Below are 43,851 nucleotides of genomic sequence, written 5' to 3'. Positions count from 1 at the left end.
TCGGATCCGTATCTGAGGAAAATATTCGCCGTTATATTGAACATCAGAGCAAGTCGTATTAATTCAATGTGAATTGTAAATATTCATATGCATGGCTGTCTGAAGGGGGAGGAGAATGCTGTTGTCGCACAGAACATCGGTCAATATCCGGCCGGAATATTCTAATATTATAGGGCATATGTGTTACGCTGCTTCCAAGCTCTGGAATGTCTGCAACTATGAACGCCGTCGATATAAAGAATTGGGGCTGGAGAAGTATCCTGACTGGTATTATCAGAAGAAAGCGCATAAAGGAGATCTGTGGTATAGACAGCTTCCGTCCCAGACAGCGCAGGAGACCTGCAAGCAGCTGGATAAAGCCTGGAAATCATTTTATGCCCTTAAAAAGACCGGCGGGATCAAAGTGCCAAATCCTCCGCGATTTAAACAGGACAATATACCGATCACTTACATGCAGATGGGAATCCGGCACGAGAAGGGTTCCGGCCAATTACGGCTGTCTCTGTCAAAGGATCTGAAAAGCTACATGGAAGAAACTTACGGGATTCATGAAAAATTTCTATATCTTGAAAATAAGATTTTCAGGAACATGGATCACATAAAGCAACTGCGGATCTATCCACCGGAAGATGGAAAATGTGACCTTATCGTTATCTATGAGGTCAAAGAACCAGAACTGGAAAGCGATACCAGCCAGTGCAGCCCGTTTTCACCAGAAATATCAAAAAGATATGCAGAAGCATCAAACAGAAAAGAGCGGGGCATGTATATAACGGATGGAGTAAGATATAATGCGGATGCAGTAGGAGCATTTAATATCCTGCGTAAACATCTTTCCGTATCCGGAAAACAGAAAGAACTGTCCGTAACCGGACTAAAGAATCCAGAAATAATAAAAGTAGCTGTATAGCCGAAAGGTAAGCGGTAGTGGTGTCATGGACGCACCCTGAAAAAAGGCGGTATCCCACCAGATTTCAGATGCTTTGGTAACTTAGTTACCGAGTAGTTCACTGTTATTCGAATTGATTGTGATTATTATACTGCAAAGCACAGGCCGCTGTCAGTGAATCCAATCGTGTAAAATGAATGTTTCAGTACATATAATAGGAAACGTCACATGAAATATGATAAGATAGTGAAAGCAATTTTCATAGAACGTCCCAATCGTTTTATTGCGCGGGTAAAGATTGATGGCTCGGAAGAGGTAGAATCGGTTCATGTAAAGAATACGGGACGTTGTCGTGAATTACTGCTGCGGGGGGCGGAAGTGATTTTGGAAGATTGCATAGAAAAGAATCCAAATCGAAAGACTCGCTATGATTTGATTGCAGTTAAGAAGAATATGATATGGGTTAACATTGATTCTCAGGCACCGAATAAAGTGGTAAAAGAATGGCTGATGACACAGGGGTATGATTGTATTAAACCAGAGTATACCTTTGGAAATAGCCGGATGGATTTCTATATGGAAAAAGGAAAGCAAAAATATCTAATGGAAGTCAAAGGCTGCACCCTTGAGATAGACGGAGTTGGATATTTTCCAGATGCCCCGACGGAAAGAGGAGTTAAGCATTTAAGGGAACTTGCAGCTGCGTGCGGACAAGGATATAAATGTTTGATAGCATTTGTGATTCAAATGGAAGGCATCAGTGAAGTCAGGCCGAATACGGAAACGCATCCCGAATTTGGCGCTGCACTTCACGAGGCAAAGGCAGCAGGTGTTGAGGTGCTTTTCCTGAAATGTCATGTTGGGATGGATAGGTTGGAAATCATAGGAGAAGATGAGTCTTGAGGGCAAGGTTCTAAAGGAGAGAGAAATCTATGATACGTGAAATTGAGAATAGAAGAAGTATAAGAAAATATAAGCCAGATGAGATCGAAAGGAAGTTAATTGACGAGATCATATACAGTGCTTCCCTTGCACCATCTGCTAAAAACAGGCAGCCTTGGAAATTTATTGTATATCAGGGGAAAGAAAAAGATAAACTGGTTGATGTCATGCGTCATGGTATAAATTCAGAAAAAATGACCCATGAACTTATGCCGGAATGGGCATTTGCCATACCGGATGCTGAGAATACCGTTAGAATCATGCAGGAGGCCCCATGCCTTATAGCAGTGCTTAATACCAACCAGCATACTCCATTTGCAAGCATTGAAAATGAAAAGCGAATTGTTGAAATATGTGATTCACTGTCCATAGGTGCGGCGATTGAAAATATGATTCTGACAGCAACGGGATATGGATTGGGCACCTTATGGATTGCCAATACTTGTTTTGCCTATAATGAGCTGATGGATTTTATCGGAACAGACAGCCAATTGACAGGAATTGTTGCGATTGGATTTGCCAATGAAGCTCCGGCTAAAAGACCAAGGAAACCTTTCGAAGAAATTGTTGAGTACAGATAGGTAAATCGTAATGAGTTAATCGTGTTATAATCAGGTTGGATGGAGAATAATCGTTATGATTAGAAAGTTGCAGAAGGTAGATATAAATAGAGTCGCTGATATATGGTTGAAAACTAATCTGAAAGCACATTTTTTTTATTCCTGAACAATACTGGATAAGTAATTATGAATTCGTGAAGGAAATGCTGCCACAGGCGGAAGTTTATGTGTATGAAGATGATAAAATGATTCAAGGCTTTATAGGAATAAATGATGAATACATAGAAGGTATTTTTGTTTCTGACGAAATGCAGTCACGTGGCATCGGTAAAATGTTGTTGGATTACATCAAGGATAAAAAAGACAGATTACAGTTAAAGGTATATCAGAAGAATGTCAGGGCAATGTCTTTTTATCAACGAGAAGGATTTACTATTCAGAGTGAAGAGATGGACGAATTCACAGGAGAAAAAGAATATGTGATGAATTGGGAATCGTCTGGAATTTGAATACCCATGGCAGGAGGGGATGAACCGCCTGTTTGTTTACAAGATGGAAGATGATTCCCATCGGATGTAGTATTTTGCAGCAAGAATGCCGATGAGATTCTTTACCAGAATAAAAATATCTGAAGGGAGGCTTTTGGTATGAAAAATAGAAAATACAGTCCTGTTTTTATGATGTTTCTATGCATGATAATGGTAGTTTTATTGTTTCCGATGACAGTCAATGCCGATATGGGACCAAAGGCCTCTGTTCGGATTCAGTTTGAGCATATGGGGGATGAGCTCTGTTATGGAACTTTGCTGTCGAAGGAGAAATCTACTGGTCCGGCAAGTGCCTGGGATGGAAGAACGGAGAGTGCCCAGAAAGAGTACATGGATCCTGGTATCTGGAAGATCTTTGTGAATTACAAGGATCCGGATGGATACTATTTTCTGCAGCGGAGCTGGAAGGTAAGTGAAAGCAAAGAGCTTGCATGGACCTATTATCCGCCGGGTGATTTTAAGATTCTTCTGTATTATCCGGAAACGGAAACCTTTGTATCCAGTGGAATTTATGCTCGTTATGCATTTGATACGTATTATACAGTGGATATGGATGGTGTGGATATCGGTTCGGTGGAATACAATGATGATTTGAGTACCAATGAGCGGATTGAGGCCTACCGTTCGTATAATTACCGGCAGGAGATGCTGGCTCTTGGGGCAAGGATCGTCCTTACTATTTTAATCGAAATGCTGGTGGCGCTGCTGTTTGGTTTCAGACAGAAAAAACAGCTGTTGATTCTGGCTGTTGTCAACATTATTACGCAAATTATCTTAAATGTGCTGCTCAATGTGATTAATTATAATTCCGGCCCTCTTGCATTTACATTTTTCTATGTACTTTTTGAGCTGATTGTATTTGCTCTGGAGGCAGTGTTGTATTGCACAATTCTTAAGAGGCTATCAGAAAAGAAAAAGGAGGATGCATATTATATCCTGTATTCCTTTGTGGCCAATCTGATCTCATTTGGTGCTGGATTATTCCTGGCGGCGAAACTGCCGGGCATGTTTTGATATAGAGATAAGTTAAGGTAACTTCTCAACGTGTTCAAATAGAAATGGCTCAGAAGAAAGTTCATCCAAAGTGATAACATCTTTTTGAGCATAGAGGAATGGATATATATGAAAAAACTTCTAACTTTTATGATTGTGTGGACTTGTTTGCTTACCCTGGCTGGCTGTGGCAAGAAGGACATGGATTATACGATGCAAAATGAGTCAAGTGTTGCAGAAAGTGTCCGGGAGACCGGTGAGGAGTCCGTATTGATTCAAAATGAGGATGCAGGGGAAGGGGAAAATGCGGCTCCTGAAACTAAGTATATCACCATTGACTTATCCGGAGTTGGGGAGATTCATCCGAAGGGAGATGCAGTTTCACCGTTAACGTTAAAAATTGTGTCGGAAGAGGAAAATGGAATCGATTTTGCGAACGAATGGTATGAAAGCAAACAGTTATCCCTTCCTATGGTCGGAAAGGAATGGAATAATTTCTATGATGACGAATATCAGTATATCTGGTCCGGGGATGCGCTGTATATTTATGAAAATATTTCCGGAAATTGTCTGTATGTGCTGGAGTATCCAACGGATAAATGGTATATCAACGGCAATAATGCCTGCCTCCTGGATGATATCTTTTATGGCATCAGTGTGACAAATGGTTACGCACAGCCGGATAGCTGCTTTATGTTTGCCTATGATCTGGAAAATAACAAGCTTCTTTGGCGAAGTGGGGATCAGACCTGTAACACCATGAATTTTATTGTAAAAAAGGACGTTATTATCTGCGGGTATGGTTTTACCTCGGAAAAGGATTATCTTTATCAGCTCAACCTTCACACCGGCGAGGTTATTGCAAGCCTGGAGCTGAAAAAACAGCCGGATCTTCTGGTGCCTCAGGACAATATGCTTTATGTTCACACATACAGCTATAATTATACGATAGAAATGCAATAGGAAAGGAACAAGAACTGAATGGATTCATCTGCTTCAAAAAACTTTGAACTTACTGCAGCTGTCCTGCACATTATCGCCATGACGCTTATGCTGATGGATCACCTTTGGGCGACGCTTCTTCCTGCTAGGGAGTGGCTTACCTGTGCCGGAAGAGTGGCATTTCCTATCTTCGCTTTTATGGCGGTGGAGGGGTACTTCCACACCAGAAGCTTTAAAAAGTACATCCTTCGGATGCTGCTGTTTGCAGTGCTTTCAGAAATTCCCTTTGATTTGATGTACGGCGGTACCTGGTTTTATCCAGTTCACCAGAATGTCCTCTGGACATTCCTGTTGGGTCTTTTAGGTGTCTGGCTTATGGAACAGGTACGGAAAAAAGGAAAAACCTGGATGTATCTGCTGGTGTGCGTTTTGGTTGTGCTGGCAGGTCTGGTACTGGGAACTCTTTGCATGGTGGATTACTACGGGGTCGGTGTTCTGACGGTATTTGTGTTCTATTTCCTCCATGGGCGGAAATGGTGGTGCTTCTTGGGACAGCTGGCTGCCCTATACTGGCTGAATGTGGAACTGCTGGGCGGTCTGATGTATCCGGTTCAGCTCTTTGGCATGGAATTTGAACTGTGCCAGCAGGGGCTTGCGCTTCTGGCATTGATCCCCATCTGGCTGTACCGCGGCAGACAGGGCTACCACAGTAAACCATTCCAGTATCTCTGTTATGCATTTTATCCAGTTCATATGCTGCTGCTTGTGGTGGTACTGAATTTCATCAACCGATGATAAAATTTTACAATTCCCACCATTCATGGTATCATAACAGGTAGTAAAATTGCCTGTGAATACCTTGAATGGCGGTGATTTCCGTCAGTCGGTTTACCGGGCTATCCGTCATGGCCTGATGCAGGCACATTCGATGCTTTTGGAGCCATTTTATGCATTTCATCTGACGATACCGGACAAGATGGTAGGACGTGCAATGACGGATCTGGAACGCCGGTTTGCGGTTTTTGAAGGACCGATTCTGGAGGATGGACAGGCGATACTTACCGACCGTGCACCGGTTTCATCCCTGGATGGATATGGACCCTGCCATAATGAGGAAGAGGTCATCGAAGCAGCCGGTTATGATCTGGATGCGGATTTGGCAAACCCAAGCGGCTCGGTCTTCTGTTCCCACGGAGCCGGTGTCTACGGTGAGACTGCCGCACGCCGGAAGGAGTCAGCTGCCGGTGCCGCACAAAAAGGCGGAAGCAGCCGGGGAGAAGCGGCAAAAGGAACGGGGGAAAGCAGTCCGGCGGACAGACAGAGTACTTTCTGGTAGATGGATACAATATCATATTTGCCTGGGATGAATTAAAAGAATTGTCGGAGGTAAATATCGACAGTGCCAGAGATAAGCTTTTGGATATTCTCTGTGATTATCAGGGAAGCCGTGGAATCGAAGTGATTGCAGTATTTGATGCATACCGGGTACAGGGACACTGGACAGAGGCCATTGATTACCACAATATTCATGTGGTATTTACAAAGGAAGCAGAGACGGCGGATCAGTATATCGAGAAGTTTGCCCATGAAAATGGAAGAAAATATAAGGTCATGGTGGCAACCTCTGACCGTCTGGAGCAGATTATCATCCGGGGTCAGGGATGCGGACTCTATTCGGCCAGAGATCTGCAGGAGGAAGTAAAGCGTGTTAAGAATCAGATCCGGGAACGCACAGACAGACCAGGAAGCGGACATAAGAATTATCTGCTGGATGGAGTATCGGAAGAACTGCTGAAGCAGGTAAAAAAAGAAGAATAGAGACATGCATGTGTGAATTATGCGGTAACAGAGTCCAAACTTAAGATTGAAAAGGAGCGTTCAGTTATTGCCCTGAATCTTCAGGTAGATGAAAAGATATGTTCCATGTATGATTATTTTGAGTTTTTCCTGGGAAGAATGATGCTTTGCCGGAAGTCGGCGGAGATACTGGGAACGACCTTTAAGTTGACTGTAAATGGACGGAAGGTGCTGTAAAAAGTACCTCCCGTCCTTCTTTTCTGTTATCTTACTGATACGTCTCCGTCTTAATAAAGGAATCCATATATTTGATATACTCCTCTTTGGTAAAGATGGGCTGATAATTCGCTACAATCTCTTTTGCTTTCACAGCCCCGTCCCGAAGCAGGCGGTAAGCGGAGAGGGCGAAGATTTTTGCAGTGACCACATAGGCAAGCTCATCGTCTACGATATCGAAATCAACGGAGTGGAGACCGCTTACCTTACCGCCGGTGTTGAAGGTAAGGACCGGCTGCAGATGCTGTACATCCCCCACATCGGTGGAGCCGCCGCTGTAGGCGTGGGTATCTTCCTGGACGATCTGGTAATCTTTTTCACTGGTTTGTGCGGCAATCTCAGCGGCTGCCAGGACTGATTCATCGGCTTTTTCACTCAGAGCCGGAAGGTATCCGGGCATAGTGGTGATTTCGCAGGAAGCACCGACGGCGATGGCACCTGCCTTGAAGGCACGGTCTGTTTTGGCAGCAGCATCGGCGATGGCATCCTTGTTGGCGGCACGTACCAGAGTTTCGATTACCACCTCATCCGGTACTACATTGACGAGATTTCCGCCTTTTGTGATAATGGGATGGATTCGGACATGGTCATCATCCCGGAAGGTTTCGCGCTGGTAAGCCAGGGCAGAAAGTCCGAGGGAAGCTGCATTTAATGCATTGACTCCCAGATGCGGGGTACCGGCTGCGTGGGCAGCCAGTCCTTTATAACGAATGACCTTGGAGACGAAACCATTGTTGGAGTGGGAACCCACACTGATATCCTTGTCACCGGTGTGGTGGACGATATCCAGGTCGATATCATCAAAAGCACCGATGCGGATGAGTTCACATTTTCCGCCGCCATATTTGATTTTTCCCTGGGCGGTCAGGGAGTTCTTGAATTCAATCTCACCATATTCCTCTGCCGGTACGGCGAAGAATACAACCTGTCCGTCCAGCTCTTTTTTAACATCTTCATTGGTCAGAGCCAGGGCTGCACCGATGACACCGGCCAGCTGGGCATGATGTCCGCAGCAGTGAGCTCCCTGAGTCTCCGGATTGGCATATTTATGTTCCGGGATGCGGAGCGCATCCAGTTCCCCGATGAGGGCCAGACTTACATTCTTTTTCTCTTCTTCATTTAAGTAGGCTTTGACACCGGTGACAGCCAATCCTTCCGTTGTCTCAAGCCCCAGATTTTTCATGAAAGAAGCAAATTTTTCTGCAGTTCTGTATTCTTTATAACCCAGCTCTGCATGGGTGTAGATATCTTTGGCGAATGCAATGATCTCGTTGCGGTGTGCGTCGATGATATCGACAATTTTCTGTTCGGTTTTATCTAAAATGAGAGCCATGTGAAATCCTCCTGTTTCCTGCTGGTGCCTTCCGATGCTGTTTCCTATTAGTTAAACAGTTCCTCCGGAACAAACCATAAACCATTGTTATTCTTGTCTAAATATTCTTTGAATTCATCGGAGTGGTAAGCAGCAACGATATCTTTTGCCCACTGAGCATCTTTATTTTCCTCTTTTACAACGACCTGCAGAATCAGATGCGGCAGAATGTCTTCCTGAAGAAGGGCAGTGGATGGATCGATTCCTGCATTGTATACAATACTTCCGGTGATAACCGCATAATCAAAGTCATCTAAAACAGCTGGAATATTAGTGGAGTTCATTTCGGTAAATTCGATGTTGTACGGGTTTTCCGTGATATCTGCCTGGGTGACAGTGGAGAGATCTACATCCGGGTTTAAAGTGATCCATCCGGCTTTCTGTAAGAGTACATAAGCGCGGGCTGTGTTGGCGGCATCGTCCGGAACGGCTACTTTGGCACCGTCTTGAATGGCGTCCAGAGAGGTTTCGGTGGCAGAAAAGATGGCAGCCGGAACGGTCGGAATCGGGGAAATCGGGACCAGGTTACCCTTCTGGGCTTCGTTGAAATTTTCGGCATAAGCGGTATGCTGCTCTACATTGAAATCGATCTCGCCGTCATTTAAAGCAAGGTCATTCTGGAGAAGGTCAGAGAAATCAACCTCGGTGAGTGTATAGCCCTCTTTTTCCAGAATTGGTTTGATGGCATCCTCAAATAAGACAGTGTACGGACCGGCAGCTTTTCCGTATTTGAGCTCCTTCTTATTAGAATTGGAAGCATCGGCGGAAGCAGCAGATTCGGTGCCGGAAGAAGCAGCGGCAGTATCAGCAGCGAGCTCCAGCATCACTCTTTGAGCAGCCTCCCAGAACAGCAGCTGCGAGGATCAGACCGGCGGTCAGGGTGGTTCTTACATAGGCTTTTACGTTTTTCATAATGGGGTTCTCCTTTTTTCGTTTTGTTATTTTGGATATAAAATAATTTAATAGCTTTTATGATATGATTTGGTTTACTGATGTGTCCGTCTCTTCTGTGACAGCCGGTTTCCCAGACTCTGGATGATCCAGACAAATGCAATCAGGATGAAAACGGTCGCAAACATCAGCGGGAAGTTAAAGGTCTGATAGCCGTAGGTCAGGGCGATGTTTCCGATGCCGCCGCCTCCGATGTAGCCGGCCATCGCAGTTGCTCCGATGAGGGCGATGGTGCCGGTTGTCAGAGCCAGGATAACCGAAGCAAATGCTTCTGGAAGCACAAAATGAACGATAATCTGGAACGTGGTCGCTCCCATCGACTGGGCTGCCTCGATGATGCCGCCGCCGACTTCCAGAAGCGATGTCTCAAGAAGTCTTGCTAAAAATGGGGCGGTATAGATAACTAATGGCACGATAGCCGCCCTGGTACCGATCCGGGTGCCGACGATGATTTTCGTAAAGGGCATTACACATACCAGAAGGATGATAAACGGTGTGCTTCGGATGATGTTGATGAAACCGTTTAAAATCGTGTAAAGCAATGGATTTTCCTTGAGCCCGCCTTTGCGGGTCAGCCATAAGACAATGGCGATGAAAAATCCGACGATGGAACCGATAATCAGGGAAAAACCGACCATATACAGGGTTTCCCAACCGGCCTTGATGAGTTTGTCCGGCGAAATGCCTAAATACTGCTGAATCATGGTAATACAACCTCCTTATATTCTTCGTTTGATTCGAGAATGTAGCGCTCGGCTTTTTTGATTTCCTCGTCGCTTCCGATGAAGAGAACGAGCATGATGCCGACAACTATGCCCTGAATAACGTTGATGGTGGAGTAGAGAATGTTGGTTTCCACCTCAAACCGCCGGTTGATATCCCAGAGAAGCGGCTCGGTGCTGTCTGTATTTTCCAGCTTGATGCGGAGCAGGCGGCTGTTCCGCGTTTCTCGGCGGATGCTCTCGACGAGCGGTTCCGGAATAACGTCGTGGATGAGATTGCCGACAAACCGTTTGGCGATATCGGACTGCGGGTCTGAGAAAACCTGAATGACAGAGCCCGTTTCTACGACTTTACCGAAATCCATGACGGCGACTTTATTACAGATTTTCTGGATGACATTCATCTCATGTGTGATAATCACAATTGTAATATGAAGAGTTTCATTAATCTTCTTTAGCAAATCGAGAATGGAATCGGTCGTTTTCGGGTCGAGGGCGCTGGTCGCCTCATCGCAGAGAAGAATCGACGGATTATTTGCAAGTGCCCTTGCGATACCGACGCGCTGTTTCTGTCCGCCGGAGAGCTGTCCCGGATAGTAGGACTTCTTATCGGAAAGTTCGACGAACTCCAGCAGCTCATTCACACGCGCTTCGATGTCTTTTTTGGGGGTGCCGTTTAGTTTCAGGGCAATCGCGACGTTGTCGTAAATTGTCTTGGATTCCAGGAGGTTGAACTGCTGGAAAATCATTCCGATTCCCTTTCGGAGGCTGCGAAGCTCTTTTGCACTCAGGCTTCCAATGTCCTTATCTTCGACGAAAATCTTTCCGGAAGTCGGTCTTTCCAGGGCGTTTACCATTCGGATCAGGGTGGATTTTCCGGCACCGCTATAACCGATGACGCCGTAGATATCGCCCTTTTCGATTTCGAAGGACACATCCTTCAGTGCTTCAAATGCACCGTCTTTCGTCTGGAATGTTTTACTTAAATGTTCAAATCGAATCATTTCTGGTCTCCTTTAACTTTGTTTATCTGGGGAAGCACATTTTTAAGGGATAATTCCTGAAAAATGACTTCTGTATGTGTCGCGTTTTTTATACGAATGATATATCTAAATGCAATATAAATATTTAATTTTGCATACTGAAATATAAATGGGTACAAAAAAGGAGGTCTGGTTGTCCAGACCTCCTAAATTGGATTGTATCTATCACTTTCCAGTGAAAGCAAGATGAGAAAAACCTCATGAAGATATCATCCAGTTATCTGTCTGCACAACAAAAGTAAGAGTGTCACAGCAACAGCAGCACATACACTCCATACAACAACACATAGCAGACATAACTGAATAAGATGTTCTCATGATGGTTTCCTCCTTTCCTTAAAATTCATAAACGATTATAAAAATATATTTCCTACTTGTTTTGTGGGTTTTAAATGATAGTTCTTATTATAGCGCGGAAATGAGATTTGTCAATCATTTTTTTATTTCATAGGAAATTGCGTCCTAAGAAATAAAAAACGCTCCGCGAGAATGTGCCAAGGCACATTCTTTTTCATATCATCCAATACCGCCCAATGCGATGCCTAATATTAATACCAGCACACATACCGGAATATAAATATAGCGGCACACCGGTACAAACCATTTTGAAAATTTCTTTTCGCGACCTTTGTTGACCTGCGTTTCTGCATAGTCTTTTCCGAATACCCAGAAGAACATGATTCCGGCGAGTCCGGCACCGAGAGGGCAGATGTAGATGGAGAGAACGTCCATCCAGTCGGAGACGATGCCCTGGATTAACAGGGAGACGGCAGCTCCGATGATACCGATAACTGCGCAGGCAGGGACGCGGCGAGGTGGAGTTTTTCCTGGACGGTGGCGATCGGTGCTTCGTAGAGATTGAGCAGGGAGGTCATCCCGGCGAAGAGAACGGCTACGAAGAAAATAATCGCGATCAACGTACCGCCCGGCATTGAGCGGATGAGGTTCGGGAGGTAGATGAAGAGAAGTCCCGGACCACCCTGATCAAGTTTTGCGCCGGTGGTTGCCATTGCCGGGATGATGACGAGGGCGGCGAGAATCGCGGCGATCGTATCAAACAGGGCAACCCGCGCGGCGGATGCCGGGATGTTTTCCTCATCGGAGAGGTAGGAACCGTAGATTAAGGTTCCATTTCCGGCGACGGACAGGGAGAAAAATGCCTGCCCCAGTGCGAAAATCCATGTTTTTGGGTCTGCGAGGATCTCAGGATCGATGCGGAAAATGTAGCGGTAACCCTGCATCGCACCCGGCTGGAATGCTACGTAGATGCCTAAAAAGACAAACAGGATGAAGAATACCGGCATCATCAGCTTGTTGGCGTTCTCGATTCCGCTTCCGACGCCGAACATCAGAATCAGAATGCAGAAGAAGAGGGCGGCAAGCTGCCAGCCATTGTTTCCAAATGCGGACGCCATCGAGCCGAAAGCAGAGGCAAAACCGTCTGTGTCGGCCGGGGCAAGCGTGGCACCGGTAAAGGCTTCGATGGCATATTTTAGGATCCAGCCCATGACGACGGTATAGCCGATCGCCATCGCGAGGGAACCGGCTGCCGGGATGAAACCGAGCGCGTCACCCAGTTTGCGCCTGCCGCGTGTCTCGCAGGCAGCGCCGAACGCGTCGATTGGACCGGAGCGGGTGCCGCGTCCCAGGCACATTTCCCCGATGACACCCGTGGAGCCGATCAGGGCGACGAAGATAAAGTACGGGATCAGGAACGAGCCACCGCCGTACAGGGAGACGCGGGTGGGAAACATCCAGAGATTTCCCATACCGACCGCCGAGCCGATACAGGCGAGGATGAAGCCCCACTTACTGTTGAAAGATTCTCTTTTTTCCATGAAATTGTAACTCCTCAAACATTATATAAGATTTGCCGCAAATATCTAGAAGTCCGCCGATTGGAAGCGGTCAGGCAGATGTTTGCATAAGTCCATCTATTATACCAGAAGAGAGGCATTGCTTTCAAGTGGCAGAGCGCGCGAATCGTATGTTTTAGGGGAAAAGGCGATCTAAAGTAACTGCCGGTGAACCGTTACAGGGAAATACCTTGATTTATAGGGTGGAAAGATGGTATTCTATAGAGGACGGCAGCGGCGGGCTTTGGGAGGGTGGCGCCGCGGCAGAGCAGATTCGAAAAGGAGAAGGTAGCACAATGAAAAACGCAAACAGGATTCCGGAGACGTTTCAGACGGATGCGGAATACAGACAGTGGATGGAGCGCTGGCAGCAGGAGGCGCGGGAGGCGACGATCGAGGGATTTAAGCAGAATCGTAAGTTAAACGGCATGACACAGACGGAGCTTGGCAGAAAGGCGGGGATTTCCCAGCCGAATATCACCCGCTTCGAGAGCGGCAGCTACAATCCGTCGCTGGATTTTATGGTAAAGATCGCAGCGGCGATGGGGAAACGGGTACAGATTACATTGGTAGATGAATAAGAGGCGTGCGCCGAGGCGCACAGGGACCATTTGGGGAATAAACAGGGGAGACAGCGGTGTGTGTGAGGCTGTCTCCCCTGTTTTTAATGAGTGCATTTCAGCGACGATTCAATAAACCGTGAAATCATATTCCACTCATAGCTCTGTTCCAGCCACGCAAATTTGATCGGGTACCGCGCTTCTTCCCCGAGCGTAAAGACATGGAGTGTATCCAGCTGTTCCTTGCTGAGAATAGAAAATGCGAGGTTTTTTGGGCTGATGCAGGCACCTTTTCCCATCGCGCAGAGGGCAAGCAGGGTAGCGATGTTGTCAGAGCAGGCATGAACCGAGGGGACGAAGTTGTCTGTCGCGAGGATATTCCGCCCGATGCGTCCGACTAGATCATGTTCACGGTTTAGGAGAAACGGACATGGAGCCAGAAGGGAGTAGCGGTGATGGCGGCTGACTTCCTGGATAATGGCTTCGGTCTGTTTGCCGTAAATGTTCTGCAGCAGGGCAGTGGAGACGATGAGAACCATCTCTTCCTCATAGAAATCCCGCAGAATGATGCCGGGAATGCGAACTGAAAAATTGGCGATCGCCAGATCAATTGTGCCGTCCAGCAGGTATTTTTGCAGCACATCGTTGGAAGATTCGACGAGTTCCACATCCACGCCGGGATATTCCTTTTGAAAGGCGGCGATCAGCTCCGGCATGATGGCGTGTCCGCGCGTGAATGCGATGCCGATCCGCAGTTTTCCTGTCTGGTTATTTAAAATATCGCCAAATTCGTGAAGCATACAGTCATATTTTGTATTAAATTCCGTTGCATAGCGCAGAAATACCTCCCCCGCATAGGTAAGCTCCAGCGGGATGTGACGGATTAGGAGCGGACATCCAAGCTCCCGCTCGATTCCGGCGATATGGGCGCTTAATGTCTGCTGGGTAATATGCAGCGCATCGGCGGCCCTAGTGAAGCTGCGGTTTTTCGCAACCGCGGCAAAATATTCCATTGATTGAAAATTCATATTCGAATGACTCCTCTTTTCCCAAAACTTTCATCTTAAGTTTCTAAAAAGCATCTGACTATAAAAGTGGCCCTTCTAACTCAAACACTGTCCGCTGCAGCTGCGCGATCAGTAGGCTGGCAGCTGGGGACGCTTTTTTGGCTGACGGAATCCGGACACCGAGCACGCGCTCCATCGGCGGATTGAGCGGCAGCCGGACAACATTTTTAGAAATATCACGGACGACCAGCTCCGGCAGGATGCAGACGCCCAGGTTGTGGCTGACCATCGCGAGCATGGAGTAGGTGTTCTGCGAGGTAAACGACGGCTTTGGCGGTGTGATGCCGAGCTGCTGGAACTGGCGCAGCAGGTCATTTTCACCTTTTTCTTCTATATAAGAAACCTTGGGGAGATCCTTTAAGTCAAAGCGCTCATATTCAGCATAAGGGGAATCGTTCGCGCAGACAGCCAGGTAGGGTTCTTTTTTCAGGGGAAGCCAGTCCATCTTTCCGTCCGGGTGGGGGCCGACGATGCCGAAATCGATGGAGCTATTTTCCAGCCATCCTTCAATCTCCTGTGAACACCCCTCCAGCACTTCAACGGTCATATCCGGGTAATCGGTAAGAAACTTTTTGAGGGCGGGCGGCAGCCATTGGACGGAAGCGCTTAAGTAAGCGCCGATCCGGATGTGCCCGGTCTGGACACCCCGGATGGAGGCAGCTGTCTGATCAAAATATTCCGCCGCCGCCAGCGTCCGCCGGATCGGGGAAAGCAGTGCCTCGCCGTTCCGCGTCAGGGCAAGTCCTCTCTGGGAACGCGAAAACAGGGAAAACCCGAGTTCTGTTTCAATATTTCGCAGCATATGGCTTGCCGCCGACTGCGTGTAACCGTTTTTCTGGGCGGCACGCGTCAGGTTATTTTCTTCTGCAATGGCTAAAAAAAGCCGCATATCTTTGAGATCCAAAAAATACTCCCTCCATTTTCGTAATAAGCGTTCGGTCTGATTCATAAAATGTACAGAGCTGACAGATACCAAAGGAGGATGAGAAGATTTGTAAGAATTATGTAGAATACGAATCTGATTCATACGGAATATCCGGGCGGATTACATGGGTGCGTGTGCGGCGGACATTCATTCCGATGGCTCTGCCAAGTGTCCCTAGTATATCATATTCGTGAAAGAATGGGAGAAAAAGATAGAAATATGCCTACGATCTCAAATACAACATAAAAAATTCATCTAAATGAAACACACAAAAAGTTAAAAAATAAACAAATGGTAAACAAAATTCATGAAACTCCGAAAGAAAATGGACAAAATTCTGAACGGGAGTCTAACGGAAAATGGCGCAGTTGTAGACAAAATATCATGATATCTTGTGCATTTATACTAATTGACGCTCGAAAAAGTGCAATTTATTTCATGAAAAAAACAGAGGGATTCATGATTCTATGCTATATCATGAAAACTCTGCATAATAAATTCAAATAATTTTGTTGAACAAATTTCACTTTAGTGATATAATTTTTTCAAAAGCAAGAAGTTTTTTGAGCGAATTGAAAAACTTGCTTAGCCAGCGCGCGGCACTACATCAAATAAAGGGGGAACTTTATATGGAAGCAATTAACAACATCGTCAGTATGTTGAACGGACCCATTTGGGGCGTTGGAATGTTAGTTCTGATTGTTGGTAGTGGTTTATACTTTACAATCCGTCTCGGCTTTTTCCAGTTTGTTCATTTTAAAGATATGTGGAGCCGAATCATTGACAAGTCGGAGTCTGAATCCGGTATTTCTTCATTCGCATCCTTCTGTACAACCATGGCGATGCGTGTTGGTACCGGTAACGTAGCCGGTGTAGCCGTAGCTCTTTACATGGGCGGACCTGGCGCACTCTTCTGGATGATCATCGCTGGTATGACAAACTCTGCTGTTTGCTTTACTGAGTGTACATTATCCGTACTTTATAAGAACCGTATCGATGGTCAGTATCGAAGCGGCGGCGCTTACTGTGCTGAGAGAGGTCTTGGCTGGAAAGCTTATGGTACCTTCTATGCAGCATTCTTCGGACTGGGCGTTGTATTATTCATGCCGGCAGCAGCTACCTTTACAATCTGCGATGGATTTAAGAACGCTTTAGGTATTCCGATGTGGATTTCGGCTCTGGTTATCGCACTGGCTATGGCAGTTGTAGTTATGGGTGGTGTTAAACGAATCAGTTCTGTAGCATCTATGCTGGTTCCGCCGATGGTAGGCATTTACCTGATTGCAACCGTTGTTATCTTAATCGCAAACGCAGGTCAGATTCCGAGCGTTATCGCTCAGGTTGTATCCTGTGCATTTGGTTCCAAAGAAGCTCTTCTGGGCGGCGGCGTTGGTATCGCTATCCAGCAGGGTGTTAAACGAGGCACATTCTCATCTGCATCTGGTATGGGTGAGTCCATGCCGACCGCCGCAGCAGCAGAGACCAGCCACCCGATTAAACAGGGTATGGCAAACGCAGCTGGTGTTTGGCTGGATACCGTTATCGTATGTACCGCTTCTGGTCTGATGATGCTCTTAAGCGGATGCTACAATACACAGTTTGGTTACATCGGTGGTACCGGTGCAATGCACGATCAGATGGCTCAGTTAGCAGCAGATGGAACATATGGCGTTATTTTCGTTCAGAATGCCTGCAGCACCGTTATGGGAAGTATTGCTCCTCTGTTCATTGCTATCATGCTGGCTTTGTTCTCCTTTACCTGCTTAATCAGCTACTATTACGAGGGCGAGACTTCGGTTCTTTACCTGTTCCAGGGCGATGATAAAGCAGCTACCCGTAAAGTGGTTATCAGAATTATGCAGATTGTTATGCCTATCCTTATCTTCATCTGGGGCAATATCGATTCCGGTCTGGCTTGGAACCTTTCCGACCTGGCACTGGGTGGATCTACATGGATCAATATGTTAGTTGTACTGCTTCTGTCTCCGAAGGTATTTGCACTGTACAAAGACTACGAAGAGCAGATGAAAGCAAAGAAAGACCCGTACTACAACCCGGATAAGCTTTGCTGGAAGGGCGTAGACGTTGAGATGTGGAAAGACATCAACAAAAAACGTATCGCAGAAGATAAATAATCGAATGTGAATCGTTACATATTATTAGATATAGAGCTTAACTCCTAGAGTCTAATATAAAAGGCAGTCCCTGTCGTGTGGCAGGGGCTGTTTTTTTGCTATTATATAGATAATGTCTATGATAGAAATGGTAATTTTTTGTAAATTGTCATTGACGATCCAGCCGCCGCGCGATACAATCAACCGCGAAAGGCGGTAATGGTATGGTACAGAAAGTGATTCGGGATCGCCTGGATGCGATCCTTCATTGGAATATATCCCTGGTCGGGGGATTTCTCGGAGCCTATGCGATTTTGCTTCATGCCGGAAACTTTGGCTCTGCTCAGACAGGCAACCTGATGGAGATGGGAGCGGAACTGGTGTCGATGGAGTGGTTTAACGTCCTTCTGCGTCTGGCTGCGCTGGTGCTGTTTGGACTGGGCGTGGCATCCGCATATCTGCTCACGAACTTTACGAAGATAAACATGCGGAAACTTGCCCTTTGGGTGGATGCGGCTGCGCTGGCACTGGCGTCGATGCTGCCGCTTGAACCGGCGCTGGTCGGAATTTATCCGATTTTCTTTGCATCTGCATTTCAGTGGGGCGTCTATTCCGGTGCCGACGGATTTAACAGCGCGACGATCTTTATGACGAACAACTTCAAACAGTCGGTGCTTGGCTGGCTGCAGTACGGTCTGACAAAGGATAAGGAATTTAAGAGAAAAGCAATTCTTTATACCTATACGGTCATCAGCTTTTTCCTGGGCGTGGTACTCGGAGCGTGGGCGGTCGGTCAGTTCGGCATCTACAGCGCCTATGTAGCTTTCTGCCATTGGCGGTTGCGAGAACCTTTATCGCGGTCGGTACGGCTCCGCTTGAAAGCGAGACTCCGGAGGAGACGGCAGTCGAGGCGGCAGAGGAGATGGAAGAAGCAGAGAAGCTGGAGAAGGAGCAGAAGCTGTAAAGTCTGTTTCCTGCAAGTTTTCTACAAGATGCAGGAAAGAAAAGCGGCAGGAAACAGGCTTTGGCGGGAACAGGATGCGGAAAAATGCAGGCGCTAAGAACAGCAAACGTGAAGCAGTGGACAGATTGCTTTAATGCTGGTGATATTGCTGCTGTAGAAATTTTCCCAGTATTCCTACTCCTTGATATAGCGCCGCAGACATAATACATAAAAGAATAATACTCATCACAACCATATCCATCTGGAATACCTGTGAGCCGTAGATGATCAGATATCCGAGTCCCTGTTTGGCAGCGAGAAATTCACCGATGATGACGCCAACTAGGCAGAGACCGATGTTGACCTTCATGTTGGCGAGAATCAGCGGGATTGAGCCTGGCAGCAGGACTTTGGTTAAAATATGAATCCGGTTTCCTCCGAGGGACCGGATTAATTTGATCTGGTCGGGATCCATCGAGGAAAATCCGTTGTGGAGTGTCAGGATCGAGCCGAAGACAGCGACCGAGATGGAGGCAACGATGATCGTGCGGATGTTGCTCCCAAGCCAGACGATGAGAATCGGGGCGAGGGCGGATTTCGGCAGACTGTTGAGCATGACGAGATACGGCTCCAGAATCTCTGAAAGATTCCGGCTCGACCAGAGGAGAACCGCGCCGATCAGCCCGCAGAGGATGACCAGTGTAAAGCTGATCAGCGTTTCATAGAGCGTCACGCCGGTGTGGATGAGGATGCTTTTGTCCTGCATCATCCGCAGGAAACAGCGCACGGTGCGTGACGGGGAACTAAAAATAAACGCGTCGATGAGCCCCAGTCGGGCGCTCATTTCCCAGCAGATTAAAAAGAAAACGAATAAGAAAATCCGGCAGAAGAGAACCAGACGGCGCCGATGGAGCTGGCGGCGGAGGTAGGCTTTCTGGGCGGTGGATTCTTTCTTACATTTCATACTTTTTGCCCTCCCCTTGCAGTGTCTTCCATAGTTCATTGAAATAAAGAGAAAAAGCCGAATCATTCCGGCGTTCCAGCGGTCGGTTAGCGGACAGCGGGAAGGTAACCGGCAGGATGCGGCAGATGGTTCCGGGGCGTTTAGTCAGAACCAGGATGCGGTCGGCGGCACTCACGGCTTCGGAGAGGTCGTGGGTGATCAGAATCGCTGTTTTGCGGCTCTCCCGGATGATGGTGCTGATATCGTCGCAGACGGTTAAGCGTGTCTGATAATCGAGCGCCGAAAATGGTTCGTCGAGAAGCAGAAGCTCCGGTTCCAGCGCCAGTGTCCGGATCAGGGCGGCGCGCTGGCGCATTCCACCGGATAGTTCGGAGGGGCGGGAATGCTCAAATTGTTCCAGTCCGTAGAGTTTTAAGAGCCGGTGGAGGCGGTCTTCCGCGGCATGATCCATTTTTTTCTGGATTTCCAGCCCGAGGGCAGCATTCTGGATGATCGTCCTCCACTCGAAAAGCTGGTCGCTTTGCAGCATATAACCGATGCGGCACTGGCTTTTCGAGAGCGGAACCCCATTTATAAGAATGGAACCCTCTTCCGGCGGCAGGAGCCCGCTGATTAAGGAGAGCAGCGTGGATTTTCCACAGCCGGACGGTCCGACAATGGCGATAAATTCGCCGGTTTCTACCTGAAATGATATATCAGAAAGGGCTTTCGTCTCCCCGGATATCGTGTGGTAGGAGTAGGAAAGCCCGGAAACTTCCAGAATGGGCGGCATAAGCAAATACCTGGGTAACTGTGTATCAGTGGGACAGTTACGCTCCTTGAAACATTCTTACTTTAATAATATGCGGAAGTGAAAAGCCGGGTTACTGTATACGGGTAGGCACTTTTGGAACCGAAAGTGCCGTAAGAAAACGTGGTGGCAGCAGGAATTTGCCGTATTGAAATGCGAAGCCACGGCAAATTCCGTTACTGGACACGTATGCGTGTACAGTAACAAAGCCGGGTTACTGGTTCAGGCATACGTGCCCAGTAACAGCCGGGTTACAGGTTGTGTGAGAAGCGCCTTGCATTGGTTGACCCGTGTGGAAAAGAGATGCTATAATAAAATATAGGTAATTGTGGAGAGAAAAGCGCTTATAGACAGGATACAGGGGGTATTTATGATACGCAGATATACAGTGGCATTGATGCAGATGGATACACAGAATGATAAAGGAAAGAATCTGGAGACGGCATGCGCCTGGATTGACGAGGCGGCGGCAAAAGGGGCGAAGCTTATTTGTTTCCCGGAGGTGATGAATCTGATCGGCAAAAATATCGGTGAAGGCGGCGGACGCGAGGAAATTCCGGGGTACACGACCGAGCGCCTCTGCGCGAAAGCGAAGGAACACGGCGTCTATATTCACGGGGGCAGTATCACGCAGGCACTTCCGGGGGAAAAACGATCGGCAAATACGAGTGTGCTGATTTCGCCGGAGGGGAAGATTCTGGCGACATACAGCAAACTGCATATGTTTGACATCACGCTGGCGGACGGCACGCCGTACCGGGAGTCGGACCGGGTCAAACCGGGCGATTCGATTGTGACGGTGGAGACGGAGCTGGGCATTTTTGGAATGTCGATCTGCTATGATGTGCGTTTTCCGGAGATTTACCGGCTCATGGCGCTTCGTGGGGCGCAGGTTATCTTTGTTCCAGCGAGCTTTACGATGCCGACGGGAAAGGATCACTGGGAGGTTCTTCTGCGGGCGCGGGCGATCGAGAACGGCTGTTACATCGTGGCACCGGGACAGATTGGACAGAAACCGGCATATGCGGCATACGGCAACAGCCTGGTGGCAGATCCGTGGGGAACGGTGATTGCACGGTCAAAGGATGCACCGGGGATCACCTATGCGGAGATTGATTTAGATTATCTGGAGAAGATACGGAAGCAGATTCCGTCGCTGGAAAACCGGCGGAGTGATTTGTATGAAGTGAGTGAGAAGAAGTAAGGCGTGAATATTTTCAGCCGGCAAAATGGCGTGTGGACGGAAATGAAAAACGGGTGTATTCGGGCAAATGGATAAAAAGGACAGAGAAAAATGGAGTCCAGGGGGGAAAACCATGGTAAAGGTGTTTCTGGTAGAGGATGAGGCAATCATCCGGCACGGTATACGGGATAATATTGACTGGGCGAGCCACGGATTTGAATTTGCGGGGGAGGCGGGCGACGGCGAGTACGCGTATCCGCTGATATTGAAGGCACAGCCGGATATTCTGGTAACGGATATCAAGATGCCGTTTATGGACGGGCTGGAGCTGAGCCGTCTGGTGAAAAAGACGCTTCCGCGCACGCGGATCATCGTGCTCAGCGGCTACAATGAATTTGAATATGCAAAAGAGGCGATCAAGATAGGAATCAGCGATTATCTGCTGAAACCGGTATCCTCGGCGGGACTCATCGATGCGTTGAAAAAGGCGGCGGACGAGATCCGGGAAGAGCGGGAAAAATCAAAGCTTCTGGAGAGGTATTTTGTCAGCTACGAAAAATATACAGAATTTCTGGACAAAACGGATTACAGCGGCGTTGACCGGAAGCTTATCAACGATTTTTTAAAGCTCGGCTCAGTCGAAGAGTGCAGTCCGTTTGTCGAGGAGTATTTTGCAGCGATCGGTGAACATAATTACAAATCGCTCTTGCTGCGTCAGTATATGACGATGGATATTTTTTACTGTGTGCAGGAGTTTTTGAAGAAATTGAAAGCGGATCCGCCGGAGGTTCCGGAAAGTGTGGTTGACATAAAACGGGTTCCGAAGGTGATCGAGAGCGTGGAGATGACGAAAGCCTATCTGGTCGATGAGTTTACGGTTGCCCTGCAGGCGCGTGACCGGGCATCGAACGACCGTTATGGCAGCGTGATTCGGGATGCAAAGGAATATATCCGGGCAAATTTCAGCCAGAGCGACCTGTCGCTGAACCGGATTGCTGCGCACATTGGCGTCAGTCCGAGCTATTTCAGTTCGATTTTCAAGCAGGAGACGGGGCAGTCCTTTGTGGAGTATCTGACGCAGGTGCGGATGGAACGGGCATGTGAACTTTTGAAATGCACCTCCTACCGGACGTTCGAGATCGGGGAGCAGGTGGGATACAACGATTCACACTATTTCAGCGCGGCGTTCAAAAAAGCGATGGGGCAGTCGCCAAAAGAGTATAAGGCGAGCCAGACGCGGCAGGAGTAAGGAAGGTATGTACTCTCGGAGTCTTTCTGCACTTGCTTTTGTGGCTGATTTTCCGCCAGCTGCACCCGAATTTCATCAACGTACGTACCGCGTACGCCTCAGAAATTTGGGCACAACTGACAAAAAATCATCTCACAAAATCAAGCACAGAAAGATTCCGAAAGTACATAGGTGTTCAAAAAGGGAGGAAAGATATGGGAGTGGAGCAGGGGCAGATTGGAAAAACAGAAGAGATGGCAGAGTTGAATAAAAATCAGGATCCGGGCGTTGATTCGTTATCCGCTGCCCGTCCATATCGCCCTCTTTCTCTCCGCGCCCGTCTGATCCTTCTCCTCTTCGTGATTGCCATTCCATTAACAGGCATGGCGCTCGGGTTCCAGAAGATGATCGCCTCCTATTCTGCTTCCTATGACGCGATTCTGGCGAATCTAAAGACGGCGAATGAGTACAACATAAAGTTCAAATCGGATATGGAGTATTCGATGTACCGTGTTATGATCGGGCTGATTGACGCGGAACAGTTCGAAAATGGAGATATTGTCGAGGGCGAGACGAAGTATGCGACGGTGGTCAAGAATCCCCACAGCCTGATTGCGTCGGCGAGACAGGCGTTCGGAACGACGATCGAGCGGGAACCGGGGTCGGACTGTGATATCAAGATAAGAGGTATCCTCTCCTGTCTGGATTCCCTGGAGCGGGCAGTGGATAAAATGATTGGAAATGCCGCCGCCGGTGGATATTACGATGAAAATGTCAATATCTGGGAGAATGACATCCAGGGTCTGTGCTCGATGATTCAGGATTACATCACGCAGTATACCTATTATGAGATGATCAACATGGAGCAGCTTCAGAAAGAGCTGAAGGTGCAGATGGCGGATCAGATGCAGAGCTATCTGGCACTTCTTCTGGTGGTGCTGGTGGTCGGTATGTTTCTGGCAGTTACGATCACGAAATCCATCACGGAACCGCTGCAGCAGTTACAGAGGACGGCAGAACAGCTCGGCCGCGGGAACCTGAATGCGAGGGCGAGAACGGGCGGATTGGAAGAGATCAACGTGCTGGCACGGGCGTTTAACCAGATGAGCGACCGCATCCGGCGGCTGCTTGATAAGACGAGGCAGGAGCAGAAGAACCTGCGGGAGCTGGAGTTGCGCCTCCACCAGGAGCAGATCAGTCCCCATTTCCTCTATAATACACTTGATTCGATCGTATGGATGGCAGAGGGCGGCAACAACCGCCAGGTCGTGGAGATGACGACGGATTTAAGCGACTTTTTTCGCACGGTTTTATCGGGCGGGCGCGATTTTATCACGATCGAGGAGGAAGAATCACACATCCGGAGCTATTTAAAGATTCAGAAGATCCGGTACGAGGACATTCTCGACTATTCGATCGAGATCGAGCCGTCCATCCGGCACCGGATTGTGCTGAAAATGCTGCTGCAGCCGCTGGTGGAAAATGCCCTCTACCACGGCATCAAAAATAAGCGCGGCGGCGGATGCATTGTGCTCCGCGGCTATGAGGATCGGAATGGGCTTGTCTTTGAGGTGGAGGACGATGGGATTGGCATGGATGAGGCGGAGCTTGCCGCCGTGCGCGCCAAGCTGACACTGGAGCCGGAAGAGGAACTTGCCCCGATCGGCAGCGGCGGATTTGGGTTACATAATGTGGTGCAGCGGATTCAGATGTATTATGGCGATCAGGCTGAGATCCTGGTTGAATCTGAAAAGAATATCGGCACCTGCTTTAAGGTTTATTTGGGAAATCAAAAAAAATCATAACTTTTTCGAAAAAAATTGTAATTTTTTAAAGACATACCCGGAAAAACACAGAAAACGACAAACATCGCAAAAAAATAATATACCTTTTTCCAAAGATGCCCCGTATCCATGATGCGGGGTACTTTGTTATAATAAATACGCAAAAACAAATATATTGGGTCTTATAAGGAGGAAACAGTATGAGAAAAAGATTAGTGTCCGCAGCTTTAGCAGCAGCAATGGCGTTATCCATGACCGCTTGTACAAGCAATCCGGCTGAGAAAGAGACGGAGGCAGCAGCTCCGGCTGATACAGAGGCAGCAGAAGAGGGTGAAGAGAAAGAAGCGGCAGCAGACGGCGATCTGATTACCGTAGGTTATGCACAGGTTGGTGCTGAGTCTGACTGGAGAACAGCCAACACCGAATCTTTCAAATCTACATTTACTGAGGAAAATGGTTACAAACTGATTTTCGACGATGCACAGCAGAAACAGGAAAATCAGATTAAGGCAATCCGTTCTTTCATCCAGCAGGGTGTTGACTACATTGTAGTTGCTCCGGTTGTTGAGACTGGATGGGAGACCGTTCTGGAAGAAGCAAAAGAGGCTGGTATCCCGGTTATCCTTTCTGACCGTCAGATGCAGCTTTCTGATGACAGCCTGTATGAGGCATGGGTAGGCGGAAACTTCGTAAAAGAAGGCGAGACCTGCGGCGACTGGCTGGCTAAATACTTAGAGGATCAGGGACGCGGCGACGAAGAGATCAACATGGTTACCATTCAGGGTACCATCGGTGCATCCGCACAGGTTGGTCGTACGGAAGGTATGGATAACAAGCTGAAAGAGCACTCCAACTGGAAGATGCTTGACAGACAGTCTGGTGAGTTCACCCAGGCAAAAGGACAGGAAGTTATGGAGTCCTTCTTAAAGAGCTATGACGACATCGACGTTGTTATTTGTGAGAATGATAACGAGGCATTTGGTGCCATCGATGCTATCAAGGCAGCTGGCAAGACCTGTGGTCCGGAGGGCGACATCATCGTTGTAAGTTTTGACTCTGTAAAGGCAGCTTTCGAGTCCATGATCGCTGGTGACTTAAACGCAACCTTCGAGTGCAACCCGCTTCATGGTCCGCGTGTAGCTGAAATCATCCAGAAGCTGGAAAAAGGCGAAGAGGTTGAGAAGATTCAGTACGTAGACGAAGCATACTTCGATACAAGCATGGATCTGGAAGAAATCTTAAAGACAAGAGCTTACTAATTCGATTTTGAATGGTATTTTTAAATGTAAATAATCGGACAGGCAATCGCTTTTGACCGTAAGTGAATGAGTGTCAGACCGGAGGTTTCGGCGGACGGCAGGCACTTGGCAATCAGGAGGCGCGGGGCTGGAGGCTTAGGTTTCCGTCCCTGCGCTTTCTTTTTCAAAAAATAAGGAGGCAAAGCTTTTATGGAAAAGGATTCCGTTCTTGAGATGAGGCATATTTATAAGACATTCCCGGGTGTAAAAGCTCTGCAGAATGTGGATTTTACCTTAAAAAAAGGCGAAATTCATGCCCTGATGGGGGAAAATGGCGCAGGAAAATCCACGCTGATCAAAGTCCTGACGGGTGTAGAGGAGTTTGAAACAGGGGAAATCATGATAGACGGCTGCGATCATGCGATCATCAACCGCAGCCCTCAGGAAGCACAGAACCGGGGCATCAGCACCGTGTATCAGGAAGTCAATCTCTGTCCGAACCTGACGGTTGCAGAGAATCTGTTTATCGGACGCGAACCGCGAAAAGGCGGATTGATTGACTGGAAAACAATGAATAAAAAGGCCAGCAAACTGCTGCAGGACCTTGACATACATGCAGATGTAACACAGACGATCGACAATTATTCGATTGCAATTCAGCAGATGGTAGCGATCGCCCGTGCAGTCGATATGTCGGCAAAGGTATTGATTCTTGATGAGCCGACCTCCTCCCTCGATGATGGGGAGGTAGAAAAGCTCTTTAATCTGATGCGCCGCTTGAAATCCGAGGCGTCGGCATCATATTCGTTACCCATTTCCTGGAGCAGGTGTATGCAGTCTGCGATAAGATCACCGTTCTTCGGAATGGGCAGCTGGTAGGACAATTTACGACGGCGGAGCTTCCGAGAGTCCAGCTGGTTGCCAAGATGATGGGAAAGGATTTCGATGATCTGGCAGCGATCAAGAATTCCAAGAGTGAGGAGAAACACGGCGAAGAGGACATCGTCATTAAGGCGGTGGGACTCGGAAAGAAAGGATACATAAAGCCGTTTGATCTGGTGATTCACAAGGGTGAAGTCGTCGGATTTACCGGGCTTCTGGGTTCGGGACGTTCTGAGACGGTCCGTGTCCTCTATGGAGCGGAAAAACCGGATGAGGGCGAGCTGAGCGTCAAGGGCAGACCGATCGCGGCGCGCCACCCGCTGACTTCGATGAATGCCGGCATGGCATATCTGCCGGAGGATCGGAAAAACGAGGGTATCATCGCGGATCTGTCCGTGCGTGAGAACTTGATCATGGCACTTCAGGCAAAACGCGGTATGTTCCACCTGCTCAGCCGCAAGCAGCAGGAAGAATTTACCGATAAGTACATTGATATGCTTCAGATTAAGACCGCCAGCCGTGAGACACCAATCAAATCACTCTCCGGCGGCAACCAGCAGAAGGTAATCATCGGACGCTGGCTTCTGACAAACCCGGATTTCCTGATTCTGGACGAGCCGACCCGTGGTATCGACGTCGGAACCAAGACAGAGATTCAGAAACTGGTCGTAAAACTGGCAGAACAGGGCATGGCAGTCGTGTTCATTTCTTCCGAGATCGAGGAGATGCTCCGTACCTGCGACCGCATGGTCGTTATGCGCGATGGTGCAAAGGTAGGAGAACTTTCCGAGGATGAGATGAACCAGTCCAACATCATGTCAACCATTGCAGGAGGACAGTAGCTATGAAAAATATGACGTTCAAAAAAATTACCTCGCAGAGGCTGTTTCTCCCGATTTTCTGCCTTGCGCTGGTATTGCTGGTAAATATCGTCACGACGCCGAACTTCTTCGCGATCGAGGTGCGGAACGGCGTTCTCTACGGATACTTAATCGATATCATCAACCGTGCGTCAGAGCTGGTGATTCTGGCAGTCGGCATGACGCTTGTCGTATCGTCCTCCGCTGGAACAGATATTTCCGTCGGCGCGATCATGGCGGTCAGTGCGGCAGTCTGCTGCAACCTCTTAACCGGCGGCGAGCGCGCAGCAACTGCATATGCCAATCCGCTGATTCTTGGCTTCCTGGCAGCGCTCATCGTCGGCGCGGCGATCGGCTGCTTCAATGGTTTTCTGGTTGCAAAGTTAAACATCCAGCCGATGGTAGCGACTCTTATCATGTTTACCGCCGGGCGCGGTATCGCACAGCTGATCACGGATGGACAGATTACTTACGTGCGCGTGGACAGCTACCGCACCTTGGGCGCTTCCCTTCCGGGATTCCCGGTTCCGACCCCGTTTATCGTGGCGGTTGTCGTTGTGGCACTGACTTCGTTACTTTTGAAGAAAACGGCACTGGGCATGTATATCCAGTCGGTCGGAATCAATAAACGGGCGTCTCAGCTTGTCGGCATCAAGTCGGTCATGATTATTTTCCTCACCTACGCGTACTGTGGACTCTGTTCCGGTCTTTCCGGTCTGATTGCTTCCAGCCGTATCTACTCGGCGGATGCGAATAACATCGGTCTTAATATGGAACTGGATGCGATCCTGGCAGTTGCCATCGGCGGAAACTCCCTTGGCGGCGGTAAATTCTCGCTGGCAGGTTCCATCATCGGCGCGTATACGATTCAGGCGCTGACGACCACTCTGTATGCGATGCACGTATCCTCGGATCAGGTTCCGGTTTACAAGGCGATCGTGGTTGTCATCATCGTAGCACTCCAGTCACCGGGATTCGCTAGATGGAGAAAATCTCTGGCACAGAAAAAAGAACTGGGCGCGGCAGGAAAGGAGGCGGCATAAATCATGAAAGAAAAGAAGAGATTAAATCAGAACACGTTCCTGCTTCTTGTCACGATCCTACTGTTCTTTGTGATGTACGCGATCGGCTGCGTGCTCTTTAATGCACAGGGCTTTGCCAAGACACAGAACTTCTTAAACCTCTTTATTTCCAATGCGGGTCTGATTGTCATCGGTATCGGCATGACGATCGTCATGATCACCGGCGGTATCGATATCAGCGTCGGTTCTTTCGTGGCGATGGGCTGTATGATGTTGGCATGGATGATGGAAAAAGGCGGTATCGGTGCGGTTCCGGCGGTTCTCATCGTGCTGGTGACCGGGATTGTCTTTGGTCTGGTACAGGGATTCCTGGTTGCCTACATGGATATCCAGCCATTCATTGTTACCCTGGCGGGTATGTTCTTTGCCCGCGGCATGACTGCGATCATTTCCAAGGACATGATCAGTATTACGAATGAAACTTTCATGGCATGGGCGAAGATGAAACTTTATATTCCGTTCGGCGGCTATCTCAACAAAAAAGGCATGATGATTTATCCATATATCTATCCGACGGTTGTGATTGCGCTGGTTCTTCTGGTTCTGGCATTTATCATGCTGAAATATACGAAATTTGGACGCAGCATTTATGCGATCGGCGGCAACGAGCAGTCAGCGCTGATGATGGGCTTGAATGTGCGCCGGGTAAAACTGAAAGCCTATATCCTGGACGGTTTCCTTTGCGGCGTCGGCAGTGTCCTGTTCTGTCTGAATACGCTGGGCGGCTTCGTTGAGCAGGCAAAGGGCTTCGAGATGGATGCGATAGCTTCCTCTGTTATCGGCGGCACGCTCTTGACCGGCGGCGTCGGTAATGTATTCGGAACCCTGTTTGGCGTCCTTATCAAGGCGACGATCGAGGCATTTATCACTTTCCAGGGAACACTTTCTTCCTGGTGGACCCGTATCACGATCGCGGCGCTTTTATGCTTCTTCATTGTGCTTCAGTCGATCCTTGCGATGGTAAAGAAGAAAAAGTAGAAATTCTCTTCCGGAGACAGACAAACCGGCATGAATGTCTGGTATGACAGCATCAAGATAGAACAGTCAAAATGACGGGAAATATCCATGCAAAGAGAGAGAAGACATCTGAAAAAAGTACAGTACATATTAGAAACAATATAAAGCTGTATTCTCTTGATTCGACATAATTCGAGAGGAAATCAGCAAACCTATACATGATGCATAAATATTTAGCGAAAACAGCCGCTTTAATTTATGCATCATTTGTATTCCTGCTAAAATGATGTCAAAATCAGGCGTTAAATTTATAACAATATACAAAATAAAATACAACTTTATGAAAAAATGCTCTTGTATTTACTTGCACAATTTGTCCTGGATTGCTATAATAAAATTACTAAAAGTTGTGAAAAGCAACAAAGCAGTGCGGCTGGGGTGCCGCTTGCAAAGAAAATTTTATGGGAGGTAGTTAGAATGAAAAAAATGTTCAAACGTGCCGCTGCATCCATGACAGCAGCAGCGATGGCAGTGAGCATGACCGCATGCGGCGGCTCTGGAGCAGCAAATGCGACACAGGCAGCAGATGCTTCTGCAGCAGAAGGAAGCGAGACAGCAGCTTCGACGATCGACAACAAAGACATTAAGATCGGTGTTTCCATCTGGTCCTCCACCGATGTACTTGGTTCCCAGTGTAAGCTGATCATCGACGAGGCAGCAAAGGCTCTGGCGTTCAGGTTCAGTATGTTGACCAGGGTCATGTGTCGGAGAAGGTTACCGCATCCGTAGAGCAGTTAGCAGCAGCAGGATGCCAGGGTATCATCATCTGCAACTCTTCTGATACAGAGATGACATCCGCTATTAAGACATGTAATGACAATAAAGTATATCTGGCACAGTTCTTCCGTGTTATCAGCCAGGAGAACAGCAAGGATATCTATGATTTAGCAACCGCATCACCGTACTACATCGGCGCTGTTCATGAGAACGAGCCGGAGAACGGTGAAAAATTAGTTCAGATTCTTCTGGACAAGGGCGACAGAAACATCGGTCTGATCGGCTGGGAGCAGGGCGACGCTACCTGGCTTGGCAGATGGGAAGGCTACAAAGCTGGCGTTGAGAAATGGAACGCAGAGCATCCGGATGATCAGGCAAAACTGTCTGAGCCGCAGTACGCAGGTACTTCTTCTGAGGGTGGTTCCAAGGCAGCAGAGGCTCTGATGTCCGCAGATCCGACTCTGGATGCACTGATTCCGGCAGGCGGCGGCGGTGACCCGCTTCAGGGCGCTATCGCAGCAGTTGAGCGTGCAGGCAAGACTCAGGATATCGACATCGTTTCCACAGACTTCCTTCCGGATCTGGGCGAGAGACTTGAAAATGGTTCTATGGCCGGTGAGTCCGGTGGACATTACTGCGATCCGCTTATCGCTTTCATGATGGTTTACAACGCAATCAAGGGCAACTACACAGGTATCGAGGGCAACTTCGAGGATGTTCCGTTCCCGTATCTGTATGTATCTTCTCCGGACGACTACAAAGCATATGAGCAGTACTTCGTAGATCAGCTTCCATACACCGATGAGGAACTGGTAGCTATGTCCGAGCTTAGCCTGGATGACCTGAAAGCAACTGCAGCTGGTATCTCCATCGAGGATGCTGCACAGAGAGCAGGCAACTAATTAGTTCAGAAACTGATTCAAATTATAGAATTTTAAGAGGCTGAATGTAATAGAAAAGGCCGGTATCGCACGGCGCGATGCCGGTCTTTTCTTTAAAGAAAAAAGAAACTGAGCAGTTATGAATGAGGTATAAAATATGGGTTCTTCTGTTGTTGAAACAACCGGAAAGAAAAAACTTTCGGGAACTGCCAAGGGTTATATCATCCTGGTGGGTTTGGTAGTGCTTTCCTGGGCGATTTTTAAAGCTTTGACGCCGGGCAATTTTGGTTCTCCGGCCAATATGCTGAGTTATTTTCAGGCCAGCCTGATCGCGACGGTTGGCGCTGTTGGTTTTTACTTTGTTATGGTTATGGGTATGTTCGATTTCTCCATCGGCGCGAACATCATGCTTTCAGCGATTGTAGGCTGTGTATTTGCCTCTCGTTTCGGCATGGGATATGCCGGTCTTATCATCGGCAGCGTGCTGACTGGTACGATTGTCGGACTTTTAAACGGTGTTTTTTATGTAAAACTCCGTATCCCGTCCATGATTGTAACGACGGGTCTGGCTCTTATCTATGAGTCGGTTGCCAACTACATCGCAGGCGGCGTGGAGCAGACGCTTCCGTCCAACCTCCGTGCATTCGGACAGATGCCGTGGAACATTATTCTGGCACTTCTGGCATGTGTGGCAGCTTACATTTTCTTAAATTATACAAAGATTGGTACGTATACATATGCGATCGGCAGCAACGAGTTCGTAGCGAAAAACATGGGTATCAATGTTAATAAGTACAAAGTACTTGCATTTATCTTAAGCGGCGCATTTTTAGGCGTTATGGCGATTTTAACGATCAGCTACGGTTCCTCCATGGTAGCGGTAACCGGTATGGCGTCGATGAGCCGTAACTTCGTTCCGACGATGGGATGCTTCTTCGGTCTGGCGTTTAAGAAATATGGCATGCCGCTGCAGGCGATCGTCATCGGCGAGTTTGTTATCAACATTATTTTCTTTGGTTTCATCGCGATGGGCGCACCGACAGCGATCCAGGACGTTATCACGGGTCTGGCACTGTTAATTATCATCACGCTGACCACAAAAGCGGAAAAAGGCGAGATTGTCAAGTAAATCGAGGGAGGAAATGCAATGAGCGAGGTAAGATTACAGGTAAAAAATCTTTGCAAGTCCTTCGGTATCACGAAGGCAGTTCAGAATGTGTCTTTTAATGTCAATAAAGGCGAGGTTCACGCGCTGATCGGAGAGAATGGTTCCGGTAAATCGACGCTGACCAACATGCTGACCGGCATCTACAGTATCGGAAGCGGTACCTTCATTCTGGATGGGAAAGAGATTCATCCGAAGAATCAGGTAGAAGCCAACAACGAGGGTGTTTCTATCATCGTACAGGAGTTAGGAACCTTGTCAGGACTTACAGTAGCGGAAAATATATTCCTGGGACACGAAGATCAGTTCGTACATATGGGAATTAAAAATACAAATGCCATGAATAAAAAGGCGACGGAGCTTCTGAAACAGTACGGCTTCGAGCGTATCAAGGCGGCAGACATTATCGACAACTACAATTTCGAGGACCGGAAACTGGTCGAGATCGTAAAGGCGACCTACTTCAATCCGAAGATTGTTGTCATTGATGAGACGACCACGGCACTTTCCCAGGAAGGTCGTGAAGAACTTTACAAACACATGAACCGCATCCGTGAGAGCGGCAACACAGTCATCTTTATCTCCCATGACCTTCCGGAGATTCTGGATAAATCCGATACCATCACAATCCTGCGGGATGGTGTTTATATCGACACTGTAAAGAGCAAGGATGTGACCGAGGACGATCTGAAACGTCTGATGGTAGGTCGTGAGGTAACCGGTGATTATTACCGTGCAGACTACGGCGAGAAGGTATCGGATGAAGTGGTTCTTTCAGTGAAAAATGTGACGGTTCCGGGACTGATTGAGGATGTGTCTTTTGACCTTCACAAGGGCGAGATTCTGGGCTTCGGCGGTCTGTCTGAGTCCGGTATGCATGAGATCGGCAAAGCAATCTTCGGCGCATCCTATGACAGAACCGGTACGGTAGAGCTGGCAGACGGAACGCAGATTAACGATATCCCGAGCGCGATCAAGCACAGCATCGCGTATACATCGAAGGATCGTGATAATGAGTCGGTCGTTTTAAACCAGAGCATTGGCGACAACATCTGCCTGCCGTCCCTGGATTCGCTGGCAAACAAGATTCACCTGTTGAGCGATAAGAAATTAAGAGAATTTTCCAACCAGTTTGCAAAACAGATGTCCGTCAAGATGGTAAACGTAAACCAGTTTGTTTCGGAGCTTTCTGGTGGTAATAAGCAGAAGGTCGTTCTGGCAAGATGGATTGGAAAAGATTCCGATATTGTCGTTCTCGACAGTCCGACCCGTGGTATTGATATTAAGGTTAAACAGGACATTTACCAGTTAATGAACCAGATGAGAAAGAATGGAAAATCGATTATCATGATTTCCGAGGAGCTGATGGAGCTGATTGGTATGTGCGACCGCATCATTATCATGAAGGACGGCAAGATCAGCGGTGAGCTGGAACGTGATGAGGCGATGGATGAGAACAGCCTGATCACGATGATGGTATAAGGAGGATGCAATGGAGAATCAAGTTAAGACAAGTACGGAAAATAAAGAGCAGCAGCTCAAAAAGTTATCAAAAATGACGATGATCCGTTCGCTTCTGCCGATTGCGGGACTGATTATTATCTTTCTTATGTTCAATGCCCTGACGAATTTCCGGATGATGAATAACCTTCCTCTGGTACTTTCCCAGGTGTATGTCACTATGATTTCGGCAACCGGCGTATTCTTTATCATGACGATGGGCGGTCTGGATTTCTCCCAGGGTTCCATCCTTGGTATTGCATCGATTGTTGTCTGCATGGTTTCCAAGACCAGCATTCCACTGGCGATTGTGGCAGGTATCGCGGTTGGTGCAGCGATCGGTGCCATCAACGGTTACTTCTATGTATACCGCAAGATTAAATCCTTCATCGTTACGATTTGTACGATGTTCTTATTCCGTGGATTTATCAAATATCTGACGACCAACGCGCCGGTAGCCGGCTCTGCGATGTTAATCAACTTCGACAGCACTGAATTAAAGCTGGCTTGTACGTTGGTGGTCCTGATTATCGGATTTATTTTATTCCGCTTTACCAAGTTTGGTACTTATTTAAAGGCGATCGGAGCAGGTGAGAAAGCAGCGATGTTCTCCGGCATCCGTACCGACCGCATGAAGTTCCTTATCTACACACTGGCAGGTGCGATCACAGGATTTGCCGCATTTATCAATGTTATCAAGGTTGGTTCGGTTACTTCTTCCGGTGGTAACCAGCTTGAGACCCAGATCCTGATTGCACTGGTACTGGGCGGTATGCCGATTTCCGGTGGTGCGAAGGTACGTTTTGAGAATATCATCGTTGGTTCTCTTCTGTACATCGTCCTGAACAGTGGTCTGACGATGATGGGCTTTACCACACAGATGATGCAGCTCATCCAGGGTGTTGTATTCCTGATATTCGTAGCTGTATTCGCAGACCGTCAGTCTCTGCAGGTTATCAAATAGGACAGACAAAAGCGACATCTGGAGGTTACAGTATGAGGGAGAACAGCAGCCGGAATCAGGGTGGACTTAAATATCAGAAGCTCTACAACTGGGGTCGGACGCTGATTATGAGCGGGGTGCTCCGGAATATGGACAAGTTTCCATCCGAGCATATGCTCCAGAATAAATTTGGATACTCCCGCCAGACGGTCCGCAACGCGCTCGACCGCCTGGAGCAGGACGGGCTGATTGCCCGGGTCAAGGGAAGCGGCACATACGTTTCCTATGCGCCGGAGAAGGATAAGGAAGAACGTCCCCGCATCGGACTGATTCTCAGTTATTTTTCAGATTACCTGTTTCCGCAGGTGTACGAGGGAATCGAGTCCGTCCTGCGGGAGGAAGGTTATGAGATCAGCGTTTCGGTCACGCGTAACCGCTTAAATGATGAGGCCCTGTATCTCAAGGGGATGCTGGGGCGCAATGTGTCCGGACTCATCATCGAGGGGACGCGTTCCAGTTTCCCGAATCCGAATCTGCGGCTTTACAAGGAGATACGGCGGAGAAATATTCCGACGCTGTTTATTCACAATCATTACCAGAATGAGACGTTTGACAGCGTGGAGATGTCGGATGCGCGCGCGGGCTATGAGTTGACGCGGATTTTGATACAGAACGGACATACCCGGATCGGCGGTATTTTCAAATACGATGACTGGCAGGGGATCGAGCGTTACCGCGGCTTTATCGAGTGCCTGTCGGATTTCGGGATCGATTTCCAGGAGGACTGGATCCGCTGGTATTCGACCCGGGATATGGAAGAGAAATTAAGCAAAAAAGGACTCCAGCGGATGTACCGCCGGACGAAGGACTGTACCGCGATGATCCTCTACAACGACGAGGTAGCGGGCAGCTATATGGATTTTTTAAAGGACCGCGGACTGCGCGTGCCGGAAGATATTTCCCTGGTATCGTTTGATGATGCCGGACCGGTGCAGGAGGGGGATCTCACGATCTTGTCCGTGATTCATCCCAAGTACAATCTTGGGCGGCTGACAGCGCGCAATCTTCTGCGGATGATAGAGGATTCGGACTGGCAGGAAAAGAAGTATTCGTACCGGTTTCCGGTGATGTTTAACAACGGAAATTCGGTTCGGGATATACATTGAAAATGACAAGGAGGCAGATTAAAATGAAAAAGTTATACTTTATTGTGGGTTCCCAAGACTTATACGGAGAGGAATGCCTGAAACAGGTTGCAGAAGACAGCCGTCAGATGGTTGCATTCTTAAACGAAAAAGTGGGCGATCTGGCAGAGATCGAACTTCTTCCAACCGTAGAGACTTCTGAAATCTGTATTCAGGATATGCGGAAAGCTTCCAATGATGATGACTGTGTCGGCGTTATCACATGGATGCACACCTTCTCCCCTGCAAAAATGTGGATCAAGGGTCTGCAGGAATTAAGAAAACCGCTGCTTCATTTACATACACAGGCAAATGAAAAGCTTCCGTATGATGAGATTGACATGGATTTCATGAACCTGAATCAGTCCGCACATGGCGACCGTGAGTACGGCTTCATCGTTGCCAGAATGGGTATTCCGCATGAGGTTGTAGCTGGATATTACAAACATGATGATGTGGTAGCAAAGATCCGCCAGTTTGCATCCGTTGCAAAGGCTATCTCCTACTCCAAGTCCTTAAAGGTGGCTTCCTTCGGCAACAATATGCGCGAGGTGGCGGTTACCGACGGCGACCGCGTAGAGAGCCAGATCAAATACGGCTGGGAGTGCAACTATTACGCACTGGGCGATCTGGTTGGCATCATCAACCAGGTAACCGAGGAAGAGATCGACGCGAAGATGAAAGAGTATACCGATAAGTATACAATGAAGACCGACCGAATTGATTCTGTCCGCGAGCAGGCTAAATATGAAGTAGGTCTGGAAAAATTTCTCTCCGCGAACGGAATCGGCGCATTCGCTGATACATTCCAGGATCTGCACGGCTTAAAGCAGCTTCCGGGTATCGCAGCACAGAACCTGATGGGCAAAGGCATCGGCTTTGGTCCGGAGGGCGATTACAAGATTTCCGCTCTGTCTGCAGTCCTGATGAAGATGTCCGAGGGCAAAGAGGGAGCAACCGGCTTTATCGAGGATTATACCTACGATCTGACTCCGGGACAGGAGTTAGAGTTAGCTTCCCATATGCTGGAGGTTCCGCCGGCATTTGCAGCAACCAAACCGGAGATTGATGTAATTCCGCTGGGTATCGGCGGCAAGGAGGATCCGGCAAGACTGATCTTCGACGGCGTGACCGGCGATGGTATCCAGGTAACGATGGTAGATATGGGCGATCATTTCCGCATCATCTGTGCAGATATCGAGCTTGTAAAACAGCCGAAACCGATGCCAAAACTTCCGGTAGCGAGAATTATGTACCGTCATAAACCGAACTTCCAGATCGGTACGGCTGCATGGTGCTACGCAGGCGGCGCTCATCACTCCGTTGTATCTACCGCTCTGACGAGAGATGACATCGCTATGTTCGCGCGTCTGACCGGTACCGAGTTAATTACAATCGGCGAAGATACGACAGAGGCTGATTTACAGAAATTCTTTATGAAATAATAGGGCGTTTGAAAGATAAAAATTTTTGAAAAAGACGTAACTGCATAAGTTTTTGCCACAACTGTGAAAATAGAATAGTTATGAATGACGGGGCGTGCCGCAGCCAAGGGGATGAAAATTCCGGCGGCGGTGCGCTTTTTGCTACAATGAGGAGGATGGATATGGGCCGCAGTGCGGAAGAGATCAAGAAAGACATAGAGAGCGGAAATACAGCGCTCGGAATTGAATTTGGTTCGACCCGAATCAAGGCAGTCTTGACGGACGGCACGACCGCGCCGATCGCGCAGGGGAGCTATGAGTGGGAAAACCGTCTGGAAAATGGTATCTGGACCTATTCCCTGGAAGATATCTGGAAAGGCTTAAAGGACTGCTATGCGGATCTGGCTGCCGATGTGAAGAACCAATACGGTTTAACGCTTAAAAGGGTTGGTGCGATGGGCGTCAGCGCCATGATGCACGGCTATATGGCATTTGATGCGGACGGAAAACTGCTCGTTCCGTTCCGTACCTGGAGAAATACGATGACCGCCGAGGCAGCAAGACGCCTGACGGACCTGTTTAACTACAATATCCCGCAGAGATGGAGTATTGCACACCTGTATCAGGCGGTGATCAACGGCGAGGAGCATGTATCCCGCGTGCATTTTCTGACCACCTTAGCCGGATATGTACATTGGAAACTGACCGGTAAGCAGGTACTTGGCGTCGGCGATGCTTCGGGTATGTTCCCGATCGACCCGGCAACCGGACAGTATGATGCTGAAATGCTGGATAAATTCGAAGAAATGATGGTTCCGAAGGGATATCCGTGGAAGCTGCGCGACCTTCTGCCGGAGGTTCTGAGCGCTGGCGATGAGGCGGGAAGCTGACTGAGGAAGGCGCGAAGCTGCTGGATGAGAGCGGCAATCTGGAAGCTGGCATTCCGCTGTGCCCGCCGGAGGGCGATGCAGGAACCGGTATGACTGCAACCAATAGTGTGGCAGTCCGCACCGGTAACGTATCTGCCGGAACTTCCGTATTTGCAATGGTTGTTCTGGAAAAGACTCTGGAGACGGTTCACCAGGAGATTGACATGGTAACTACGCCGGACGGTCATCTGGTCGGCATGGTCCACTGCAACAACTGTACCTCCGATCTGAATGCCTGGGTAGGTCTGTTTGAAGAGTTCTATGAGCTGATGGGTCAGAAAACAGACCGCAACACCCTGTTTGGAACCCTGTACCGCAAGGCGCTTGAGGGCGATGAAGATTGCGGAGGACTGATGTCCTACTGCTACCTCTCCGGCGAGCCGATCACCGACTTCGAGGAGGGACGCCCGCTGTTTATGCGCCATCCCGACAGCAAGCTGGGACTGGCAAACTTCATGCGTACCCACTTATACAGTTCCCTGGCAACCCTGAAATATGGTCTGGACATTCTGTTCAAGGAAGAGCACGTGACACTGGATAAACTGATGGGTCATGGCGGATTCTTCAAGACCAAGGGTGTTGGACAGCGTATCATGGCGGCAGCGGCTGACGTGCCGGTATCCGTTATGGAGACAGCCGGTGAGGGCGGTGCCTGGGGTATCGCGGTTCTGGCGGCGTACCGCAAGGATAAGAAGCCGGGACAGAGCTTGTCCGATTACTTAAATGAGCAGGTATTTGCAGATGCAAAGGCGGAGACGATGGAGCCGGATGCAAAGGATGTCGAGGGCTTCAATGCGTTTATGACAAGCTATATCAATGGTCTGGCTGCCGAGAGAGGCGCCGTAGAAGGAAGGTTTTAATCGATGCTGGAAGAATTAAAAAAAGAAGTATACGAAGCCAATATGCTGCTTCCGAAATACGGTCTGGTTACTTTTACCTGGGGCAATGTTTCCGGGATTGACCGTGAGAAGGGGCTGTTTGTCATCAAACCGTCTGGCGTGGACTATGACAAACTGACGCCAGATGATATGGTTGTCATGGATCTGGAAGGAAACCGCGTTGAGGGAACGCTGAATCCGTCCTCTGATACAAAAACCCACCTGATTCTTTATAACCGTTTTCCGAAGATCGGCGGCGTGGTTCACACGCACAGCCCGTGGGCGACTTCCTGGGCGCAGGCGGGACGCGACATTCCGTGCTACGGAACGACCCATGCAGATTATATCTACGGTTCCGTTCCATGCGCGAGAAACTTAAATGAGGAAGAATTAAAGAATTATGAGTGGAACACAGGCGTGCTGATCGCAGATTTGTTTGAGGAGAGGAAGCTCGACCCGATGGCGGTGCCATGTGTGCTCTGCAAGAACCATGGACCGTTTACCTGGGGCAAGGATGCCCATGAGGCGGTTCACAACGCGGTTGTACTCGAGGAGGTTGCCAAGATGGCGGCGCGCTGCGAGATGATCAATCCGGATGTGAAGGAAGCGCCGCAGTGCCTGCAGGATAAACATTATCTGCGCAAGCATGGCCCGGGGGCGTATTACGGACAGGGGAATTTGTAGTTACTGTTCCCGGGTAGGCACTTTTGAAACCGAAAGTGCCGTAAGAAAACGTGGTGGCAGCAGAAATTTGCCGTATTTAAATACGAAGCCACGGCAAATTCCGTTACTGGGCACATATGCGTGAACAGTAACAATTTGTAAAATATAGATACAAGTATGGAAATAGATGGGACAAGTATGGTATACTTATGCATAGTAGATATAGGAGATACTGGCTATCTATTAAAAATTAGGAGGATATGGGAAATGAAATTTTTTATTGATACCGCGAATGTTGATGAGATCCGTGAAGCGAATGATATGGGTATTATCTGTGGCGTTACCACAAACCCGTCTCTGATTGCAAAAGAAGGTCGTGATTTTAATGAGGTTATCAAAGAGATCACCAGCATTGTAGACGGACCGATTTCCGGTGAGGTTAAGGCTACGACTGTGAAGGCAGAGGATATGATCGCCGAGGGTCGTGAGATCGCTAAGATTCATCCGAACATGGTTGTTAAAATCCCGATGACTACCGAGGGCTTAAAGGCTGTGAAAGCTCTGTCCGCTGAGGGCATCAAGACCAATGTAACCCTGATCTTTACTGCCAACCAGGCACTTCTGGCTGCAAGAGCAGGCGCTACATACGTTTCTCCGTTCTTAGGCCGTCTGGATGACATCTCCACCAACGGTACAGACCTGATTTACGATATCGTAGAGATCTTTGACAATTATCCGGAGATTTCCACCGAGATTATCTGTGCTTCCACCAGACATCCGATGCACATCATCGAGTGCGCGAAGGCTGGTGCTGACATCGCAACTGTTCCGTTCAAGGTTCTGATGCAGATGGTAAAACACCCGCTGACCGATGCTGGTATCGAGAAATTCAAAGCAGATTATGAGGCTGTATTCGGTAAATAAAGAGAAACAATAGGAAATACCTCTTGAACTTCCGAAAAAAGCATGTTATACTAGGTACGATAACATAATAGACTGACTGGAAAGAGTGGACAAAAAAGTCCACTCTTTCTAATTTCATAGAAAGGTGGTGGGGGTGTGGCAAAGGGAGAGCAGTACGAAGCACGGGTAGAGGCGTGGATCACGCCGGTTCTGGAGCAGCATCAGTTTGAGCTGGTTGATGTGGAGTATGTCCGCGAGGTCGGCGTCTGGTATCTGCGGTGCTACATTGACAAAGAGGGCGGTATTACCGTTGATGACTGCGAGGTAATCAGCCGTCTGCTTGGTGAATGGCTGGATAAGGAAGATTTCATCGAGGACAGCTACATACTGGAGGTGAGTTCTCCGGGACTGGGACGTCCTCTGAAGAAAGAGAAAGATTTTGCAAGAAGCATCGGCAAAGATGTGGAGATCCGCCTGTATAAAGCGATCGACAAACAGAAGGAATTTACAGGAACGCTTACGTCCTATGACGCAGATTCTGTGACAATCACGATGGAGGACGGCAGCGAGCGTACATTTGAAAAATCAGAGATTGCTTTGATTCGTTTAGCCTTTGATTTTTAGACGGTAGGAGGAGATAAAATAAAATGAATAAAGAGTTGATTGAGGCAATAAATCTGCTGGAAAAAGAAAACAATATCAGCAAAGATGTTCTTTTAGAAGCAATTGAAAATTCTCTGCTGACAGCATACAAAAACAATTATGGCCGGGCAGATAATGTCAAGGTAAACATCAACCGTGAAACAGGAGATTTTTCCATCGTGGCAGAGCGTGAGGTTGTGGAGACCGTAGAGGATCCGATGACCCAGGTAAGCCTGGCAGAGGCAAAGCTCTTAAACAGCAAGTATGAGCTGGGCGACATCGTTCAGTTCTCTGTCAATTCCAAGGAGTTTGGACGTATCGCCGTTCAGAACGCGAAGAATGTTATCTTACAGAAGCTTCGTGAGGCAGAGCGCAACGCCCTGTATGAGGAGTGGCACTGCAGAGAGAAAGATATCGTAACGGGTATCGTACAACGCTATGTAGGACGCAACATCAGCATCAACTTAGGCAAGATCGACACGATCTTGAACGAGAGTGAGCAGGTAAAGGGCGAGGTATTCAAACCGACCGAGCGTATCAAACTGTATGTCATCGAAGTAAAAGAGACACAGCGCGACCCGCGTATCACCGTATCCAGAAGCCATCCAGATCTGGTAAAACGCCTTTTTGAGTCTGAGGTTGCCGAGGTCCGAGACGGTACCGTAGAGATCAAGGCGATCGCACGTGAGGCAGGTTCCCGTACGAAGATGGCAGTCAGCTCCAACGACCCGAACGTCGATCCGGTCGGTGCATGTGTCGGCTTAAACGGCGCGCGTGTCAGCGCGGTTGTCAATGAGCTGCGCGGTGAGAAGATCGATATCATCAACTGGGATGACAACCCTGCATTCCTGATTGAGAACGCGTTAAGCCCGGCAAAGGTTATCCTGGTTGCAGCAGATGAGGAAGCACGCGAGGCACAGGTGATCGTTCCGGATTACCAGCTTTCTCTGGCAATCGGTAAAGAGGGGCAGAATGCACGCCTGGCAGCCCGCCTGACCGGCTTCAAGATTGATATCAAGAGCGAGACACAGGCAAGAGAGTCCGGTCTTTTAGATGAGCTTGAGAGCGGTTATGAGGAAGGCTTCGAGGGCTACACCGATGACCCGCTGATCAGCGTGGCAGAGGAAGACGCAGCCGAGGCAGCAGAAAATGAGACGGCTGAGGCACAGAAGAGCCGGCAGCGGAGCAGGAATAATCCTGACAGATAATGTGCGGGGATGCTGATTTCGGGCGGAACGAGCAGATTTGGCAGAAAGAAAGCAGCAGAACCGGGATTTGACAGAAATGGAAGTGATAGACAGTGGGAGCAAAGAAAGTGCCGCTCAGACAGTGCATCGGATGCGGAGAAATGAAGAGCAAAAAAGAAATGATCCGCGTTTTAAAGACAGCCGACGATACGATCGAGATTGACGCGACAGGCCGTAGGAATGGACGCGGCGCCTACCTCTGTCCTCGATGGACTGCTGGAAAAAGGCGGTAAAGAGCAAAGGACTGGAGCGGTCGCTCAAGATGGCGATTCCGAAGGAAGTCTATGAGGCGCTGGAAAAGGAGATGGAGCAGTTTGGAGAATCGTAAAAAGGTGCTGAATCTTCTGGGACTGGCGACGCGCGCCGGTAAGACGGCAAGCGGCGAGTTCATGACCGAGAAAGCGATCAAGAGTGGAAAAGCGTATCTGGTGATCGTTTCAGAAGAAGCGTCAGATAATACAAAAAAGATGTTTGAAAATTCATGTGCATACTACAAGGTTCCCGTGTACCAGTTCGGCATGAAAGAAGAGCTGGGACACGCGATGGGAAAAGAGATGAGAGCGTCTCTGGCCGTTTTGGATTCCGGTTTTGCAAAGGCGTTAAGAGAGAAGTTAGATGATTAACGCTTTTCTGGGCGGGCTCTTTTAGGAGCTTATGCAGAACGGGAAGGCAGTGCCGGAACGGAGGTAGCAAAACATGAGAGTTAATGAGTTGTCAAAACAGATTGGCAAATCAAATAAAGAAGTTTTAGAGATACTGCAGAAAAATCATTTTGACGTAAAAAGCCATTCTTCCAAGGTGACGGAGGAACAGGCAGAAGCAGTCAGATGTTTCCTTGCAGGAGCAAAGAGACAGACGACAGCGTCAAAGACAGATACAGGAAAGGCGGAAACAAATCGAGTGGAAGATATAAAGAAAGAGCCGTTAGAGGCAGAGAAGAAAGAGGCGGAGAAGACAACTGAGCCGCCGAAAAAGCGGATTGCAGCGGTTTATCGTCCGCAGAACAGCGTACAGAGAGGAAGCCGTCCGGCAGGCAAGGCCAATACAGGAAACGCAGCCAAGACCGGCGCACCGGCAAGCCGTCCGGCAGCAGCAAGTGCAGAGCAGACCGCAGAGCCGGCTAAGAGCGCAGCTCCAGCGGAGAACCGTGATGGACAGAGAAGCGGCTATCAGGGAAACCGCGACGGCCAGAGAAGCGGCGGCTATCAGGGAAACCGCGACGGCCAGAGAAGCGGCGGCTATCAGGG

At 48.5% G+C, this 43,851-nt stretch carries 39 protein-coding genes and 5 pseudogenes; 34 read left to right on the top strand and 10 right to left on the bottom strand.

Annotated features, from left to right (window positions below):
* Positions 1 to 115: 115 nt before the first annotated feature.
* The 9 genes and pseudogenes from DWZ16_RS12790 to DWZ16_RS12740 all read left to right on the top strand — a co-directional run bounded on the left by DWZ16_RS12790 (position 116) and on the right by DWZ16_RS12740 (position 6,908).
* Positions 116 to 910: a hypothetical protein gene (locus tag DWZ16_RS12790; protein WP_243022027.1), complete on the top strand. Its 795-nt coding sequence runs from the start codon at positions 116 to 118 to the stop codon at positions 908 to 910.
* A gap of 207 nt (positions 911 to 1,117) precedes the next feature.
* The gene (gene sfsA, locus DWZ16_RS12780; protein WP_107000624.1) at positions 1,118 to 1,792 is read left to right on the top strand and encodes a DNA/RNA nuclease SfsA; all 675 of its coding nucleotides are present in this window, start codon (positions 1,118 to 1,120) and stop codon (positions 1,790 to 1,792) included.
* 29 nt (positions 1,793 to 1,821) lie between these two features.
* Positions 1,822 to 2,412 carry a nitroreductase family protein gene (locus DWZ16_RS12775; RefSeq protein WP_107000623.1) on the top strand — a complete coding sequence of 197 codons (591 nt, stop codon included), beginning with the start codon at positions 1,822 to 1,824 and terminating at the stop codon, positions 2,410 to 2,412.
* Positions 2,413 to 2,467: 55 nt separating this feature from the next.
* Positions 2,468 to 2,900, top strand: a pseudogene (locus tag DWZ16_RS12770) (N-acetyltransferase).
* Between the two features lie 138 nt (positions 2,901 to 3,038).
* Positions 3,039 to 3,953, top strand: coding sequence for a hypothetical protein (locus tag DWZ16_RS12765; RefSeq protein ID WP_233430206.1), 915 nt, complete (start codon positions 3,039 to 3,041; stop codon positions 3,951 to 3,953).
* A gap of 108 nt (positions 3,954 to 4,061) precedes the next feature.
* Entirely contained in the window at positions 4,062 to 4,895 is an 834-nt protein-coding gene (locus DWZ16_RS12760; RefSeq protein ID WP_022359996.1) for a hypothetical protein, read from the top strand.
* 18 nt (positions 4,896 to 4,913) lie between these two features.
* A complete protein-coding gene (locus DWZ16_RS12755) occupies positions 4,914 to 5,669 on the top strand; it encodes a TraX family protein (RefSeq protein WP_022359997.1) in 756 nt (251 codons plus the stop codon).
* A 70-nt stretch (positions 5,670 to 5,739) separates the two neighbouring features.
* Positions 5,740 to 6,692: pseudogene (locus DWZ16_RS15580) on the top strand (NYN domain-containing protein); the annotation flags it as partial.
* 12 nt (positions 6,693 to 6,704) lie between these two features.
* Complete coding sequence (locus DWZ16_RS12740; protein WP_182427368.1) at positions 6,705 to 6,908, top strand: hypothetical protein; 204 nt, start codon at positions 6,705 to 6,707, stop codon at positions 6,906 to 6,908.
* Between the two features lie 31 nt (positions 6,909 to 6,939).
* Here DWZ16_RS12740 and DWZ16_RS12735 read toward each other — a convergent pair whose 3' ends face one another.
* The 6 genes from DWZ16_RS12735 to DWZ16_RS12715 all read right to left on the bottom strand — a co-directional run bounded on the left by DWZ16_RS12735 (position 6,940) and on the right by DWZ16_RS12715 (position 12,873).
* Positions 6,940 to 8,280 carry an amidohydrolase gene (locus DWZ16_RS12735; protein WP_118522981.1) on the bottom strand — a complete coding sequence of 447 codons (1,341 nt, stop codon included), beginning with the start codon at positions 8,278 to 8,280 and terminating at the stop codon, positions 6,940 to 6,942.
* Positions 8,281 to 8,327: 47 nt separating this feature from the next.
* Positions 8,328 to 9,143 carry a MetQ/NlpA family ABC transporter substrate-binding protein gene (locus tag DWZ16_RS12730; RefSeq protein ID WP_118522980.1) on the bottom strand — a complete coding sequence of 272 codons (816 nt, stop codon included), beginning with the start codon at positions 9,141 to 9,143 and terminating at the stop codon, positions 8,328 to 8,330.
* Positions 9,144 to 9,305: 162 nt separating this feature from the next.
* Entirely contained in the window at positions 9,306 to 9,974 is a 669-nt protein-coding gene (locus DWZ16_RS12725) for a methionine ABC transporter permease (RefSeq protein WP_022360002.1), read from the bottom strand.
* Positions 9,971 to 10,996 carry a methionine ABC transporter ATP-binding protein gene (locus DWZ16_RS12720; RefSeq protein ID WP_107000613.1) on the bottom strand — a complete coding sequence of 342 codons (1,026 nt, stop codon included), beginning with the start codon at positions 10,994 to 10,996 and terminating at the stop codon, positions 9,971 to 9,973. Before DWZ16_RS12720 ends, DWZ16_RS12725 begins: the two co-directional genes overlap by 4 nt.
* Before the next feature lie 555 nt (positions 10,997 to 11,551).
* Complete coding sequence (locus DWZ16_RS17000; RefSeq protein ID WP_412694350.1) at positions 11,552 to 11,767, bottom strand: hypothetical protein; 216 nt, start codon at positions 11,765 to 11,767, stop codon at positions 11,552 to 11,554.
* 23 nt (positions 11,768 to 11,790) lie between these two features.
* Positions 11,791 to 12,873, bottom strand: coding sequence for a sodium-dependent transporter (locus DWZ16_RS12715; RefSeq protein ID WP_412694349.1), 1,083 nt, complete (start codon positions 12,871 to 12,873; stop codon positions 11,791 to 11,793).
* A gap of 314 nt (positions 12,874 to 13,187) precedes the next feature.
* On the opposite strand from DWZ16_RS12715, the gene DWZ16_RS12710 reads away from it, so the two are divergent.
* The gene (locus DWZ16_RS12710) at positions 13,188 to 13,472 is read left to right on the top strand and encodes a helix-turn-helix domain-containing protein (RefSeq protein WP_022360005.1); all 285 of its coding nucleotides are present in this window, start codon (positions 13,188 to 13,190) and stop codon (positions 13,470 to 13,472) included.
* Between the two features lie 83 nt (positions 13,473 to 13,555).
* On the opposite strand, the gene DWZ16_RS12705 is transcribed toward DWZ16_RS12710, so the two are convergent.
* Positions 13,556 to 14,479: a LysR family transcriptional regulator gene (locus tag DWZ16_RS12705; protein ID WP_118468310.1), complete on the bottom strand. Its 924-nt coding sequence runs from the start codon at positions 14,477 to 14,479 to the stop codon at positions 13,556 to 13,558.
* Between the two features lie 58 nt (positions 14,480 to 14,537).
* On the bottom strand, positions 14,538 to 15,422 hold the full coding sequence (locus DWZ16_RS12700; protein ID WP_181357188.1) for a LysR family transcriptional regulator: 885 nt from the start codon (positions 15,420 to 15,422) through the stop codon (positions 14,538 to 14,540).
* Positions 15,423 to 16,072: 650 nt separating this feature from the next.
* Here DWZ16_RS12700 and DWZ16_RS12695 point away from each other — a divergent pair.
* Complete coding sequence (locus DWZ16_RS12695; protein WP_107000609.1) at positions 16,073 to 17,578, top strand: alanine/glycine:cation symporter family protein; 1,506 nt, start codon at positions 16,073 to 16,075, stop codon at positions 17,576 to 17,578.
* 203 nt (positions 17,579 to 17,781) lie between these two features.
* On the top strand, positions 17,782 to 18,618 hold the full coding sequence (locus DWZ16_RS12690; protein WP_243022026.1) for a YoaK family protein: 837 nt from the start codon (positions 17,782 to 17,784) through the stop codon (positions 18,616 to 18,618).
* Positions 18,619 to 18,651: 33 nt separating this feature from the next.
* Here DWZ16_RS12690 and DWZ16_RS12685 read toward each other — a convergent pair whose 3' ends face one another.
* Positions 18,652 to 19,464, bottom strand: a complete 813-nt coding sequence (locus DWZ16_RS12685; RefSeq protein WP_107000597.1) for an ABC transporter permease — start codon at positions 19,462 to 19,464, stop codon at positions 18,652 to 18,654.
* Entirely contained in the window at positions 19,454 to 20,236 is a 783-nt protein-coding gene (locus DWZ16_RS12680) for an ABC transporter ATP-binding protein (protein WP_118522979.1), read from the bottom strand. Before DWZ16_RS12680 ends, DWZ16_RS12685 begins: the two co-directional genes overlap by 11 nt.
* A gap of 388 nt (positions 20,237 to 20,624) precedes the next feature.
* Here DWZ16_RS12680 and DWZ16_RS12675 point away from each other — a divergent pair, with 388 nt between their 5' ends.
* The 22 genes and pseudogenes from DWZ16_RS12675 to DWZ16_RS12575 form a co-directional block, all read left to right on the top strand.
* Positions 20,625 to 21,458 carry a carbon-nitrogen hydrolase family protein gene (locus DWZ16_RS12675; RefSeq protein ID WP_118522978.1) on the top strand — a complete coding sequence of 278 codons (834 nt, stop codon included), beginning with the start codon at positions 20,625 to 20,627 and terminating at the stop codon, positions 21,456 to 21,458.
* A gap of 112 nt (positions 21,459 to 21,570) precedes the next feature.
* Positions 21,571 to 22,686: a response regulator transcription factor gene (locus DWZ16_RS12670; protein ID WP_118522977.1), complete on the top strand. Its 1,116-nt coding sequence runs from the start codon at positions 21,571 to 21,573 to the stop codon at positions 22,684 to 22,686.
* Between the two features lie 194 nt (positions 22,687 to 22,880).
* Entirely contained in the window at positions 22,881 to 24,470 is a 1,590-nt protein-coding gene (locus DWZ16_RS12665; RefSeq protein ID WP_118522976.1) for a sensor histidine kinase, read from the top strand.
* Positions 24,471 to 24,649: 179 nt separating this feature from the next.
* Positions 24,650 to 25,708 carry an ABC transporter substrate-binding protein gene (locus tag DWZ16_RS12660; protein WP_107000593.1) on the top strand — a complete coding sequence of 353 codons (1,059 nt, stop codon included), beginning with the start codon at positions 24,650 to 24,652 and terminating at the stop codon, positions 25,706 to 25,708.
* Between the two features lie 189 nt (positions 25,709 to 25,897).
* A pseudogene (locus tag DWZ16_RS12655) lies at positions 25,898 to 27,411 on the top strand (sugar ABC transporter ATP-binding protein).
* A 2-nt stretch (positions 27,412 to 27,413) separates the two neighbouring features.
* The gene (locus DWZ16_RS12650) at positions 27,414 to 28,472 is read left to right on the top strand and encodes an ABC transporter permease (protein WP_118522975.1); all 1,059 of its coding nucleotides are present in this window, start codon (positions 27,414 to 27,416) and stop codon (positions 28,470 to 28,472) included.
* A gap of 3 nt (positions 28,473 to 28,475) precedes the next feature.
* The gene (locus DWZ16_RS12645) at positions 28,476 to 29,489 is read left to right on the top strand and encodes an ABC transporter permease subunit (protein ID WP_107000590.1); all 1,014 of its coding nucleotides are present in this window, start codon (positions 28,476 to 28,478) and stop codon (positions 29,487 to 29,489) included.
* 456 nt (positions 29,490 to 29,945) lie between these two features.
* Positions 29,946 to 30,257 carry a hypothetical protein gene (locus tag DWZ16_RS16995; protein WP_412694348.1) on the top strand — a complete coding sequence of 104 codons (312 nt, stop codon included), beginning with the start codon at positions 29,946 to 29,948 and terminating at the stop codon, positions 30,255 to 30,257.
* Entirely contained in the window at positions 30,230 to 31,147 is a 918-nt protein-coding gene (locus DWZ16_RS12640) for a substrate-binding domain-containing protein (protein WP_243022553.1), read from the top strand. Before DWZ16_RS16995 ends, DWZ16_RS12640 begins: the two co-directional genes overlap by 28 nt.
* A 136-nt stretch (positions 31,148 to 31,283) precedes the next feature.
* Positions 31,284 to 32,255 (top strand): ABC transporter permease, encoded by a 972-nt coding sequence (locus DWZ16_RS12635; protein WP_107000588.1) that lies wholly within the window; start codon positions 31,284 to 31,286, stop codon positions 32,253 to 32,255.
* Positions 32,256 to 32,273: 18 nt separating this feature from the next.
* Entirely contained in the window at positions 32,274 to 33,773 is a 1,500-nt protein-coding gene (locus DWZ16_RS12630; RefSeq protein ID WP_117796233.1) for a sugar ABC transporter ATP-binding protein, read from the top strand.
* A gap of 10 nt (positions 33,774 to 33,783) precedes the next feature.
* Entirely contained in the window at positions 33,784 to 34,755 is a 972-nt protein-coding gene (locus DWZ16_RS12625) for an ABC transporter permease (protein WP_107000586.1), read from the top strand.
* Positions 34,756 to 34,787: 32 nt separating this feature from the next.
* Positions 34,788 to 35,900 carry a GntR family transcriptional regulator gene (locus DWZ16_RS12620; protein ID WP_107000585.1) on the top strand — a complete coding sequence of 371 codons (1,113 nt, stop codon included), beginning with the start codon at positions 34,788 to 34,790 and terminating at the stop codon, positions 35,898 to 35,900.
* Positions 35,901 to 35,923: 23 nt separating this feature from the next.
* Complete coding sequence (araA, locus tag DWZ16_RS12615; protein WP_118522974.1) at positions 35,924 to 37,363, top strand: L-arabinose isomerase; 1,440 nt, start codon at positions 35,924 to 35,926, stop codon at positions 37,361 to 37,363.
* A 161-nt stretch (positions 37,364 to 37,524) separates the two neighbouring features.
* Positions 37,525 to 39,131 (top strand): annotated as a pseudogene (locus tag DWZ16_RS12610) (FGGY-family carbohydrate kinase).
* A gap of 3 nt (positions 39,132 to 39,134) precedes the next feature.
* Complete coding sequence (locus tag DWZ16_RS12605; protein ID WP_107000582.1) at positions 39,135 to 39,833, top strand: L-ribulose-5-phosphate 4-epimerase; 699 nt, start codon at positions 39,135 to 39,137, stop codon at positions 39,831 to 39,833.
* A gap of 246 nt (positions 39,834 to 40,079) precedes the next feature.
* The gene (gene fsa, locus DWZ16_RS12600) at positions 40,080 to 40,736 is read left to right on the top strand and encodes a fructose-6-phosphate aldolase (RefSeq protein ID WP_022358583.1); all 657 of its coding nucleotides are present in this window, start codon (positions 40,080 to 40,082) and stop codon (positions 40,734 to 40,736) included.
* A gap of 135 nt (positions 40,737 to 40,871) precedes the next feature.
* Positions 40,872 to 41,339 carry a ribosome maturation factor RimP gene (gene rimP, locus DWZ16_RS12595; RefSeq protein ID WP_118468290.1) on the top strand — a complete coding sequence of 156 codons (468 nt, stop codon included), beginning with the start codon at positions 40,872 to 40,874 and terminating at the stop codon, positions 41,337 to 41,339.
* A 23-nt stretch (positions 41,340 to 41,362) separates the two neighbouring features.
* Positions 41,363 to 42,565, top strand: coding sequence for a transcription termination factor NusA (gene nusA, locus DWZ16_RS12590; protein ID WP_118522973.1), 1,203 nt, complete (start codon positions 41,363 to 41,365; stop codon positions 42,563 to 42,565).
* 140 nt (positions 42,566 to 42,705) lie between these two features.
* A pseudogene (locus tag DWZ16_RS12585) lies at positions 42,706 to 42,932 on the top strand (YlxR family protein).
* Positions 42,919 to 43,227 carry a L7Ae/L30e/S12e/Gadd45 family ribosomal protein gene (locus DWZ16_RS12580; protein ID WP_107000578.1) on the top strand — a complete coding sequence of 103 codons (309 nt, stop codon included), beginning with the start codon at positions 42,919 to 42,921 and terminating at the stop codon, positions 43,225 to 43,227. The pseudogene DWZ16_RS12585 and the gene DWZ16_RS12580 overlap by 14 nt, the downstream one beginning before the upstream one ends.
* A 73-nt stretch (positions 43,228 to 43,300) precedes the next feature.
* On the top strand, positions 43,301 to 43,851 hold a 551-nt coding region (locus DWZ16_RS12575; RefSeq protein WP_182427367.1), incomplete at its 3' end, for a translation initiation factor IF-2 N-terminal domain-containing protein.

Source organism: Clostridium sp. AF29-8BH, assembly GCF_003478145.1.
Lineage (GTDB): Bacteria > Bacillota > Clostridia > Lachnospirales > Lachnospiraceae > Otoolea > Otoolea fessa.
The sequence above is the reverse complement of the archived record's forward strand: the minus strand, read 5'-3'. Positions and strand labels throughout refer to the sequence as shown.

What these genes read in the sequence shown, in the direction of transcription:
- DWZ16_RS12790 (WP_243022027.1), top strand. Translation starts at nt 116, where the DNA reads ATGCTGTTGTCGCACAGAACATCGGTCAATATCCGGCCGGAATATTCT.
- sfsA (WP_107000624.1), top strand. Translation starts at nt 1,118, where the DNA reads ATGAAATATGATAAGATAGTGAAAGCAATTTTCATAGAACGTCCCAAT.
- DWZ16_RS12775 (WP_107000623.1), top strand. Translation starts at nt 1,822, where the DNA reads ATGATACGTGAAATTGAGAATAGAAGAAGTATAAGAAAATATAAGCCA.
- DWZ16_RS12765 (WP_233430206.1), top strand. Translation starts at nt 3,039, where the DNA reads ATGAAAAATAGAAAATACAGTCCTGTTTTTATGATGTTTCTATGCATG.
- DWZ16_RS12760 (WP_022359996.1), top strand. Translation starts at nt 4,062, where the DNA reads ATGAAAAAACTTCTAACTTTTATGATTGTGTGGACTTGTTTGCTTACC.
- DWZ16_RS12755 (WP_022359997.1), top strand. Translation starts at nt 4,914, where the DNA reads ATGGATTCATCTGCTTCAAAAAACTTTGAACTTACTGCAGCTGTCCTG.
- DWZ16_RS12735 (WP_118522981.1), bottom strand. Translation starts at nt 8,280, where the DNA reads ATGGCTCTCATTTTAGATAAAACCGAACAGAAAATTGTCGATATCATC.
- DWZ16_RS12730 (WP_118522980.1), bottom strand. Translation starts at nt 9,143, where the DNA reads ATGCTGGAGCTCGCTGCTGATACTGCCGCTGCTTCTTCCGGCACCGAA.
- DWZ16_RS12725 (WP_022360002.1), bottom strand. Translation starts at nt 9,974, where the DNA reads ATGATTCAGCAGTATTTAGGCATTTCGCCGGACAAACTCATCAAGGCC.
- DWZ16_RS12720 (WP_107000613.1), bottom strand. Translation starts at nt 10,996, where the DNA reads ATGATTCGATTTGAACATTTAAGTAAAACATTCCAGACGAAAGACGGT.
- DWZ16_RS17000 (WP_412694350.1), bottom strand. Translation starts at nt 11,767, where the DNA reads ATGGACGTTCTCTCCATCTACATCTGCCCTCTCGGTGCCGGACTCGCC.
- DWZ16_RS12715 (WP_412694349.1), bottom strand. Translation starts at nt 12,873, where the DNA reads ATGGAAAAAAGAGAATCTTTCAACAGTAAGTGGGGCTTCATCCTCGCC.
- DWZ16_RS12710 (WP_022360005.1), top strand. Translation starts at nt 13,188, where the DNA reads ATGAAAAACGCAAACAGGATTCCGGAGACGTTTCAGACGGATGCGGAA.
- DWZ16_RS12705 (WP_118468310.1), bottom strand. Translation starts at nt 14,479, where the DNA reads ATGAATTTTCAATCAATGGAATATTTTGCCGCGGTTGCGAAAAACCGC.
- DWZ16_RS12695 (WP_107000609.1), top strand. Translation starts at nt 16,073, where the DNA reads ATGGAAGCAATTAACAACATCGTCAGTATGTTGAACGGACCCATTTGG.
- DWZ16_RS12690 (WP_243022026.1), top strand. Translation starts at nt 17,782, where the DNA reads ATGGTACAGAAAGTGATTCGGGATCGCCTGGATGCGATCCTTCATTGG.
- DWZ16_RS12685 (WP_107000597.1), bottom strand. Translation starts at nt 19,464, where the DNA reads ATGAAATGTAAGAAAGAATCCACCGCCCAGAAAGCCTACCTCCGCCGC.
- DWZ16_RS12680 (WP_118522979.1), bottom strand. Translation starts at nt 20,236, where the DNA reads ATGCCGCCCATTCTGGAAGTTTCCGGGCTTTCCTACTCCTACCACACG.
- DWZ16_RS12675 (WP_118522978.1), top strand. Translation starts at nt 20,625, where the DNA reads ATGATACGCAGATATACAGTGGCATTGATGCAGATGGATACACAGAAT.
- DWZ16_RS12670 (WP_118522977.1), top strand. Translation starts at nt 21,571, where the DNA reads ATGGTAAAGGTGTTTCTGGTAGAGGATGAGGCAATCATCCGGCACGGT.
- DWZ16_RS12665 (WP_118522976.1), top strand. Translation starts at nt 22,881, where the DNA reads ATGGGAGTGGAGCAGGGGCAGATTGGAAAAACAGAAGAGATGGCAGAG.
- DWZ16_RS12660 (WP_107000593.1), top strand. Translation starts at nt 24,650, where the DNA reads ATGAGAAAAAGATTAGTGTCCGCAGCTTTAGCAGCAGCAATGGCGTTA.
- DWZ16_RS12650 (WP_118522975.1), top strand. Translation starts at nt 27,414, where the DNA reads ATGAAAAATATGACGTTCAAAAAAATTACCTCGCAGAGGCTGTTTCTC.
- DWZ16_RS12645 (WP_107000590.1), top strand. Translation starts at nt 28,476, where the DNA reads ATGAAAGAAAAGAAGAGATTAAATCAGAACACGTTCCTGCTTCTTGTC.
- DWZ16_RS16995 (WP_412694348.1), top strand. Translation starts at nt 29,946, where the DNA reads ATGAAAAAAATGTTCAAACGTGCCGCTGCATCCATGACAGCAGCAGCG.
- DWZ16_RS12635 (WP_107000588.1), top strand. Translation starts at nt 31,284, where the DNA reads ATGGGTTCTTCTGTTGTTGAAACAACCGGAAAGAAAAAACTTTCGGGA.
- DWZ16_RS12630 (WP_117796233.1), top strand. Translation starts at nt 32,274, where the DNA reads ATGAGCGAGGTAAGATTACAGGTAAAAAATCTTTGCAAGTCCTTCGGT.
- DWZ16_RS12625 (WP_107000586.1), top strand. Translation starts at nt 33,784, where the DNA reads ATGGAGAATCAAGTTAAGACAAGTACGGAAAATAAAGAGCAGCAGCTC.
- DWZ16_RS12620 (WP_107000585.1), top strand. Translation starts at nt 34,788, where the DNA reads ATGAGGGAGAACAGCAGCCGGAATCAGGGTGGACTTAAATATCAGAAG.
- araA (WP_118522974.1), top strand. Translation starts at nt 35,924, where the DNA reads ATGAAAAAGTTATACTTTATTGTGGGTTCCCAAGACTTATACGGAGAG.
- DWZ16_RS12605 (WP_107000582.1), top strand. Translation starts at nt 39,135, where the DNA reads ATGCTGGAAGAATTAAAAAAAGAAGTATACGAAGCCAATATGCTGCTT.
- fsa (WP_022358583.1), top strand. Translation starts at nt 40,080, where the DNA reads ATGAAATTTTTTATTGATACCGCGAATGTTGATGAGATCCGTGAAGCG.
- nusA (WP_118522973.1), top strand. Translation starts at nt 41,363, where the DNA reads ATGAATAAAGAGTTGATTGAGGCAATAAATCTGCTGGAAAAAGAAAAC.